The sequence below is a fragment of the Streptomyces sp. NPDC088707 genome, from assembly GCF_044752725.1.
Classification (GTDB): domain Bacteria; phylum Actinomycetota; class Actinomycetes; order Streptomycetales; family Streptomycetaceae; genus Streptomyces.
Map to the genome: position 1 here is coordinate 1,317,727 of NZ_JBIVLV010000001.1, position 56,625 is coordinate 1,374,351.

The following is a 56,625-nucleotide window of genomic DNA, read 5'->3' on the forward strand; positions in this document are numbered from 1 at the left end:
GCCGAGCCCCCGGTGCTGCTGCACGGCATCGGCGGCATCGGCAAGAGCACCCTGCTCGCCAAGTTCCTCGTCGACGCGCTGGCCGCCTCGCCGACCGGATTCCCCTTCGCCTACATCGACTTCGCGCGTCCCACGCTCTCCGTCCACGAACCCGCCACCCTGATCGCGGAGATGGCCCGGCAGCTGGCGGTCCAGTATCCCGCCCTGCGCGTCGGCTTCGAGACGCTCGCCGACGAATGCGAGCGGACGGCGGCGGCCCACCGCGGGGAACGCAACGAGCTCGACGAACTCCATCAGCTGGCCGGCACCCGGGCGACTCTCGCCCGCGACTACTCGGCCGACTTCCACGCGCGTGCCAGCGCCCAGGAGCAGGAGCTCGCGCGCCGGATCGCGTCCCTGGTCGCAGAGGCCGTCCGGCCGGCGCCCGGCGGGACGGCGCCGCCGTTCGTCGTCGTGCTCGACTCCGCCGAGGAGGCCCAGTACCGGGGCTCACCGCTGATCTCCCGGATGTGGGCCATCTGGGCGGCGCTGCGGGCGGACTACTCCCGCCTCCGGTACGTCGTCTCCGGGCGCGCGCCGTTCGACCATCCGGCCCGGGTGCTCACTCCGCGCACGATGGAGCTCACCGAGCTCGACCACCAGGCCTCCGTGGACCTCCTCATGTCCTCGGGAGTCGCCGACGAGGCGCTCGCAGAGGACCTCGCGGAGCGGATCGGCGGCCATCCGCTGAGCCTCAAGCTGGCGGCCCGTACGGCGGTCACCGTGGGCAACGACTCCCCCGCGATCGGTGGACTGCTGCGCGGACTCCCATCCCGGCGCCGCTACTTCGACCGTCAGGTCGACCAGATGCTCATCCAGGGCACGTTGTACGACCGCATCCTCAAGCACATCACGGAGGAGGACGTCCGGGCCCTCGTCCAGGCGGGACTCGCGCTCCGCTTCATCACCCCCGACCTCGTCCGGGAGGTCCTCGCCGGTCCGGCGGGACTGGAGGTGGAGACCGCCTCGGAGGCCCGCCGGCTCTACGGACTGCTCACCTCGCGCGTCGACCTGATGGAGTCGGCCGGTCCCGACGCCATCCGGCACCGGGCCGATCTCCGGGCCATCATGCTGCGCCTCTCGGACAGTGCGCGGACCGATCTGATGCGGGCCGTGGACCGCAGCGCGGTCGCCTTCTACGCGGCCCGCGAGGGGGCCAGGAACCGCGCCGAGGAGATCTACCACCGGCTCCGGCTCGGTGAGAACCCCCGCACGGTGGAGGAACGCTGGGATCCGGGCGTCGCCGTCTACCTGGGCGGTTCGACGCACCTGGAGATGCCGCACCGCTCGGCCGCCTTCCTCCTCGGCAGGATCGGCGGCCACGTACCCGACCAGATCATGACCGACGCCGACCAGGAGGACTGGGAGCGGATCGCCGCGCGGGAGGTCGAGGACCTGCTCACCCAGGGGTACGTGGAGGCCGCGGCGCAGCGGCTCGCCGAACGGCGCCCGTGGACGCCGTGCAGCCGGCTGCACGCGCTGCTCGCCGAGACCCTCGCCCGCTCCGGACGGACGGCCGAGGCGCGCGAGAGCGCGGAGCGGGACGCGGACCGGGCCGAGGAGGCCGGCTGCGCGGAGACCCAGCTCGAACTGCTCCAGCTGTCGGCGAGGCTCGCCCAGGACACGGGCGACTTCGCCGACGCGGACCGCGACCTCCAGGAGGCCGAGGAGATCGCGGCGGGTCTGGGGCTGCGCTTCGAGTCCCTGGGCATCCTCGTCGCCCGGTCGCGGCTCGCCGACCTCGCCGACCTCACCGAGACCGACGCGGTCCCGGCCCGGGAGCGGCTGGCCCGCACGCTGCGCGGGATGCCCGACGCCGACCTGGCCCGGCAGCCGTCGCTGGCCCGTACGGCGGCGGCCACGGCCTGCCCGGAGGACCCCCGGCTCCTGGAGCACACCCTGCGGCTGGTGGGGCTTCCGGCGGACCAGGAAGCGGTGGTCACCGAGCTCGCGCACTGGATCGACACCACCCTCGCCGACGAGCCCGGGCTGCGGTGGCCGCTGACCCGCATCCTGGAGACGGCGGCCGGACGGGCCGCCGTGTATCCGGACGACGTGGAGCGGCTCGACCGCGAGCGGATCGAGTGGGACCTGCGGGAGGCGCGGCGGCGGGGCACCCTGGACAGTGTCGCCCGGCAGGCGCTCACGCTCCGGGACGACAGCGGGGCCCTGTTGCTCGGAGTCGCCTCCGCGATGGACGCGGGTCCGCACGTGGACGGGGCGGCGCCGGAGGACCAGGCCGGAGGCGTACCGGAGGGCGGTTCCTCGGGCGACGGCGCCCCCGCCGGAATCCCGTCGGAGCCCTGGGCCGGCCCGCGCCCCCGTCATGGCGGCAAGGGGCTGTGGACGCGCCCGCCGCCGACCGCCGCCGGGGCCGCGCTCCGCAAGGAACCCTTCCTCCACCAGCAGGAGCTCGTCCGGGTCCGCAATGCCGCCATGGAGGCCGGGCTCGCGGACCGGGCCGTCCGCTCGACCCTCCTCAAGGGCATTCCCGGCTACTTCACGGCCACGCTCGGGCCCCTGGGCGACGCCCGGGAACAGATCCACGCCGACCTGAACGCGATGAACCAGGTCGAGCGGCTCATCGACGGCCTGGTGCCGCTGGAGATCTGGCTGCACAACGCCATCGAGCAGACCCGTGAACCCGGCCCCCGCGCCGTCCTCCAGGGCGCTCTCGACACCGTCGCCCGCGCGAACACCGGCGAGGCGGACCTGCCGGCGGAGATGCTGCCCGGGGAGATGAAGGAGGAGATCGTCCTCCAGGACGACACCGTGCCGTACGAGTTCCTGCACGGCGGGATCCGGGCCGGAGCCTCCGTCGCACTCCTGCGCATCCCCCCGTACGAGTCGGGCGCGCCGCTGCTGCCGTCCTATCCGCACGGCGGCACGGGATGGATGATCGCCCCCGACCTGCTGATCACCAACCACCATGTGGTGATGGCCCGTTCGGCCGAGCCGGGCGTCCGTCCCTACGTGAGCGACGAGGACCTGCGTCTCCAGGCGCTCATGTCCCGCTCCCGCTTCGACTTCGTCGAGAACGGGGCGGTCGCCCCGGAGGCCACGGCCGGTGAACTCGCCGCCTGGGACGCGGGCCTGGACTACGCCATCGTCCGGCTCACCGCCGACCAGGAGCGCCGCCCCACGCTCCGGGTCGCCACCCGGCCGTTGCTCGTGCGCGAGCGGCAGCGCGTCCCGGTCAACATCATCCAGCATCCGGGCGGGCTGCCGAAGCGGGTCGCGCTGCGCAACAACCTGGTCTACCGGGCCGACGAGCACGACATCCTGTACTTCACCGACACCCGCGGCGGCTCCTCCGGCTCCCCGGTCTGCCTCGACGACTGGACGGTGGTGGGGCTGCACCGGGGGACGCGGAAGGTGGACGAGGTCGAGTTCCAGGGCGCCAGGACGCGGTTCGTGAACGTCGGCACCCAGATGAGCGGCATCCTCGCCCATCTCCAGGAGTTCACGCCGGAGTTGTACGAGGAGATCATGGCGGCCCAGTCGGGCAGGCCGGCTCCGGGGCACCCGGCGAACGGGACGACCAGGACGAACGGGAACGGGACGAACGGGAACGGGAAGCCGAGGTGAGTGGACCATGCCGAACGGATCACCAGGCGGGTCGCCGGTCGCGACCGCCACCGAGCAGATCTTCGGGGATCTGCAGGAGGTCGCCGCGCGGGTGCGCGGCCGACTGGAGGCGGAGATCACCGAGTCCGCCTACGAGCTCCCCGCCGACGTGGCGCCGGCCTCCGAGATCTCCCGCTTCGCCCGCGAGGAGCGGGCGCGCGTCCTGGAGGCCGGGGTCAGCGGTCTCGAGAAGCTGGCCACCCACCGGGAGGACGAGCTCGACGGCGACGAGTCCTTCGGCGTGGAGGCGATCGTGCTCATGGAGGGACGCCCGGCGATCCTGGTGCAGCGCCAGGACTTCGCGCCACAGCCCGACGAGTGGGCGGTCCTCGACGGCCAACGGCCCGCGATCCGCGAGTCCCTGGCCCGGGTCGGCCGGGTGGAGGTGTCCGGGCATCCGCGTCTGGACTGGATCGGCACGGCGTTCCTCGTCGGGCCGCGCGCGGTGATGACGAACCGTCATGTGGCGGCGGAGTTCGCCCGGTCGGCGAACGGCGACGGCCGGTGGACCTTCGACTACGGGATGTCGGCGCGGGTCGACCCGGCGGAGGAGCTGCCGCTCGCGGGTGAGCCGCCCGGGGCCTCGGTGCCGTACGAGATCACGGAGATCATCGGCATCCACCCGGACGTCGACATGGCGCTGCTGCGGATCGAACCCTCGGCGGACGGCGCCCTGCCCACCCCGCTCGCGGTCGCCGCGGACGCCCCGGCGAGCGTCCCGGGCCGCCAGGTGTACGTGGTCGGCTACCCGGCCTGGGACGGCCGGCGCAACGAGCCTGAGTCGATGCGCCGGATCTTCATGGACGTCTACAACGTGAAGCGGCTCCAGCCGGGCGCGGCCACCGAGTTCACCCCGGGCGGCCTGGTCCTGAAGCACGACTGCTCGACCCTCGGCGGCAACAGCGGCTCCCCGGTCCTCGACCTCACCGACCACCGCGTCCTCGGCCTCCACTTCGGCGGCCGCTACGGCACGGGCAACTTCGCGGTCCCGCTCTGGGAGCTGGTGGACGACCCGCTGCTGACCGCGGCGGAGGTCAACTGGGTCTAGGCCCTGTCGTCAAACTCCCGTCGTCGCCCGAAGGGCGGCCCCGCGGCGTCAGGTGCGTGCTCTCGGCGTGCCGGGCGCAAGTCCTCGTACTGGACGTACTCGGGCTTGTGCCCGGTGCGGCGAGAGCGCGTGCGTGGCGTCGCGGGGCAGACGGGAGTTTGACGACAGGGCCTAGGCGAGGACGTGTCGAGCACGCCGGGAGCCCGGCCTGATGGGCACGGCATCCCTAGGACCCGAGCCCGGTGACCGCGACGGCGAACACGCCCCGGGCGGCGGTTCCGTCGGGGAGCCGCCACTCGGCGGTCACGCCGCCGTCGACGCCCGGGTCCAGGTCCGTGCCGGCGTCGAGGACCCGCCGTACGCGCAGGGTCAGCGGGGCGGGCGCGTCGGGGATGCGCAGCACCACGTCCGTGTGGTCCGGGCCGTCCACGACCCGTACGAGCTCCGCCTCCCCCGTGCCCGCCGCGCCCTCCACCGTGACCGGCGAGACGGCGACGGTGAGGTCCGGGACGTCGGTCAGGGACTGGGCCTGCGCCTGCGCGCGGCCGGTGAGCAGCGCGTACAACTGGCCGACGAGCACCGGGTCGTGGGTGCCGTCGTAGATCCAGCGCTTGCCGAGGACGCCGTGCTCGGACGTGCCCACGAGGGCGTGCTCGGCGCCGTCCAGCGGCTCTCCGCGGTACGTCAGGGGGACCAGGTGGGTGGTGGCCCCGTCGCCCTCGCCGTCGGTCACCGCCATGAACTCGATGCCGACCTCGCCCGCCGGGTCGTCGAGCCGGAATCCGCCGACCCGCTCCGGTCGCGCCTCCCCGCCCGCGTGCCACTCCCGGGTGGGAAGCCACTCGGCGAGCAGTTCCAGCTTGGTGGGCTGCATGGTGGTCTGGTGGATGACGGCCATCGTGCGGGTCTCCCTCTCGTTCGCGGGTCCGGGCCGCCTCCTCCGTGGCCCGGCCACCGGCAACGTAACAGACCACGCGGCGGAGCCGCCGTGCGAGGCCGGGCGCCCCGGCCTAGCCTGGGAGTGGAGTGTTGTCCCCGGTCGGCAGGAGGCCGCCGTGAGGTACTCACGCACATGCCGCAGGCGCGTCTGCGCGGGAATCGCGGCTCTCGGAATCTTCGCCGCCCCGCTGGGCGCGGGCACCGCCCTCGCCGCCGAACCGCCCGCCCCCGCCCCTTACACGGCGGCGGCCCAACCACCGGTTCCCGGGCCCTACTCGGTCCCCGCGGCGGCTTCGGCGCAGGGCGACTTCCCCGAACTCACCCCGGCCGTCACCGAACGCCTGGACAAGGCGATCCAGGACGTCATGAAGGAGGCCGGCGTCCCCGGTGTCACGGTCGGCCTCTCGGCGCCCGGCAAGGGCACGTACATCCGCTCCTTCGGCGTCGCCGACAAGGCCACCGGGCAGCCGATGCGGCCCGACCTGTACATGCGGATCGGCAGCGAGACCAAGACGTTCACGGTCACCGCGCTGCTCCAACTCGCCGACCAGGGCAGGCTGAGCATCGACGACCCGATCTCGAAGTACGTCGACGGCGTCCCGAACGGCGACAGGATCACCCTGCGCAACCTCGCGTCCATGCGCAGCGGGCTCTTCAACTACTCGGCGGACGAGGGATTCTACAAGGCGTTCACCTCGAACCCGGACCGGCCTTTCACGCCGCAGGAGTTGCTCGGCTACGCGTTCAAGCACCCGATCCAGTTCCAGCCCGGGGCGGAGTTCGCCTACTGCAACACCAACCTGATCCTGCTCGGACTCGTCGTGGAGAAGGTCAGCGGCACGCCGCTGCACGAGTTCATCCAGAAGAACGTGCTCGACCCGGCGGGCCTCGACCGCACCGTCTTCCCGACCGACGCCGCGTTCCCGGAGCCGCACGCCCACGGCTACACCGTCCAGACCGCCTCGGGGCAGGTCGAGGACGCCACGAACTGGAACCCCTCCTGGGGCTGGGCGGCCGGCGCGATGATCTCGAACCTCCAGGACCTGCGCACCTGGGCGCGGGTGGTCGCCACCGGCACGCTGCTCACTCCGGAGACCCAGGCCGAGCGCCTCAAGGTCTATCCGACGGACATCCCCGGCGCGGGATACGGGCTGGGCATCTTCAACGTCCAGGGCTGGATCGGCCACAACGGCTCCCTGCCCGGGTACGAGTCGCTGACGATCTACCTGCCGGAACCGCGGGCCACCCTGGTCGTGCTGCTCAACACGGACATGCTGCACGACGGCAACGAGCCCAGCACCCTCTTCGGCCAGGCCATCACCCGCATCGTGACCCCGGACCACGTCTTCGACATCCCGGTCACGGCGGCGGCTCCGACCAGTCCGAGCCCCAGCAAGGGCTGACCACCCGCGACACGTCACCGTGCCGCCGCACCACGGGAGCAGGAATGACCGGTGGACCCGAGCCCGTCAGCGCCGTCGCCCGCGAGGCACTGGAGCGGGAGCTCGACGACCTCCGCACCGAACGCGAGGCCGTCGCCGTCACGCTGGGGGACGGAGGCGGCGATCAGACGGGCGATCGGGCCGACCAGGCCGACGAACTGGAGCGCGCCACGGAACTCGACCGGCTCGACCGCCGCATCGACGGCGTCGAAGGACGCCTGCGCGAGGCGGACGCCGCGGGCGCGCCGCCCACCGACGAGGTCGGCGTGGGCAGCACCGTGACCGTGCGGTTCGAGGACGGCACGGAGTCGACGGTCCAGATCGGCGAGGTCGCCGCGGTGCTCGACCGGACGATGGTCACCGCCGACAGCCCCCTCGGCGGAGCCCTGCTCGGCCGTCGCGCGGGCGACACCGTCACGTACGTGACGCCCGAAGGGCCGGCCTCCGCGGTCGTGCTGTCCCTCGGCGACTAGCCGGCCGGCCGCCCGCCGCGCCACGTGGCCCGTGCCCCGAGGTGGCGCAGCGCCGACGCCGCCGCTCCCGCGCCGCACATGCCGTGGGCGCCGGGGCCTGGCGGGGTGGCGGCCGAGCAGAGGAACACCCCGGGCAGTCCGGTGGCGTACGGGTCGAGCGCGGGGCGTGCGCCCAGGAGGAGTTGGGGGACGGTCTTGGCTCCGGTGAGGATGTCCCCGCCGGAGAAGTTCGGGTTGGCGGCGGCGAAGTCGGCCGGGCGGGTGAGGTGGTGTCCCAGGACGCGTTCACGGACGCCGGGCGCGAAGCGTTCCAGCTGGCGCAGGACGGCCTCCGTCGCGTCGCCCTCGTAGCCGTACGGGACATGGGCGTACGCCCAGACGGGGTGGACGTCGCCGACGGACCGGGAGGGGTCGGCGAGGTACTGCTGTCCGACGAGCACGAAGGGCCGCTCGGGCATCCGACCCTCCGTCACCTCCTCCTCGGTGAAGGCCACTTCGGCGAGCGGGCCACCGAGGTGCACGGTGCCGGCGCGCCGGGCCCGTTCGTCCGCCCAGGGCACCCCGCCCTCGACGGCGAGATCGACCTTGAAGGCGCCGGGGCCGCGCCGGAAGCGCCGGTACGCGGCTGCCGCCCGGGCCGGCAGCCGGTCGCCGTAGAGGCGTGCGACCTGGCCGGGGTCCAGGTCGAGCAGGGTCACGTCGGCGGGCGGGAGCTGCCCGGGGTCGGTGATCCGTACACCGGTGTGGATCACGCCGCCGTGCTCGGCGAGGACGGCGGCCATGGCGCGCGTGATGGAGTGCGAGCCGCCCTCGGCGACGGCCCATCCGGCGGCGTGTCCCGCGGTGAGGATGCCGAGCCCGATGGCCGAGCTGAACGGGTCGGTGAGCGGCCGGAAGGAGTGGGCCGCGACTCCGGCCCACAGCGCCCGGGCCCGCGGCGTACGGAAGAGCCGGGCGAGGGCCGATGCGGGCAGGACGGTCGGCAGACCGAAGCGGGCGAGCGCCAGCGGATGAGCGGGGATCCGGAGCAGCGGGCCCATGACGTCGTCGGCGAGCGCGTCCCACCGTCGAACGGAGGGCTCCAGCAGGGCCCGGTAGCGGGCGCCGTCGACGCCGAGCCCGGCGGCGGTCTCCGTCACGGACCGGAACAGGACACCCGCCGTGCCGTCGTCGAGGGGGTGGACGCAGTCGATCTCGGGCTGCCGCCAGCGCAGCCCGTGGCGCTCCAGGCCGAGCGAGCGGAGGGCGGGCGAGGTGACGGCCATCGGGTGGATGGCGGAGCAGTGGTCGTGCAGCAGACCGGGCAGGATCGCCTCGAAGCTGCGGGTGCCGCCGCCGATCTCCTCGGCGCCCTCCAGGACGGTGACCTCGATGCCTTCGCGCGCGAGCAGGGCGGCGGCGGCGAGCCCGTTGGGCCCGGCACCGACGACGACGGCCGTGGTCATGAGGTCTCCAGGGGGCGGAGTCTCCGTGCGGAACTGCCTCAGCCCGTGACGATGCCCGTGACGAGGTTGATGGTGGTGGCCAGGATACTCACGCCGAAGACGTACGACAGCAGGCAGTGACGTAGCGCGATCGCGCGGATCGTCGTGCTGGAGACATCGGTGTCGGAGACCTGGTAGGTCATGCCGAGGTTGTAGCTGAAGTAGAGGAAGTCGCTGTAGCGGGGCGGTTCCGGGGAGTTGAAGTCGATCCCGCCACCGGGCTTCCCGTAGTAGAGGGACGCGTACCGGGTCGCGTACATCAGGTGCAGCGCCGCCCAGGCCATGAACACCCCGGCGAGCGCGGTCGCCGCGGCGGCGTGGCTCAGGTCGGACTTGCCGACCAGCAGCAGGACGACGATGCCGACGAGTCCGCCCACCGCCGTCCCGACGACGGCCAGTTCCTCCATGACGGGCCGGAACTCCTCGCGGCGTGCGTTGCGATGGGTGGTGGTGGCGTCCATCGGCCACAGCGTGACCCAACCGGCGACGACGAAGAGGGTCTCCCCCAGGGCGATCGCGGAGAGGACGCCCAGCGGCGCGTGGGTGGCGGCGCCGACGACGGCCCCGCCCGCCACCGCGACCAGCGCCGAGACGGCGAGCCGGGGTACGGCGGAGAGCAGCAGCGGACTCTTCATGGCGTCGGGCCTCCCGGCTCTCGGGCCTCCCGGCTCTCGGGCCTCCGGACCCTGGGGCCTGTCCGGCGGATCAGGGGGCCGGACACTCCTAGACGCCCGGCGCCTTCAGGACGATCACGGCCTCGTCGGTGTACGTACGGAAGGTGAGCGTCTCCTGGAAGTACAGGTGCACGCTTTCGGCGTCGTGGCCCGTGTAGCCGATCGCCAGGTCCTGGCCGAGGATCAGCTCGAAGTCGCCGCCCCGGGTGGACAGGACGAAGCCGCCGCTGAGGGCCGGCGCCCAGATCGGCGAGCCGTCGAGCATGCGGCCGAGGTGGGCCGCGATCGGGTAGCCGTGGTCGGAGGTCTCGCTGACCGCCCGGTACTCCTCGGCGCCGAGGAGCAGCGCGTAGGGGCCGTCGACGCCTGCGAGGCGCAGGGCGGTCAGGGCCCGGCTGACGGCGTCGGGGTAGTCGCGCGCTTCGCTGGGGAGCTGGACGACCGGGTTGGAGGACCTGACGCGCAGGCCTTCGACACCGGCCGCCCCGTACCCGTCGAAGATCGTGCGGTCCTCGACGAACGCCATCGCGCGCGCCGCGTCCTTGACGGGCTGCCAGTCGGAGTCCTTGGAGCCGCGCTCGACGTCGTCGACGGCGGCCCGGTCGACGGTGAAGGGCACCCTGAGTTCGAACAGCGGTTTCGCCTCGCGCAGCCGTGCGGTGACGCCGGGGGCGGGCGAGCCCAGGTCGCCGAGGTGCCCGGTGCCGACGGCGGCGAGGTCCGGACCTCCGGGGTCGGGGACGTCGACGACGCGACGGCCCGCGACGTTGCGGCGGAAGGTGCGGCGCGCCTCCTCCTCGATCTCGGCCCAGGCCGCCGGGGTGATCGGGGCGAGTTCGCGGTGCAGGTTGTTCGTGTCGGGGCCGTGGTACGGGTCGCTCGTGAGGCCGGGGGTCGTGGCGTCGGGGGTCGTCATGGGGAGTCAGGCTCCTTTCAGGCCGCCGATGCCCAGGGAGTCTCCCTGGCGGACGGCGGCGTCCGGCGGCGCGGCGGGCAGGTCGTCGAGGAGGTCGGCGCTCGGCACGAAGAAGAGGCCGCCGGTCACGGCACGGGAGAAGTCGAGGATGCGGTCCGTGTTGCCCGGCGGGTCTCCGAGGAACATGTTGCGCAGCATCAGCTCGGTGACGGCGGGGGTGCGCGCGTAGCCGATGAAGTAGGTGCCGAACTCGCCGCCGCCGATCCGGCCGAACGGCATGTTGGCGCGGAAGATCTGCCGGGTGACACCGTCCTCGTCGACGATGGTGTTCAGCGCGACGTGCGAGTTCGGCGGTTTGACGTCGTCGGGCATCTCCACGTTGGACGCCTTCCCGCGTCCGATGACGTGCTCCTGCTGTTCGACGGTGAGCGCGTCCCAGGCCGGCATCTCGTGCAGGTACTTCTGCACGACGACGTAGCTGCCGCCGCGGAAGTCGGGGTCCTCGTCGCCGATGTGGACCGCCGCGGCCGCAGTCTGGCCGCGCGGGTTCTCGCTGCCGTCGACGAAGCCGAGGAGGTCGCGTTCGTCGAAGAACGAGAAACCGTGCACCTCGTCGACGACGGTCACGGTGGTGCCCAGGCTCTCCATGATCAGTCGGGCGAGTTCGAAGCAGAGGTCCATGCGCCGGGCACGCAGGTGGAACAGCAGGTCTCCCGGGGTGGCCGGGGCCCGGTGGCGAGGGCCTCTGAGGGCCGGGAAGGGGTGGAGCTCGCGGGGGCGCGGCCCGCCGACGAGCCGGTCCCAGCCCTCGGAGCCGATCCCGGCGACACAGGTGAGGCCGGAGTCGGGGTAGCGGAAGGACACCGACCGGGCGAGGCCCGACAGGTCCTGGAGTGCCTCCCGCACCGTGTCCTCGCCCCCGGGGTTGACGGTGGCCACGAGGAACACGGCCGCCTGGGAGGGCGGGGCGACGACGGGTTGTACGACGACCATGGGACTCCCGCCGAGAGGCAAGACAATGAGACACGAAAGGAATCAAAAGGACAGCGTCAGCGTAGGCGCCCATGATCCGGTACGCAGCCCGTACGGCCCCTCCGGGGCCGAGTGGCACCCCCGAAACGGCGGGCATAGCCTGCCCGAAGGGGCGGCTCCCGTTCCACAGTGCCCCGAGTATCCGCAGGTGAGAGGGTGAACGGCCGTGAGCACCGACCAGGACGCGCAGGAATCCCCGGCGCCCGGCGCCCCGAAGCCCGTGCCGGCCCGGGTGGGGCCCACCCCCGAGGGCGACCCGGAGTTCCACCCCTACCACCACCCCGCGGCGGGCTGGGGCGCGGCCAAGAGCGTGACCGGCTTCCTCGTCCGCGAGGGTGCCCTCGTCGACGGCCCGCGCGCGATCATGCGGATGAACCACGAGAACACCGGCTTCGACTGCCCCGGCTGCGCGTGGCCCGACGACACCAAGGGCCTGCACCTGGACATCTGCGAGAACGGCATCAAGCACGTCACCTGGGAGATGACCCGCAAGCGCGTCGGCAGCGAGTTCTTCGCCGCGCACTCGGTGTCCGAGCTCGCCGAGTGGAGCGACTACGACCTGGAGACCCAGGGCCGGCTGACCGAGCCGATGGTCTACGACCCGGAGTCGGACCATTACGTCCCGATCACCTGGAAGGACGCGTTCGAGCTGGTCGGCCGTGCCCTGCGCGACCTCGACACCCCCGACCAGGCGTCCTTCTACACCTCGGGACGGCTCGGCAACGAGGCGACCTTCCTCTACCAGCTGATGGCCCGCGAGCTGGGCACCAACAACCTGCCCGACTGCTCCAACATGTGTCACGAGGCCAGCGGCCGCGCCCTCCAGGCCTCCCTGGGCACGGGCAAGGGCACCGTCGACCTCAAGGACTGGGAGTCCGCCGACGCGCTGTTCATCTTCGGGGTGAACGCCGCCTCGAACGCGCCCCGGATGCTGACCGCGCTCGCCGAGGCCCATCACCGCGGCGCGCAGATCGTGCACGTCAACCCGCTCGTCGAGGCCGCCGCCACCCGGACCATCGTGCCGCACGACTTCATGGACATGGCCCTCTTCAGGACGACGAGGACCAGCACCCTGAACCTCCAGCCGCGCATCGGCGGCGACATGGCGCTGATCCGCGGCATGGCCAAGGCGATCCTGGAGCACTCCACGACCGACCCCAAGGCCCTCGACCAGGAGTTCGTCGACCGCCACACGAGCGGCTTCGAGGAGTACCGGGCGCTGTGCGAGGCCACACCGTGGGAGGAGATCGAGCGGCAGTCCGGACTGAGCCGCGCCGACGTCCTCAAGGCCGCACGGGTGTACGGCGAGGCCGACCGCTCCATCGTCAGCTGGTGCCTGGGCCTCACCCAGCACGAGCACGGCGTCGACACCGTCCGGGAGATCGTCAACCTGCTGCTGCTCCGCGGCAACCTGGGACGCGAGGGCGCCGGCCCGTCCCCCGTACGCGGACACAGCAACGTCCAGGGCAACCGCACCTGCGGCATCGACCACCGCCCCGGCGACGCGTTCCTCGACCGGCTCGCCGAGGTCTGCGCGATCGATCCGCCGCGCGAGCACGGCTTGGACACCGTCCGCACCATCGAGGCGATGCGGCGCGGCGAGATCAAGGTCTTCGTCGGCATGGGCGGCAACTTCGCGCTCGCCGCCCCCGACACCCGGCTCACCTACGCGGCACTGCGCACCTGCGACCTCACCGTCCAGGTGAGCACCAAGCTGAACCGCAGTCACCTCGTCCACGGCAAGCGGGCACTGATCCTGCCGTGCCTCGGCCGCACCGAGAAGGACCATCAGCGCAGGGGCGTCCAGAGCACCTCCGTCGAGGACTCGATGAGCATGGTGCACCTGTCGATCGGCATGAAGCGCCCCGCCTCACCGCACCTGCTGTCCGAACCGGCGATCATCGCCGGCATGGCGCGGGCCGCGCTGCCCGACAGCGCGACGCCCTGGGAGTGGTACGTCGAGGACTACGACCGCATCCGGGACACCATGGCCAAGGCCCTGGACGGCTTCGAGGACTTCAACCGGCGGGTGCGTCTCCCGCTCGGCTTCCGCATCAGGCAGCCGGCCCGCGAACTGGTCTTCCTCACCCCGTCCGGGCGCGCCGAGTTCTCCAGCGCCCCGCTGCCCGACGTCGTGCCCGAGCCGGGCACCCTGGTCCTCGGCACCATGCGGTCCCACGACCAGTGGAACACCACCATCTACTCCGACAACGACCGCTACCGCGGCATCAAGAACCTGCGCACGCTCGTCCTCATGAACCGGGCCGACATGCGGGAGCGCGGGATCGCCGACATGGGACCCGTCGACATCACGAGCACCGCGAAGGACGGCAGCCGACGGTCCGTCAGCGGCTACCTGGCGGTTCCGTACGACATCCCCCGGGGCTGCGCGGCCGGCTACATGCCCGAGATGAACGTGCTGTGCGCGCTGGTCGACTACAGCACGCAGAGCGACCAGCCGATCATGAAGCACGTCAAGGTGACGATCGAGCCGACCGGTTGACCCTTCCTCATCGCCCTCGGGCGAGCCGCTCCAGGAGGAGATGGCCGCGGCGCTCCGCCCCGGTGAGTTCGGTGGGATCGATCTCCGCCGGCCGGAGCGCGCCCGCGGCGGCGTCGTCCGTACGTCGACGGAGTGCAGAACCGTCCTGGTGCCGCCGGCCGGCGTCGCCGGCATCAGCGACTGCCTCCGACCTTGAAGGGAGTCGTCCGCCTCGAACGGTCGCCCGGGGAGATGCCGGCGCCGTCCCCGTGACAGAGTCGTGGACAGCCCCCGAACAGGCACGACCGGACGACCGGACGGCCGGGCCACACATCGAGCACCGTCGGAGCGGCGCTCCGAGGAGAGGAACGAACCATGGGACGAGTGACCGTACGGCGGCGCGTCCTGCGCGTGCGCGAGGGGGACGCCTCCTACCGCCCGGACACCCTGGCCGCCGAGGAGCCGATGGAGATCAGGGTCGGCGGGCGCCCGCTGACGGTGACCATGCGGACCCCGGGTGACGACTTCGACCTCGCGGTCGGCTTCCTGGTCAGCGAGGGGGTGGTGCACTCCGCCGAGGACGTGGCCGGTATCCGCTACTGCGCGGGGGCCACGGCCGACGGCGGCAACACGTACAACGTGGTCGACGTCGGTCTGGCGCCCGGCGTCGCCGCCCCCGACGCGTCCCTGGAGCGGAACTTCTACACGACCTCGTCGTGCGGTCTGTGCGGCAAGGCGAGCCTGGACGCGGTGCGCACGACGGCCGCCTGGTCGGTCGCCGAGGACCCGCTGCGGATCGGGACGGACGTCCTCGCGGCCCTGCCGGACCGGCTGCGGGCCGCCCAGCGGGTCTTCGACACCACGGGCGGGCTGCACGCCGCCGGGCTGTTCACCGCCGAGGGCGAGCTGGTGTGCCTGCGGGAGGACGTCGGCCGGCACAACGCCGTCGACAAGGTGGTCGGCCACGCGCTGCGCGAGGGACTCCTGCCGCTGCGCGAGTCGGTCCTGATGGTGAGCGGCCGCGCCTCGTTCGAGCTGGTGCAGAAGGCGGTGATGGCCGGGATCCCGCTGCTCGCCGCGGTCTCGGCGCCGTCCTCGCTGGCGGTGGACCTGGCGGCGGAGAGCGGGCTGACCCTGGTCGGCTTCCTGCGCGGGTCCTCGATGAACGTGTACACGGGGGACGAGCGGCTGAGCCCGGTCCCGGTAGTCTGACGCGGACGTGCCGGTGGCGTGAGCCGTGCTCCGGGCGGACCAGGAGGTGTCCTGCGATCCGGTTCGGTCGGCAGGACACCACCGGGGCCTAGGCCCGACAGGGCCTAGTCGGCCTGCCGCTCGCCGTCCGGGGGAAGGCCGACCTCCTCGCGGTCCTCCTCCAGGCGCTCTTCCAGTTCGTCCTCGTCCGGGCGACGGGGCATGCCGCGGCTGTGCCCGGTGTCGGGGTCGCCCTCGACCTGTTCGTTCGACTTGTGGTGCGGGGCCATCGGTCTCACTCCTTGCCGTCGGTGGCGGCGGACGTCACGGAGGCCTCGGGGGCCCTCCCGGCGCCGTCGCCGCCCTTCTGGATGGTGCAGTGGAGGGAGTCGTCGATCACGTCGGCGACGATCGTGTCCCCCGGCTCCGCCTCTCCGCCGAGCAGCAGGGAGGCGATGCGGTTGTCGAGTTCCGTCTGGATGGTGCGGCGCAGCGGGCGGGCGCCGAACTCCGGCTGGTAGCCGTGGGCCACGAGCAGTTTCTTCGCCGCCTCCGTGACGTCGAGGGTCATGCCCTGGGCGCGCACCCGGTGCTTGCTGCGGTCCAGGAGGTGGTCGACGATCTCCGACAGGTCCTTCTCGGTGAGGCTGTGGAAGACGATGATGTCGTCGATGCGGTTGAGGAACTCCGGCAGGAACCGGCCCCGCAGGTCCTCCATCAGCTCGCTCCTGAGCTCGGCCGCGTCGCCCTCGTGGGCGAGGATCCGGTGGGCGCCGATGTTGGACGTCATGATGATGACGCAGTGCCGGAAGTCGACCGTGCGGCCCTGTCCGTCGGTGAGCCGCCCGTCGTCGAGGATCTGGAGCAGCGTGTTGAAGACGTCGGGGTGCGCCTTCTCCACCTCGTCGAAGAGGACCACGCTGTACGGGTTGCGGCGCACCTTCTCGGTGAGCTGGCCGGCCTCCTCGTAACCGACGTATCCGGGAGGCGCTCCGACGAGCCGGGCGACGGTGTGCTTCTCCTGGAACTCGCTCATGTCGAACCGGATCATGCGGTCGTCCTCGCCGAAGAGCAGTTCGGCGAGGGTCTTGGCGAGTTCGGTCTTGCCGACGCCCGTGGGGCCGAGGAAGAGGAACGAGCCGACGGGGCGGTTCGGGTCGCCCATGCCGGCGCGGTTGCGGCGTACGGCCTCGGAGACCGCGGTGACCGCCTCGTCCTGGCCGACGATCCGGGCGTGCATCTCCTCCTCCAGCTTGAGGAGCTTCTCCTTCTCGCTGGCGGTAAGCTGGGAGACGGGGATGCCGGTGCGACGCGAGACGATGTCGGCGATGTCGGCGGCGGTGACCGAGACGACGCCCTCGCGGCGCTCCTCGATGCCCGCGATCTCGCCCTCCACATCGGCGATCTGCCGCTTCAGGTCCGAGGCCTTCTCGAACTGCTCGGCGGCGACGGCCTGGTCCTTCTCCCGCTGGAGCCTGGCGAGCCGGTCCTCCCGGCTGACGACCTCGGTGGAGCGGCCGGCGCTGCGCAGCCGTACGCGCGCGCCCGCCTGGTCCATCAGGTCGATGGCCTTGTCGGGCAGGAAGCGGTCGCTGATGTACCGGTCGGAGAGCTCCGCCGCCGCCGCGAGGGCGCCGTCGGCGAACCGGACCTGGTGGTGTGCCTCGTACGCGTCCCGCAGTCCTTCGAGGATCTGCACGGTCTCCTCGACCGTCGGCTCCGGGATGAGGACGGGCTGGAAGCGCCGTTCGAGTGCGGCGTCCTTCTCGATGTGCTTGCGGTACTCGTCGATCGTCGTCGCGCCGACGACGTGCAGCTCGCCGCGCGCGAGGGCGGGCTTGAGCATGTTGCCCGCGTCCATCGCGCCCTCGCCCGACGCGCCCGCGCCGACGACCGTGTGGAGTTCGTCGATGAAGAGGATGATGTCGCCACCGGCCTCCTGGACGTCCTCGATGACCTTCTTGAGGCGCTCCTCGAACTGGCCGCGGTACTGCGCTCCGGCCACCAGACCCGACAGGTCGAGGGAGACGACGCGCTTGCCCTTCAGGGTGTCGGGCACCTCGCCCGCCACGATCCGCTGGGCGAGGCCCTCGACGATGGCGGTCTTGCCGACGCCGGGCTCGCCGATGAGCACGGGGTTGTTCTTGGAGCGCCGCGAGAGGATCTCGATGGTCTGCTCGATCTCCTCGGCGCGGCCGACCACCGGGTCGAGCCTGCCCGCCTTCGCCTCGTCCGTGAGGTCCCTGCCGAACTCGTCCAGGGTGGTGGCCGGCTGGTTCGGCTGCTTCCCTGCGGCGGGGGCACCGCCGTCGGAGCGGCTCGCCCGGTCCGTGAGGCCGCGCAGCTTCTTCACGTCGTGGTCGTCCGCGCCCAGGAGCCGGGTCGCCCCGGAGTCGGAGTCGGCGAGGAGGGCCGCGAGGATGTGCTCGGGGCCGATGTACGACACGCCCGCCTCCTGCGAGCGGCCGTAGGCGGCGGCGAGCGTGCGCTTGGCGGCCGGGGTGAGTCCGGGCTCCGAGGAGGGCTCGCCGGACTCCCGGGGCAGTACCCGGTCGAGCTGGGCGGCGAGCGCCTCGGGGTCGACGCCGACCTGGGACAGCAGCCGGCGCGAGGGGTCGACCTGGGTCGCCGCCCACAGCAGGTGTTCCGTGTCGAGGTCGGAGGTGCCGTCCTCGACGGCCTTCCGGGCGGCCAGGTTGAGGAGTTCGTGCGAGGACTCGGTCAGGAGGCGGCCGATCGGGACGCGCTGGACGGCTGGGGGCGAGGACGCCGGCGACATCCCGAAGAACCGGTTCAGCATGTCGCTGAACGGATCGGACGAACCGAAGGGTGAACCGAACGCCATCGACATGTCAGCTCCAGAGACGCAAGAGGGATCGTTCTCACTCAAACGTGACGTATAGGGCGACGCAACCGGAGTGGACCCCGCTCGGTCGGTGCCCTGTCCGGCGCCCCTCCCCGCGCCCTTCCCCGCGCCCTCCCCGCGCCCGACACGCCCGCCCCACCCGTACGGGCCGCAATCCCCGCCACGGCGGCGCGCGCGTCGACGATGACACCATGACGTCCGCGATCCCCCCGCACACCCCCGGACCGCAGGTCCGCGCCCGGAACCTGGTCCGCAACCCCAAGCTGTGGTTCGTCCCGACCGTCCTGAGCGCACTGGTCGCCGTGGGCCTGTCGCTCCTCTACATGGGCGGCATCCTCAATCCGAACGACAATCTGCACAAGCTGCCCGTGGCCCTGGTCGACGAGGACCGGGGCGCCCCGCTGCCCGGACAGCGGGAGCCCCTGGGGAAGCAGATCACCGACAGGATCGTCGCCGCCGGTTCCTCGAACACCAGCGTCGACTGGCGGCGGCTCGACCGCGCGCAGGCACAGGACGCACTGGCGTCCGGCGAGATCTTCGGCGCCCTCGTCGTCCCGGAGAACTTCACCGCGTCCGTCTCCGCCCTGACCACGAACCGGGCGACGGTACGGCCGACGATCACCGTGCTCACCAATCCGGGCCTGGGCAGTCTGGGTTCGTCGCTCACGGCCCAGATCAACCAGAACGCGGCCCATCAGGCCTCGCTGACCATCGGCAAGCAGCTGGCCGCCTCCACCGACGACCCGACGACCCGGCTGCTCCTGGCCGATCCGGTCGCCGTCACCACCCAGGTCGGCCATCCGATCGGCCGGCACAGCGGTCTGGGCCTGACCGCCTTCTACTACACCCTGCTGCTCGTCCTCGGCGGCTTCATCGGCGGCAACCTCGTCAACAGCGGCGTCGACACCGCGCTCGGCTACGCCGACAGCGAGATCGGCCCCTGGCACTCCCGGCACCCGACGGTCCCGATCGACCGCACGCAGACGCTGGTCCTGAAGATGCTGATGACGGCGGGCATCTCGGTCCTGACCACGACGCTCGTCATGGTGGCCACGATCACGATCCTGGGCATGGACGCCTCGCACCTGCCGATGCTGTGGCTGTTCTCCTACTGCGCGACGGTCGCCGTCGGCCTGGGCGTCCAGGCCATCAACGCCGCGTTCGGCGGCATCGGCCAGCTCGTCTCCATGTTCGTCTTCATCGCCCTCGCCCTCCCCTCCTCGGGCGCGACCGTCCCCCTGGAGGCCACCCCGGGCTTCTTCCGCTTCCTGGGCCTCTTCGAGCCGATGCACCAGCTCGGCGCCGGCGTCCGGTCCATCCTGTACTTCGACGCCCGCGCCGACGCGGGTCTGGCCCGCGGCTGGATCATGATCGCCGTCGGCACGGTTCTGGCCCTGGCGTTCGGCTTCGCCATGACCCGGTACTACGACCGCCGGGGCCTGCGCCGCCTCACCCCGCAGCCCGCCTGAGCAGAACGGAGGGGGTGAGGAGTCGGTGCGTGGGGCGGCGCCCGTCGCCGGCCGCCTACCGCCAGTCGTCGTAGGGCGGAGGCGGCTCCTCCGTCCCGTCCATGTCGTAGGGCGGCTCCTCGTCGTACGCGGCCTCGTGGTCCGGCGCGGAAGGTGCGGACGGCACGGACCGCGCGGATGCCGCGGACCGCGCGACGGGGACCGCCGGGGCGGCGGCACCTGCGGGCGCGGCGGCGGGAGCCGCAGCGGGCGCGGTTCCCGCCCCGGCGGCCGCGGCGTCGGCCCCGCTCTCCGCCAGCGCCTCCAGCACACCCTCGGCGTACTTCGCCAGCTTGGCCTGGCCGACACCGCCGATGGTCCCGAGCTCCTCGACCGTCGTGGGGAGCTGTGTCGCGATCTCCCGCAGCGTGGCGTCGTGGAACACGACGTACGCCGGGACGCCCTGCTCGCGTGCCGTCGCGGCCCGCCAGGCGCGCAGCGCCTCGAAGACCGGCACCGCGGCCGCCGGCAGGTCGACGGGCACACGGGCGCTCTTCCCGGAGCGCCCGCCGGTTTCCTTGCGGGGGGCGGCGGCCGGCGCCTTCTCCTTGCGCATGGTGACGGTGCGGCGCCCGCCGAGCACCTCGCCGCTCTCCTCCGTGAGCACGAGGGTGCCGTAGTCGCCCTCCACCGCGAGGAGCCCCAGCGCGAGGAGCTGCCGCACGACCCCCCGCCACTCGGCGGTGCCCAGGTCGGCGCCGACTCCGAACACTGAGAGGCCGTCGTGGTCGAACTGGATGACCTTGGCCGTCTTCTTGCCCTGGAGGATGTCGATGATCTGTCCGGCGCCGAACTTCTGGCGACGCTCCTTGGCCAGTCGCCACACGGTGGACAGCAGCTTCTGCGCGGCGACGGTGCCGTCCCAGGACTCGGCCGGGGTCAGGCAGGTGTCGCAGTTTCCGCAGGGCTGACCGGACTGGCCGAAGTAGGCGAGGAGACGCACGCGGCGGCAGTCGACCGTCTCGCACAGCGCGAGCATGGCCTCCAGGTGCATGGCGAGGGCGCGCCGGTGCTGCTCGTCGCCCTCGGAGCCGTCGATCATCTTGCGCTGCTGGACGACGTCCTGGAGGCCGTACGCCAGCCAGGCGGTGGCGGGCTCGCCGTCGCGGCCGGCGCGGCCGGTCTCCTGGTAGTAGCCCTCGACGGACTTGGGCAGGTCGAGGTGGGCCACGAAGCGTACGTCGGGCTTGTCGATGCCCATGCCGAACGCGATGGTCGCCACCACGACGACCCCGTCCTCCCGGAGGAAGCGGGCCTGGTTGGCCGCGCGCGCACGGGCGTCCATGCCGGCGTGGTACGGGACGGCGTCGATGCCGTTCTCCACGAGGAGGGCCGCGGTCTTCTCCACCGAGGCGCGGGAGAGGCAGTAGACGACTCCGGCGTCCCCGTCGTGCTCGGTCCTGATCAGTTCGAGCAGCTGCTTGTGCGGGCTGTTCTTCGGGACGATGCGGTACTGGATGTTCGGCCGGTCGAAGCCGGCGACGAAGTGCCGGGCGTCCTCCAGACCGAGCCGTGCCGCGATCTCCTTGTGGGTGGCCTCGGTGGCCGTCGCGGTCAGCGCGATCCGCGGCACCTTGGGCCAGCGCTCGTGGAGCATGGAGAGCGCGAGGTAGTCGGGCCGGAAGTCGTGGCCCCACTGGGCGACACAGTGCGCCTCGTCGATGGCGAAGAGCGACACCTTGCCCCGGTCGAGGAGCCGCTGGGTGCCCTCGGTGCGGAGACGCTCGGGAGCCAGATAGAGCAGATCGAGCTCGTCGGCGAGGAAGGCCTGCTCGACGGCCTGCCGCTCGTACGGATCCTGGGTCGAGTTCAGGAATCCGGCCCGCACCCCGAGGGCCCTGAGCGCGTCCACCTGGTCCTGCATGAGGGCGATCAGCGGCGAGATCACGACGCCGGTGCCGTCTCTGACCAGGGCCGGGATCTGGTAGCAGAGGGACTTTCCGCCGCCGGTCGGCATCAGCACGAGGGCGTCGCCGCCGTCGACGACCTGCTCGATGATCTCCTGCTGCACGCCTCGGAAGGAGCTGTAACCGAAGACGCGGTGGAGCACCTGCGCTGCCTCGGAGATCACGGCGGAACCGTCGGAAAGGACCATTCACCCACCCTATCGGCCGCCACGGACACCCCGGCCGCACCGCCGAAACCTGTGGACAACCCCTCGCCGCCTCTTCCGGGCGGCGGTCCGCGCCACGCGACCGGGCCCGATGACGGGCCACGAGGCAACGCGAAGGGCGAACCCTGCGTCCTTCTGCACAGGGACGCATCGGCCGATGCACCAGCCACGGCCACAGGGAAGCAGGACACATCATGAGCGACAAGGCCCGTACTCTCTTCGACGCGCTCGACCTCGACCATGACGGCAGCCTGACGCGCATCGAGGTCATCAACGCGCTGCGGGCCAAGGGCCCGACCCTGGCCGCACAGGGCGTGATCCCCACGTGGGGCGTGGGGACCGACGACGACGCCTCGGCCCTGTTCGACCAGGCCGACCAGAACGGCGACCGCGTCCTGTCGTTCGAGGAGTTCGCCGCGCTGGTCGACCGCCGCTTCGGCTGGTGACACCGGCCCGCGCGCGCGACGGAGGACCCCGCACAACAGAGAACCGGCAGGGCGAAGCCCGCGAGCCGCGCGACGGAGGACCCCGCACAAGAGAGAACCGGCACCGCGCTCTCCGCGCGATGCCGGTTCTTCCGTCCGGAGGGCCGGTCAGGAGACCTCGGGCAGCAGCCCCGTGGCCGGCGCGGCCAGGTCGGTGAGCTGGTGGAGCTGGTTCACCTGGTGCACCTGGCTGAGGCCGCCGAGCTGACCCGCGATGCCGGGGAACTGCGCCTTGGACTCCTCCGGGATCCCGGTCGTGGCGAGCGCGTCGAGTTCGCTGACCGGGTTGATCGGCGGACCGAGCGGGCTGGTGGTGGCGACGGCCTGCGCCGCGGAGGCGCCGAGGCACGAGAACGCGGCGGCGACGGCGAGAACTGAGGAAATGCGTCGTGTAGAGATCACACCCTCACAACGCCCGGCCCCGCCGACGGACACGGCCGCGCCCCTCCCGCACCGCCCGATGGCACTACCGGCGGAAGGCGGACCACGACACCGCGCCCGGCGCGCTCCGGCGTGGCGAGGCACGCGATCGGGAGGGAGTCGGTGTACGTCACAGAAGGGCTTCGGATCCTGGCCGCGGACCCCGTCGCGGAAGGAGTGTCCGAGGGATGCGCAAGCTGCTGGTCGACGTCGCTCACACGCTGGTGCCGCCCCGGGGCGACCGGCACGGGCCACTGCCGCCGCTCATGCTGACCCTGACCTTGGTCACGGGGCTGGTGGACGCGGTGAGCTTTCTGGGGCTCGGGCAGGTCTTCGTGGCCAACATGACCGGCAACGTGGCGCTCCTGGGCTTCGCCCTCGCGGGCGCCGAGGGCCTGTCCGCGCCCGCCTCCCTCGTCTCCCTGGCCTCGTTCCTCGTCGGCGCGGTGGTGGGTGGCCGGTTCGGCACCCGCTTCGCGGCCCATCGCGGGCGGCTGCTCACCTCGGCGCTCGCCCTGCAGGCGGTGCTCGTCGCCGCGGCGCTCGTCATCGCCCTCGTGGCACACGACAGGGTGGGCGCGCCGGCCCGGTACGCGCTGATCGTCGCCCTCGGCCTCGCCATGGGGATGCAGACGGCGGTGGCCCGCCGCATCGGCGTGCCGGACCTGACCACGACCGTGCTGACCCAGACGCTGACCGGGCTCGCCTCGGACTCCGCCCCGGCCGGTGGCGACGACCCCCGTCCCGGCCGGCGGATCCTGTCCGTCCTGGCGATGGTCCTCGGCGCCCTCGCCGGTGCCCTGCTCCTCGACGCCGGGCTCGCGGTCGTCCTGGGCGTGGCCCTCGCCCTGCTGGTGGCGGCCGCCGCCGTCACGAGACGTCTGGCGGCCACCGACGCGGCGTGGGTCAGGCCGTAGCGTCCACCGGAAGCGCGGCGGATGCGGAAGTGGGGTCGGTGGCGGCGGCGGATGTAGGGGCGGCGGTGGCGGGTGCAGGGGCGGTGGCGGGTGCGGCGTCGCGTACGGGATGACGGCTGAGGATCGACACGCGGTTGAAGGCGTTGATGGCGATCGCCACCCAGATCACCGCCGAGATCTCCTCGTCGTCCAGGACCGCGCGCGCCGCACCGTACGCCCGGTCCTGCGCGAGACGGTCCGCCGGGTCGGTCGTGGCCTCCGCCAGGGCGAGGGCCGCGCGTTCCCGTGCTGTGAAGAGCTCGGTGTCCCGCCAGGCGGGGAGCACACCGAGGCGCCGGGTGGTCTCGCCGGCCCGCAGCGCGGCCCTGGTGTGGACGTCGAGGCAGTAGGCGCAGCCGTTGATCTGCGACACCCGGAGGTTGACCAGCTCGACCAGGATCCGGTCGAGCCCCGCCTCGGCGGCGGTCGCGCGGACGGCGTCGGCGGTGTGGACCAGCGCCCGGTAGGCCGCGGGGCTCTGCTTGTCGAGGTAGACCCGTCGACCGTCCGTCATGTCGTTCCCTTCGTTGACGTCGCTCACGTGGTCGCTCACGTCGTTCACGCGGTCGTTCGCGTCGTTCACCATGCGCTCCTTCGAGGAATCCGTGCGCGTCACGGGTTCTGGGGCTATGATCATCCATAGTTGTTGAAAGCGAAACTATATCGCTGGACGAGCACGGATGGAGAGGGGTCGGGCATGAGCGACACGGAGGTCGAGATTCTCTCCGCGCGGGACGTCCCGCTGGGCGGGCCGCGCGCCATGACCGTACGGCGCACCCTGCCCCAGCGGTCCCGCACCCTGATCGGCGCCTGGTGCTTCGCCGACCACTACGGCCCCGACCGGGTCGCCGAGTCCGGCGGCATGGACGTCGCCCCCCATCCGCACACCGGCCTGCAGACCGTGAGCTGGCTCTTCAGCGGGGAGATCGAGCACCGCGACAGCCTGGGCAGCCACGCGTTCGTACGCCCCGGAGAACTGAACCTCATGACCGGCGGCCACGGCATCAGCCACACCGAGGTCTCCACCCCCGGCACCACCGTCCTGCACGGGGTGCAGCTGTGGGTGGCGCTGCCCGACGAACACCGGCACGCCGACCGCGACTTCCAGCACCACGCCCCGAAGCCGGTGCGGCTCGACGGCGCTGAACTCCGGGTGTTCCTCGGCTCGCTCGCCGGCGAGACCTCCCCCGTGCACACCTTCACCCCGCTCCTCGGCGCCGAGCTCCTCATCGACTCCGGCGCCACGGTCGTCCTCCCCGTCGACCCGGCCCACGAGCACGGCCTACTCGTCGACGAAGGAGACGTCCGGTTCGCCGGAACCCTCCTCCGCCCGGCCGAACTCGGTTACGTCGACACCGGACACGACACCCTGATCCTGACGAACGAGTCCGAACACCGCGCGCGGGCGGTCCTCATCGGCGGTACGCCCTTCGGCGAGGAGATCGTCATGTGGTGGAACTTCATCGGCCGCAGCAACCAGGACATCGTCGAGGCCAGGGAGGAGTGGGAGCGCGCCTCCGACCGCTTCGGCCACGTCGACGGCTACCCCGGCGACCGCCTCCCCGCCCCGGCCCTGCCGAACGCCGCCCTCACCCCCCGCGGAAACCCGCCCCGCGCCTGAGCCACGCACCCTCGCACCTCACCGACCCCATACCAACCGACCCGACACCCCACGGACCCTTCGACCCGAGAGGCACGTCATCATGAGCGAGCAGGCAGCAACCACCCCCGTCGTCCGCCGCGTCGACCCCCGCCACCGCTACGAGATCCTGGTCGACGACCAGCGCGCCGGCCTCACGGCGTACCGCGACCGCGACGACCGGCGCGTCTTCTTCCACACCGAGATCGACGACGCCTACGCGGGCCGGGGCCTGGCCTCGATCCTGGTCGAGCAGGCCCTGACCGACGTGCGCGCGTCGGGTATGCGGGTCGTGCCGGTCTGCCCGTACGTGGCCAAGTTCCTGAAGAAGCACGAGGAGTTCGCCGACATCACCGACCCGGTGACGCCGGAGGTCCTGCAGTGGCTGGAAGGCCAGTTGGCCCGCTGACCGTCGCCCTCGGCCCCACCGGCCCACGCCCCTCCTCGCCCACGCCGCTCGTCCCGGCCCCGCCGCTCAGCCGGCGGGCGGGGCCAGGACGACGAAGTCGGCGTTCGACGGGTCGAGGCAGACGGCGAGCCGTCCGACGCCCTCCGCGTCGTCCGGCCCCATCTGCACGTTGCCGCCACTGGCGGTGACCCTGGCCACCGCGGCGTCGCAGTCGCTGACGGCGAAGACGGGGTGCCAGTACGGCCGCCCGTGCGCGAGAGCGAGGTCCGCCTCGCTCACCTGCATGAGGCCGCCGTGCATCCGCTCCTCGGGCAGTCCCGCGGGGGTGATGATCGTGTACGTGCCCTCCCCGCCGGGCATCGGCATGTCGCTGTACTGCCAGCCGAAGACGCCGGTGTAGAACTGCTTCGCCGCCTCGGCGTCGCTCGTGTACAGCTCGGTCCAGGACAGCGAGCCCGGCGCGTCGACCTGCTCGACACCCTGGTTCGACCCCGGCTGCCAGACCGCGAACTGGCCGCCCAGCGGGTCGCTGTACTGCGCCATCCGCCCCCACTCGTCGAGGTCCATGGGCGCGACCCGAACGGTGCCGCCGGCCTCCTCCACGGCCCGGGTCGTGGCGTCCGCGTCGGCGACGCTGTAGTAGATCATCCAGGCCGAACGCGCGCCCTCCTCGGTGAGCTTGCCGAGACCGGCGACGATCTTCCCGTCGTTCCGGAACATCCCTCCCTCCATGTCCTCCCCCTCCCCCATGGACTCGTAGTCCCACCCGAGCACACCGCCGTAGAAGGCCGCGGCGGCCGGGACGTCGGGAGCGCCGAGGTCGAGCCAGCAGGGGGAGCCGGGGACGAAGTCGGTGGTGATCATGGCGAAGGCCTTTCACGGTTCCGGGGTACGCCGGGTACGCCCTCAGCCTCGCACCGGACACCACCCCTCGCGCGTCGACCGATCCGCGTCGACGGCACCCCGCCGTTCCTCCGACCTGAGCAGGGACTTCGGCGGTCACCTCCGAAGGTGGGCCGACCGACCCTCGACCGACGGCCGGACCGGCCCCGCCCGTCGAGTGGTCGCCGCCGAGAGGAAGGAGGACGCTTGAACTGAGCGCGTCGGGCTGTCGAGGGCGTCGCCGGTGGAGCGCCCGCCCGGCCGGGAGAGGCAGCGACGTCATGCGCATGCTCCTGAAGGTCCAGATGGACACCCCGGCCTCGAACGAGGCCATCCGAGCGGGCACGCTGCAGACGATCATGGAGGATGCCCTCCGGGAGGTCCGTCCCGAAGCGGCGTACTTCACGGTCGAGAACGGTTGCCGGACCGCCTACCTGTTCTTCGACATGGCCGATCCGTCGCTGATGCCGAAGATCTCGGAGCCCTTCTTCCTCAAGCTCAACGCCAAGGTCCACTACTCGCCGGTCATGAACCCCGAGGACCTGGCCAAGGGCCTGGACGCGATCGCCCCCGGCGGGTGATGCTCCCCGGCGTCGACGCGCGCGTGCCCCCAGGTCCAGGCCGCGCTGCCGATCCGTTGCGGGCTCCGATCCCGCGCTGGACGGCGGCGAGGCGGCTCCGGACCGTCTCCGCCGCGATGAACAGTCCGCCCCGGTCTCGGCGTTGGGGCCGGCCTCTTCGACGAGCCCGGCGACCGTCGCATGACCCTCCGCCACCTGCCTGCCCCTGGTGGCCTGGGAACCGCCGCTGATGCTCGTCACCGGCGACTACGCCCGCCGCGGCCCCTGCGCCGCGGGGTGACCCCCGTCGGCCCCACGGCCCCCGTTGGTCCCACGGCCCCCGTCGGCCCCACGGCCCCCGCCGGCGGGTCGCCCGGAGCACCCGGCCTCGGCCCCCGAAGAGCCGACGGCTAAAGGACCTCCCCAGGCTTCCGGCCCCAGGCCGTGAGCATGCCCGCCGACAGCGCGGCGCATCCGTCGGATCCCAGGTACCGGATCGCCGCGTCGACGGCCGCGTCGTCGACCAGACCGGTCGCCAGCATCGGCGCCCTGCTCCGCTCCCACGTGTCCGCCCAGAAGCGGCTGATCGGGCTCCCCGCCAGCAGCGGCGGCACATGGATCTCGGCGGCGACGGGCACCAGGCCCGCACCGCGGAGCAACTGCGGATACGTCGGCACCCAGGAGACGTCGGTGCCGATGGTCTCTCTCAGTGCCTGCCACATCGCCCGCATCACCACGGTGTACGGGGTGTCGGGCGCCCGGTCGCTCGTCAGGTCCACCGCGTCGCTGAGCACCAGCACGCCGCCGGGCGCGACGAGTTCGGCGAGTCGGCTGATCACTCGGTCGTGCTCGGGAAGGTGCATGAGCACGAAACGCGCGTGGACGAGCCGGAACCGGCCGGGGTCGAAGTCGGGGTCGGTGACGTCGGCCTCGATCACGTCGAGGCCGGTCACGGGACGCTCGACGAGAAAGCGCACATCGCGGTCCACGGCGAGCACGCCCGTCACCCCGGCCTCGTCGAGCAGCCGACGGGAGACCGTGCCCGTCCCGGCGCCCACATCCAGGCACCGCCAGCCCGGACCGACCCCGAGCGCGCGGAAGCGCGCCATGGTGATGTCGTCGTAGGCGAGCGCGCCGTAGTCGATGCGCTCGCCCTCGCCCGCCCGTTCGGGTGGGAACACGGCCTCACCGTAGCGGCCTTCACCCGGCGCGTCCCCGCGCGGGGCGGCGGTCACGCCGCCACCCGGGCGGGGAACAGCGGGTCCTCGAACAGTGTCATGAGCGGATCTCTTCAGCTGGTGGGGGCGGGGGTTCCGGGCGGCGGGAAGCGTCGCCGACATCCTGGACACCGACATCGCGGCCACCTCCCGTCGATCCTCCACGGACCACCGCCCAGGCAGCCGAGGCGCGCCGCGCCTGCGCCGATCGGGCGTCCCGAACCCGCCCCCACCGCGCCCCGAGCGCACACAGGCCCACCCCAACCATTGACAGGTCCATCTCACTCTCACCATTCTTGAGAGCGCTCTCAGGGCCTGCGAGGCCCAAAGCCCCACTCACCCACCCACGGATTCCCCCCACACGGAGTCCCCACCTCCGAGGAGCCCCACGTGTCCGCACACCGCAGGCGCAGGCACGGCCGCGCCGCAGTCGTGACCCTGGCCGCCGCCGCGCTGATCGGCACCGTCGTCACCGTCGCCGGCCCGTCCGACACCGTCCAGGCCGCCGTCCCCGCGACCATTCCGCTCACCTTCACGAACAACTCCGGCCGCGGCGAACAGGTCTACGTCTACAACCTCGGCACCGAGCTCTCGACGGGCCGGCAGGGCTGGGCCGACGCGAACGGCACCTTCCACCCCTGGCCGGCCGGCGGCTCCGTCCCCGTACCCGCGCCGGACGCCGCCATCGCCGGTCCCGCCAACGGCGGGTCGATGACGATCCGGCTGCCGAAGTTCTCGGGCCGGATCTACTTCAGCTACGGACAGAAGCTGGTGTTCAAGCTGGCGACGGGCGGTCTCGTACAGCCCGCGGTACAGAACCCCAGCGACCCCAACAGGAACATCCTCTTCAACTGGTCCGAGTACACGCTGAACGACTCGGGCCTCTGGATCAACAGCACCCAGGTCGACATGGTCTCGGCGCCCTACGCCGTCGGCGTGAAGCGCCCCGACGGCACCGTCGCGAACACGGGCCGCCTCAAGCCCGGCGGCTACCGGGGCTTCTACGACGCCCTGCGCGGCCAGCCCGGCGGCTGGGCCAACCTCATCCAGACCCGCGCCGACGGCACCGTGCTGCGCGCCCTCGCCCCGGGCCACGGCATCGAGGCCGGCGCGCTGCCCTCGGGGGTGATGAACGACTACATCAACCGCGTCTGGACCAAGTACGCCTCGTCGACCCTGACGGTGACGCCCTTCGCGAACCAGCCGTCCGTGAAGTACTTCGGCCGGGTTTCCGGAAACGTCATGAACTTCACCAACACGTCGGGCGCCGTCGTCACGTCGTTCCAGAAGCCCGACTCCGACAGCGTCTTCGGCTGCTACAAGCTCCTCGACGCCCCCAACGACCAGGTGCGCGGCCCCATCTCCCGTACGCTCTGCGCGGGTTACAACCGCTCCACCCTGCTGACGAACCCGAACCAGCCGGACACGTCCTCGGCCGACTTCTACAAGGACGGGGTCACCAACCACTACTCCCGCAAGATCCACGCCCAGATGGTCGACGGCAGGGCGTACGGCTTCGCCTTCGACGACGTCGGCGCTCACGAGTCGCTGGTGCACGACGGCAACCCGCAGCAGGCGTACGTCACGCTCGACCCGTTCAACTAGGAAGTCGCGGGCCGGACCGCGGGCCCGCGACGAACCGACGATCCGAGGGCCGAGGTCCGAGTACCGACAGACCCGTCGACCCGCCGCCGCACCGGCGGGTCGACGGGACCACCCCTTTCCACCGGGCGGGCGGCGGGCGGCAAGGACGATCAGCCGGCGAGGGACGCGCGCAGCCAGTCGCGGTAGCGGGTGGGGGCCAGACGCGCGCCCGGCCCGGGGGTGAGGACGTCGCCGCGGACCGCGGCGAACATGCCCGCCCGGTCGTCGACGACGACGGAACGGTCGTCACCGCGGGCGGCAAGGGTGATCCGGCCGATCTCGTCCAGCGCGAGGGCGTCGGGTCCGGCGACGTCGAGCGTGCCGTTCAGCGGCTCCCCGGCGGCGACGTCGGCGAGGGCGGCGGCCACGTCCGCGGACGCGATCGGCTGCAACGGGGTGGCGGGGAGCCGGACTTCGCCGTCGGTCGCCGTCCAGGACATCACCGCGTCCATGAACTCGAAGAACTGCGTGGCGCGGACGATCGAGTACGGCGTGGGGCCGTCGCGCAGCAGGTCCTCCTGGAGCACCTTGGCCCGGTAGTAGTCCAGGTCGGGGACCTGATCCACGCCGACGATCGACAGCGCGACCTGGTGGCGTACGCCCGCACGCTCGCCCGCGCCGAGCAGGTTGCCCACGGTGGTGCGGAAGAAGTCGAGCGACTGGTCGTCGAAGGTCGGGGAGTTGCTGACGTCGATGACCGTGTGGGCGCCGGCGAGCGCCTCGTCCAGGCCTGCGCCGGTGAGCAGGTCGACCCCCGAGGAGAGGGAGGCGGCGACCACGTCGTGACCGGCCTTCTGGAGCAGGGCGACGACCTGGGAGCCGATGAGGCCGGTGCCGCCGATGACGGTGATCTTCATGGTGTGCCTTCCTTCGTGGACCCGGCGGGGCCCCTGGGACGCAAACTCGGATACCCGATGTCCGAGATAATACTCGGATAGTATGTGTCCGAGTCAAATGGGGAGGCGACATGAAACTGTCCGGTGGCGTGGAGTGGGCGCTCCACTGCTGTGTGGTGCTCACGGCCGCGAGCCGACCGGTGCCGGCGGCCCGCCTCGCGGAGCTGCACGACGTGTCGCCGAGCTATCTGGCCAAGCAGATGCAGGCGCTGTCGCGGGCCGGTCTCGTGCGGTCCGTCCAGGGGAAGACCGGCGGATACGTACTGACCAGAGAGGCCGCCGAGATCACCCTGCTCGACGTCGTCCAGGCCGTCGACGGGCCCGATCCGGCGTTCGTGTGTACCGAGATCCGGCAGCGGGGACCGCTGGCGACACCGCCGGAGAAGTGCACGCGGGCCTGCCCCGTCGCCCGCGCGATGGGAGCCGCGGAAGCCGCGTGGCGGGCCTCGCTCGCGGGCACCACGATCGCCGATCTCGTTTCGACGGTGGAGGGCGAGAGCGGGCCGGAGGCGCTCCCGGGAATCGGCTCCTGGCTGACGGCCGGCACGGACCCGGCCACGGGCGGGGACGCCCCCGCGGGCACCGACGCTCCCCGGACCTGAGACGGAGACCGAAGGGGGACAGAACGGGTGACGGAGAGGGTGACGGAGAGGCCGCGGCCGATGCTCCCGCCATGAGATCAGGTCCTGGGCGACTGGATCGCACAACACCCGCCGTTCTTCGGCTACTCCGCCTCCCAGGCCTACCTCCCCTCCAAGCGCCCGGCCCTCGCCGCCTCGACCACGAACGGCCCCACCGCCCAGGCCGGCACAGCGCCCACGCCCAGCTCCCACACCATCACCCAGCGCATCGCCGCGGCCCTCGCCCCGAACCACCCGATCCCCGACTTCGGCTGACCCGCCCCACACCCGGGGCGACAGCTCCGGCCCGGCGACCGCGCCGCCGGGCCGGGTCGGGCGGGCGGGTCGAGCCGGGCGGGTCGGGCGGGCAGGTCGGGCCGGGCGGGCGGGTCGGGTCGGTCGGGTCGTCGGCCCGGGTCCCCGCACCCCGAGGGAAGGTCCTTCCCCCAGGGTGCGGATACGGCCAAGGGGAGGGACGCGCTCCGACCGCGGGCGCGGCAGTCCCGGAAGGTCGACGGGGACTGCGGCGCGGACGGTCCGGGGGCACCGGTGTCGCACAAGGATCGCCCGGTCGTCACGGTGCCGTCACGGAGCCGTCGTGGCCCCATCGCACTCGGTGCCCTCCGGATGGCCGGAAACCGCGCAGCCCAATCCCCCTCGCCCACCCCGCCGTTGATCAGCTCACATACTGCGCTGACCGGTCGGCGGGCGTCGTTGCGTCCCGGCCGGATCCGACCACTCGACCTCATCCCAAGCTCCTGGGGGAGACTTGCGCGCACATGTGAAGAGAACACGCGCCTTCACCATCGCAGCGGCCACATCCGTGGCCCTGGTGGCAGGCATGACCGGCCCCGCGACGGCCACGGCCGACCTCCCGCGCCCCGGCGGCGACCAGCGGATCGCGCTCGTCACCGGCGACCGCGTGGTGGTGAACGCCAAGGGCCGGATGGTGGGCTTCGAGGCCGCCCGAGGCCGTGAGCACATCCCCGTACAGGTGCAGCGCGTCAACGACCGCACGCTGGTCGTGCCCAGTGACGCGCAGCCACTCATAGCCGCCGGCCGACTGGACCAGCGGCTCTTCGACCTCGATGTGCTCACCGACGCGCGGCTGCGCGCGAGCCACCGGGACGGGCTCAAGCTGATCGTGCAGTACGAGGGCGGTGCCGGTGCCGCACGGGCCGAGGTGCGTGCGGCCGGCGACACCCAGCTGCGGCGGACGTTCCCGACGCTCGACGCCGACGCCATCCGTACCTCCCCAGACGACGTCGCCAAGGTGTGGGACGCGCTGACCGACCGGCGGAGCGATGGCCTGCGGGCCGCCGCCTCCGGCATCGGCACGGTGTGGCTGGACGGGGTGCGGTCCGCGAGCCTGGACCGCAGCGTCCGGCAGATCGGCGCCGACAAGGCCTGGGAGTCCGGGTACGACGGCACGGGCGTCAAGATCGCCGTCCTCGACACCGGCGTCGACAAGACCCATGACGACCTCAGCTCCCAGGTCGTCGGCGAGAAGAACTTCTCCGCCTCCCCCGACGCCGTGGACCGTGTCGGACACGGCACCCACGTCGCCTCGATCGCCGCGGGTACGGGCGCCAAGTCTGGCGGCCGGTTCAAGGGCGTCGCCCCCGGCGCCAAGGTGATCAGCGGCAAGGTCCTCGACGACAACGGCTTCGGCGACGACTCCGCCGTCCTCGCCGGCATGGAGTGGGCCGCCGCCGAGGGCGCGGACGTGATCAACCTCAGCCTCGGCAGCCCCGACAGCCCCGGCGTCGACCCGCTGGAGGCGGCGGTCGGCCGGCTGTCCGCCGAGAAGGGGATCCTGTTCGCGACAGCCGCGGGCAACGAGGGCGAGAGCGGCGCATCGACGGTGGGCTCGCCGGGCAGCGCGGACGCCGCGCTGACCGTCGGCGCCGTCGACAAGGACGACCGCCTCGCGGCCTTCTCCAGCACCGGCCCGCGCGTCGGTGACGGCGCCGTCAAGCCCGACGTGACCGCGCCCGGGGTGGCCATCGCCGCGGCCGCCGCGGCCGGAAGCGCGATCGACACCCGCCCCGGTACTCCTCACCCCGCTCCGGGGTATCTGCAGATCGACGGCACCTCCATGGCCACCCCGCACGTCGCGGGCGCGGCGGCGATCCTGAAGCAGCGTCACCCGGACTGGAAGGCCACCGAGCTCAAGGGCGCGCTGATCGCGTCCGCCAAGGGCGGCGACCACACCGCCTTCCAGCAGGGCTCCGGCCGGGTCCAGGTCGACAAGGCACTGGCGCAGAGCGTCATCGCCGATCCGGTCTCGCTGAACTTCGGCACGGCGCAGTGGCCGCACGCCGACGACCGGCCCGTCACCCGGAAGGTCGCCTACCGCAACCTCGGGACCACCGACGTCACCCTCGACCTGTCGGTGGCGACGCTCGACCCGAAGGGCAAGCCGGCCCCGGCCGGTTTCTTCACGCTCGGCGCCGACAAGGTGACCGTGCCCGCGGGCAGCCGCGCCGAGGTCGACCTGAGCGCCGACACCCGGATCGGTGACGCCGACGGCAGCTACTCGGGCTACGTCACCGCCACCGCCGCGGGCCAGTCCGTCCGCACGGCCGCGGTGGCGGTGCGCGAGGCGGAGTCGTACGACGTCACGCTCCGGGCCGTCGGCCGCGACGGTGCCGACGCGCAGAACTTCCACAGCACGCTGATCGGCGTCTCCGGCGCCGCCGCCGGCTTCGAGACCCGCATCGACAACGAACCGGGCAGCCACACCGTCCGGGTCCCCAAGGGCACGTACACCTTCAACACGGCCGTCTACCAGGACCCGTCGGACTACACCAAGGGCACCGACTGGATCGCCCAGCCGAAGCTGGAGATCTCCGGCGACACCACCGTCACCGCCGACGCACGGACCACCAAGCCGGTGGACCTCACCGTGCCCGGCATCGACTCGGTGGACTACGGAGGCACGTACTACGAGCTCGGCGGCACCGACATCGGCCGGGTCGGCAACGGCTGGGTCCTCAGGAGCTTCGCCGGATTCCGCACCGCCCACCTGGGTCCGGCCGTCACCGACGGCTCGCTGCTGCAGACCTGGGACGCCCACTTCCTCAAGGACGCCACCAGCCAGTACTCGGTGGCCTTCGGCGGCAGGACGAACAAGGTCTCGACGGGCTACACCAAGCACGTGAAGGCGAACGAGCTGGCCACGCTCAAGGTCGGCCTCGGTGCCTCCGCCCCCGGGAAGTCCGCCCTCGTCTCCCCCTTCGCCCACATCCCGGGCGCGCCGGAGGGCAACGGCTTCTCCGACCTGCAGCCGGCGCCGGGCACACGCACCTTCTACGTCTCCACCGCCGACGACGTCGAGTGGGTCACCAAGTTCGACCAGGCGGGCGAGCCCGACACGTGGGGCTACCCGGCCTTCGAGGGCAGCTGGGAGATGGTCCGGCCGAAGCGTTACGAGGCCGGCCGGACGTACCGCGAGACGTTCAACACGGGCGTCCTCGGCCCGCTCGTCGGCGGGAACGCGGGCGTGTTCCGTACCGCTCCCGACCCGGCGACGGGCGAGCAGCGGCTCGTCGGCTCGCTGCCGCTGTTCGCCGACGGGCAGGGCCACTCGGGGTACTCCCCGTACACCTCGGTCACCTCGACGCTGTACCGCGACGGCGTCAAGGTCGCGGAGAACGACGACCCGCTGACCGGCTCTCAGCCCTTCACGGTCGACGGCTCCGACGCCGAGTACCGCCTGGTGACCTCGGTGGAGCGCTCGGCGCGGCTCGCCGCCGCCTCGACACGTGTCGAGACCGGCTTCACGTTCCGTTCGAAGCAGGTCGCGGCCACCACCGCACTGCCGGTGTCCACGGTCCGCTTCTCCGCCCCCGTCGACCTCACCTCCCGCGCCCCGGAGCACGCTCCGGTCGTCGTCCCGGTGACCGTGCAGGGCTCCGCCGCCGGTAGGAACCTCAAGTCCCTTGAGATCTCGGTGAGTTACGACAACGGGAAGACCTGGCAGCGTGTGCAGGTCCGGAACGGCGCGATCTCCGTGAAGAGCCCGGCGAAGGACAGCGGGATCTCGCTCTCCGCCGTGGTCAAGGACAAGCAGGGCAACACGTCGACGCTGACCGTCCACAACGCGTGGCTCGGCAAGTGACGCCGACCCGCTAGTCGTCGGACGTGGGACGTCGGACCTGCGACGTTCCCTCGTTCACACCCCGCACGGCGTCGCCCCCCCTCGGGTGGTGACGCCGTGCGGCCGTGCACGGCCCCGGCGACGGGGCGGACCCGGACCGTCGCGTCCGGCCACGGGAGGCGACAAGGCCGGCCCATCGAGGTCCGAACACGCGCATCAGGAGCGTTGCTTGACGCTTCGTCAGGGCGATGGTCTGCGGATCCCCCGGAGTTCAGGAGCCGTTCCGGGGGAGCCGGGCCAGGCCCCCGCGCCGCCCCGTACCCGTAGTACTCAAGAGCTACGCGGCAGGTGTCCCCCCTGGCGGGACGTCGGTTACCCGGCGTGATCCGTAGTTTCGGCACCGGAATCAAGAACCACCCCGGTACGGAAGGACCACGCCATGGCGTCCCGCCCGCGCAGCCGCCGCCTGCGCCGCACCCTGCTCGCCGCCCTCGTCGCCGCCTCGGTGGCGGTGCCCACCGCCGGCGCGGCCGGCCCGGCCGCCGTGCCCGCGCCCTCCCCCGCCCCGCTCGCTCCGCTCTCGCTCGCCGCGCCCGGCGAACTCGCCGCGCGCTACGCCGCCAACCGCTCCGTCGTCCGGGCCGCCGAGGCCATGGCCGACGCCCACGGCGACCACGGACGCGCCGCCACCCTGCGGGCCATGGCCGGGGAGGACCACCGACTCCTGTCCTTCGACGGCCGAGACGGCGGCCGCAGCGTCGAGGTGTTCGGCGACCTCGTCGGCGCCACCCGGGCAGCCGTCCTCGTGCCCGGCTCCGACACCCGGCTCGACAGCCACCGCTTCCGGTCCGGAGCCGCCGCGCTGCAGCGCGAACTGGGCCGTGGGACGGCCGTCCTGGCCTGGCTCGGCTACCGGACCCCCGCCACCCTCAGCGCCGCCGCGACGACCTCCGGCCGCGCCGAGGAGGCCGCCCCGCTCCTCGCGTCCTTCGTGCGTGAACTGGCCACCGCCGCACCACGGGCGCGCCTGACCCTGCTGTGCCACTCGTACGGCTCCGTGGTCTGCGCCGAGGCCGCGGACCGCCTCCCCGTCGCCGACCTCGTGCTCTACGGCAGCCCCGGCACCGGCGCCGACCGTGCCGCCGACCTCGGCACCACAGCCACCGTCTGGGCCGGCCGTGGCACGGACGACTGGATCGCCCATGTCCCCCACGTCCGCGCCTCCCTGCCGTTCGGCGCACTCGGCTTCGGCACCGACCCCGTCGCCCCGGAATTCGGCGCCCGGGTCTTCGACGCCGGCCCGGGCGGCCACAGCGACTACCTCCGCCCCGGCTCCATACCCCTGCGGAACATGGCCCGGATCGTCGCGGGACGGGATCCGGCCGATGCGTGACCTCGCCCGGCGGGTCGACGCCGCCACCCCGCCCGGCCGCGACCGCGCCCTCGACGCCTTGCGCGCCCTCGCCATCCTGGGCGTGGTCCTCGGACACTGGCTCGTCACGGCGCTGACCACCGACAGCGGCACCCTACGAGCCGTCAGCCCGCTGAGCCGGCTGCCCGAGTTCGCCCCGGTCTCCTGGGTCTTCCAGACGCTGGCCGTCTTCTTCCTGGTCGGCGGACGGGTCGCCGCCGGAAGCCACGCCGCCGCCCTCGCCCGGGGCACGTCCTACCGCGACTGGCTGATCGCGCGCCTCGGCCGGCTGTTCCGGCCCGTGGCCGTCGTCCTCGCCGTGTGGGCCGCCGCGGCGCTCGCCATGACGCTGGGCGGGGTGCCCTGGCAGACCGTGCACGCGCTGGGCAGGCTCGTGCTCTCCCCGCTCTGGTTCCTGCTGGTCTTCGCCGCCCTCACGGCGGCGACCCCACTGGTCGCCAAGGTGCACCCGCTGTGGCCGTTCGCCGTCGTCCTGCACGTCGACGTGGTCCGCTTCGGCTTCGGCGGACCCGACTGGCTCGGCTGGACGAACGTGGCGGCCGGCTGGCTCGTCCCGTACTGCCTCGGCACGCTGTGGGCCCGGCACGGCGTCAGGGAGCGAACCATGGGGCGGGCCCTGCTGATCACGGGCGTGCCGGCCACCGTCCTGCTCGTCGTCCTGGCCGGCTATCCGGCGTCCATGGTCGGCGTGCCCGGCACGGCCGTCTCCAACCTCAACCCGCCCACGCTCGCCGCCGTCACCTTCGGCATCGCCCAGTGCGGCGCGGCGTTCCTCCTCGTCGGACCGCTGCGCCGGGCCCTGAGCCGGCCCGCGGCCTGGGCGCCCGTGGCCCTCCTCAACCTCGGTGCCATGACGGTCTTCCTGTGGCACCAGACCGCGATGATGGCCGTGACGGTGCTGGGCCTCCTCGCCGGCGGACTGACCGGGCACGGCCCGCTGACCGGTCTGCACACCGTCCCCGACGGATACGGCTGGGTCCTCGCACGGCTCGCCTGGCTGCCCGTGTTCGGGCTCGCGCTGCTCTCGTGCGTCGCCGTCTTCCGTACGTACGAAGCGGGCGGCCGCCGTCCGTCCCGGGCACGGCGACCCACCGCGGGGAAGCAGGTGCGGCGTGCATAGGGTGGACCTGACCGGTAAGGGGGAACGGGTGGGGGACGGTTACGGGCGGGCGCTGCGCGCCGCCCTGCGCAGGGCCCCGCGCACGCTGCGCCGCGGCCTGTGGACGACGGCCCGCGACCCACTGCCCCGTCAGACCTGGTTCGGCTGGCTCCCGCACGGACACCTCGTGCTGCTCGCCGTCTTCGCGGGCTTCGCCAAGATGGCCGAGTACGGCGAGGCGATGACCGTCCTCACCCCTCCGGTCGAGCTCCTCGTGATCCTCCAGGCCGCCTCCCTCGTCCTCGCGCTGAGCCGCCCGGTGCCGGCCTGGTGGCTGTCCACGCTCAGCCTGGTCCTGACCTCCGAGATCGCCGACGCGACCGTCGGGCCCGACCTGCTCTGGCCCTGGAGCATCTGGGGCATCGTCGTGCACACCTTCGTGGGGCTGCTCCTCGCGCTGCGCGTCCCCCCTCTCGTCACCGCCGTGACGCTCCTGCTCACCGTGCTCTCGGGGCTGTGCAGCGCGGCCGTACCCTCGGGCATCGTGCACAACGAGGACCTGGTCGGCGGCACGCTCGCCTTCTCGATCGCGGCGGTCGTCGGCGCCTCGCTGCGGCTGAGCCGGGTGGCCCGGAACAAACTGGTCGAACAGGAGGTCCTGACCGCCGAGGAGCGGGCCATGCGCACCATCCTGGAGGAGCGCGGTCGGATCGCCCGCGAACTCCACGACGTCGTCGCCCACCACATGTCCGTGATCTCCATCCAGGCTCAGGTGGCCCCCCACCTCGTCGAGAACCCCTCCGAGGAACTGCGGGAGAACCTGGCGGGCATCCGCCAGAACGCCGTCGAGGCACTGACCGAACTGCGCCGCGTCCTCGGCGTCCTGCGCGCGGAGGACCCGGCGGCCGACTCCGTACGGCACGCTCCGCAGCCCACCCTGGACCGGCTCGACGAACTGCTCGACAACGTCCGTGCCGCCGGCCTGTCCGTCGACACCGCCACCAGCGGAGAACGCCGCCGGCTCTCCCCGGGCGTCGAGCTGTCCGCGTACCGCATCGTCCAGGAGGCGCTCAGCAACGCGATGCGGCACGCGCCGGGAGCCCCGGTGCGGGTGGAGACCGGCTACCTGACCACCGGACTCACGCTCCGGATCGCCAACGCCCCGGCCCCGCGCCCCGCCGACCCCTCCACCCTCCCGCTGTCGCCGGGACTCGGCCACGGCCTGCTCGGCATGCGGGAACGCACCGCCATGCTGGGCGGCGAGCTGGTCGCCGGGCCGACCACGGACGGCGGTTACGAGGTGACCGCCACCCTGCCCCTCGACACCCCCAAGGACGGCACATGACCAGCGGCACCATCCGTGTCCTCATCGCGGACGACCAGATGATGGTCAGACAGGGGTTCACGGTGCTGCTCAACGCCGAACCCGGCATCGAGGTCGTCGGTCAGGCCGTGGACGGCGCCGACGCGGTGGCCAAGGTCGCGGAACTCTCGCCCGACGTCGTCCTGATGGACATCCGCATGCCCGGAACCGGCGGCATCGAGGCCACCCGCGTGCTCACCACGGCCGCCGGCTCCACCGTGAAGGTCCTCGTCCTGACCACCTTCGACCTCGACGAGTACGTCTACGAGGCCCTGCGCGCCGGCGCCTCCGGATTCCTGCTCAAGGACGCCTCCGCCGCCGAACTCGCCGAGGCCGTGAGGGTGGTGGCGCGGGGCGACGCCCTGCTCGCCCCGGACCTCACCAAACGCCTGATCGCGGAGTTCTCGCGGCTCAGTGCCACGCCGCGCAGCCCCCTGAAGGAACGCGTCGGCACGCTGACGGAGCGGGAGACCGAGGTCCTGACCCACGTAGCCCAGGGTCTGTCGAACGCGGAGATAGCGACCCGTCTCGTCGTGGCCGAACAGACCGTCAAGACCCATGTGAGCCGCATCCTGGTCAAGCTGGGGCTGCGCGACCGCACCCAGGCAGCCGTCTTCGCCTTCGACACCGGTCTGGTCCGCCCGGCCGGCCACTGAACGCGCCCTCCTGACCGCCGCCCCGGCCTTGACCGTGCTGCCCACGGCACGGGGACGTCCCCGGGGGCCGCCTGCGCGGGCACGGCCGACGGCCGCCGGGAGTACACCGGTTCCGCATCCGCCAAACAGGTCAGAGGCCGCTTCAGATTGCTCTGAAACGGCCTCTGACCTACGACTCTTTCGAGTCGGGACGACAGGATTTGAACCTGCGACCCCTTGACCCCCAGTCAAGTGCGCTACCAAGCTGCGCCACGTCCCGCTGCCCGTCTGACCTGGGGTTTCCCCTGGCTGGACGCGCATGAGAACAATACCGCACTTTCCCCGGTGGTCACGAACCCTTTCCCGGCACTCCGGAGACGGTGCCGGGAGAAGCGGGCCACTCACCGTCCGTGACCGACCCTGGCGCCGGTGTCCCGTCCCGGCCCACCCGCGAGTGGCCAAGGGCAAGGCCCGCCGCCAGGCGACACGTCGTGACGCAGACCACACACGTGGCGGTCGAAGAAGGTCAGAGCAGCTCGGAACAGGTCAGAGCAGGTCAGAGCAGGCCGTCTCGCGACGGTTGATCTGCTCCATCAGCTCCGCCGCCATCGCCTTGATCGTCTCGAGCCCGGCCCGCCCCCACGGCCGGACGTCGGTGTCGACCACGCAGATGGTGCCGAGAGCGACACCCGTGCGGTCCATCAGCGGCGCCCCCATGTAGGAGCGGATGCCGATCTCGTCCACGACCGGGTTCCCAGCGAAGCGCGGGTAGTCGCGGACGTCCTCCAGGACGAGCGCCTTGCGGCGCACCACGACGTGCGGGCAGTAGCCGTGGTCGCGGGCCATGAAGCGGCCGACGGCGCCCGCGGCCGTGGCGGTAGCGGGGGCCGCGACCGGGTGGGCGCCCTCGGGGGTGTGGAGCCCGGCGAAGAACTGCCGGTTCCCGTCGATGAAGTTGACCATCGAGAACGGGACTCCGGTCACGTCCGCGAGCCGGTGGGCGAACGCGTCGAACGCCGGCTCCGGCCGTTCCCCGAGGCCGAGTTCCCGCAGCCGCCGCACACGGGCCGGCGCGTCCTTGTCGATGGGGGTCAGCAGGAGGTGACCGGTGGGGTCGTACGTCAAGACGTGGCTCCGTAGCTCGGCACGGCGGCCGGGGTGTGGGTGAGCAGGTGCTCGACGAGGGTCAGCAGGGTGCGGATGCCCGAGCTGGAGAGCCGGGCGTCGCAGAGGACGACCGGCACCTCCGGTGTGAGGTCGAGCGCGGCCCGCACCTCGTCCGGCTCGTAGCGGAAGGAGCCGTCGAACTCGTTGACCGCCACGACGAAGCGGATGCCCCGCCGTTCGAAGAAGTCCACGGCGGCGAAGCACTCCTGGAGCCGGCGGGTGTCGGCCAGGACGACCGCCCCGAGGGCACCCTCGGAGAGCTCGTCCCACATGAACCAGAAGCGTTCCTGGCCGGGGGTGCCGAAGAGGTAGAGGACATGGCGGTCGTCGAGCGTGATCCGGCCGAAGTCCAGGGCCACGGTGGTCGTGGTCTTGGACTCCACGCCCTCCAGGCTGTCGGTGGCGGCGCTGACCGCGGTCAGCAGTTCTTCGGTGCTCAGCGGTGCGATCTCGCTGACCGCGCCGACGAGCGTCGTCTTGCCCACGCCGAAGCCGCCCGCCACCAGGATCTTGAGGGCGGTGGGGAACGGCGCGGTCGCGAGACGGTCGTGGCGCTCAGAGCCGTTGTCGTAGGCCATCGAGCACTGCCTCCAGCAAGGAACGGTCGGTCGGGTTGGCGTGGAACCGGGGAGCGCGGGCGGTGAGCGCCCCGCAGTCCATGAGGTCGGAGAGCAGGACCTTGGTGACCACGGCGGGAAGCCGGAGGTGCGCCGCGATCTCGGCCACCGAGGTGGGCCCGTCGCACAGCCCGAGAGCCAGGCTGTGCTCGGGGCCCATGGGGGCCTGGGGTGACGATCCGGTCGCCATCACCATGGACAGCAGGTCCAGTGCGATGGTCGGCCTGGTCCGGCCACCGCTGACGGCGTACGGACGGATCAGCCGGCCGGCCGCGTCGTCGAGCCAGGGCCCTTCCTCGGGGGTCGTCACCTTCACTGGCCGACGATGCCGCCCACCGCTCCGGCTGCCTGCCGGGCGGGGGTGACCAGGTACGGCCGGACGCTCTTGACGAGCATCGCCATCTCGTACCCGAGGACCGCCGCGTCCGCCTCGCGGCCGGCCAGCACCGCGAGACAGGTGCCGGAACCCGCCGTGGTCACGAACAGGAGGGTGGAGTCGAGCTCCACGACGACCTGCCGCACCTCGCCGCCGTCGCCGAACCGGGCGCCCGCGCTGCGGCCGAGGGAGTACAGGCCGGAGGCGAGGGCCGCCATGTGGTCGGCGGCGTCGGGGTCGAGGCCGTGGACGGATTTCACGAGGCCGTCGGAGGAGAGGAGAACGGCGTTGCGGGTGTACGGGACCCGCTGGACGAGGCCGCTCAGCAGCCAGTCGAGGTCGGAGGAATGGCCGGTCGGCACATTGCTCGCCATGGGTCTACTCCTTGTGCGCGTCGCCTGGACGCAGCGGTTCGTGGGGGTCGGGCTGGGACTCGGCGAGGCCGATGCCGCGCTGGAACGCGGCCATCAGGCCCGGGTCGTGCAGGGCGTGCTCCTCGGGCTTGCGGCTCACCGGATCGTCGCGCAGCTGCGGGACGAGGTGCTCCTGGGAGCGCCGCTTGGGGAGCGAGGGCCGGCCGTCGCCCTCGGGCGCCGGGGGGAGCGGCGAGAGGAACGAGGCCGGCGGGCCCGGGGGTGCCGCTCCTGCCGACCGCCCCGGTGACGGTGCCGCGGGCGTCCGTCCGGAGTCCTCGTATCCGTACGGCCGCTCGGTGGTGGGTGCCGTCGTGGGTGCCGTCATGGGCGCCGTCATGGGCGTCGGGGCCGCCGCCGGGGCGTCGACCGCGGGCGCGGGCTGTGACGGCACGTGCGGCTGTTGCGTCGGCTGGGGCTGCGTCGGCACCTGGTGCGGCGGAACCGCGGAGGGTCCGGCGGTCGCGGCGGTCTGGCCCTCGTGCTGGGCGAGACCCCCGGGATCGGCTCCGAGGAGGCCCTGCGGGAGCACGAGGACGGCCTGGACTCCGCCGTAGATGTTGGACTGGAGTCGTACGGCGATGCCGTGGCGACGGGCGAGGGCCGAGACCACGAAGAGTCCGATGCGGCCGTCCTGCAGCAGATGCGCGACGTTGACCTGGTCGGGGTCGGCGAGCAGGGCGTTCATCTTGTCCTGCTCGGTGACGGGCATGCCGAGGCCGCGGTCCTCGACCTCGATCGCGAGGCCTGCCGTGACGTACTGCGCGCGGAGCAGCACCGTGGTGTGGGGCGCGGAGAACAGCGTGGCGTTCTCGACGAGTTCGGCGAGGAGGTGGATGACGTCGGCCACGGCGTGGCCCCGGAGAGCGCCGTCGATCGGAGGGACGAGCTTGACCCGCGGGTACTGCTCGACCTCGGCGATGGAGGAGCGCAGCACCTCGGTGACGGTGACGGGGTTCGACCACTGGCGGCGGGAGACGGCGCCACCGAGCACGGCGAGGTTCTCGGCGTGCCGGCGGATGCGGGTGGCCAGGTGGTCGACGTGGAACAGGCCCTTGAGCAGCTCCGGGTCCTCGACCTCGTTCTCCAGCTCGTCGAGGAGCTGGATCTCGCGGTGGACCAGGGACTGCAGACGACGGGCGAGGTTGACGAAGACCTCGACCTTCTGTTCGTCCCCGACGCTGCTGGAGAGTCCGGACGCCTGCACCACGGCCGCCACGGCGGCCTCGTGAGAGCGCGCCAGCTCCTGGGAGAGCAGGTCGAACTCGTCGCCGGAGGCGGCGTTGGTGGGCAGCTCGGGGCGGGGCGGAAGACCCTCACCCTTGCGCAACTGTTCGATGATCGCCTGCAGTTCGCCCTGGCCGCGGGCGCTGGTGCGGCGCAGGGCGGTGCAGCGGTGGAGGACGGCCTTGGCGGCGCGGTCGGCGCCGAGCGCGGCGGCCGTCACGGAGGCCACCGTGATCGCGGCGGCTCCGGTGAGCGCGGCCCAGAGGCCGGGCGTCGGGGTGGCGCCGGTGGAGCGGATGGTGAAGAGCACGGCCGCGGCCCCGCCCAGTGCCACCGCGACGGCGGGAAGCACGGAGGTACGGAGGAGTTGGGGGCGTAAACGGGTTTCCACGGCGTGCGACGCGGGGGGCCGCGCCGGGGAGTCGCCCCCGGCTCCGGGGGCGGGGCGGGCGCCTGACCGGCCGTGCCGACCGCCCTCGCGTCGGTCGGACCGCGGGGCGGGTGCGCGAACTTGCGACATGAGTGTCCTTGGTACGAACGTGCCCAGGAATCGGCGTACTGCGGGTGAACTCCGGGAGGGGACTGCGGGGTACGGCGCGGGGTGCTTCGGGGGGGTGTGCGACGTGTGCCGCTGAGAGCCTACCGATGATCACTGGCAACACACTGTAGTCGTCAACCGTTCATGTGCGTCGCTCAGTTGGCAAACTTCCCCGGAGCCCGGCCGGCTCTGGTATTGCCGCAGGACCGGCAGGCCGAGAAGTATCGGCCGAATCTCGACGTCCTGGCCTGGCGGGGCCGCCGGGCACCGGAACGGAAGAGGGCGGAGGCGTTGTCACGCCTCCGCCCTCTGCGGAACTGCTCCCCGACCGGAATCGCGGGAGGGGTGCGGACCGCCCGGTCCGCTCACGGCCTCAAGGGGTCCGCGCCGCCTCAGGAGCACCCCGGCCGGTGTCCGTGCCGGGGTCGCCGGAGGTCCGTCCCACGCCCGCTCTCGTGTTCGCATCCGCGTTTGCGTCCGCGTTCTCGTCCGCTTTGCCGTGCGACCCGCCGGCGGGCGAACCGTCACCCTCGGTGAGAACCGACGCCGCCCAGCCGCCGGAGGGGACGCGGGCGACCGAACGCCACCACGGGCTGTCGGGCACCTGTTCGGCACCCGGTTCGAAGGGCTCGCCCGGGATGGGCAGGGCGATCCGCTGGGCGGCACCGGCGGCGGCCTCGACGGTGCCCTCCCCCGGTTCGGCCCACGGGTGCGGGGCGAGGTTGAAGGTGCCCCAGTGGATCGGCAGCATCACCCCGGCGGGCCCGCCGCCCTGGAGGTCCAGATGGGCCCGCATGCCCTCGGCGGGGGTCATGTGGATGTCGGTCCAGAACTCCGAGTAGGCACCGATCTGGATCATGGTGGCGTCGAAGGGCCCGTGGGCCGCGCCGATGTCCTTGAAACCGGAGAAGTAACCGGTGTCCCCGCTGTGGAAGATCCGGTGGGAGGGGCCCGTCACGACCCAGGAGGCCCAGAGCGTCATCTGCCGGTTGCGCAGCCCGCGGCCGCAGAAGTGCCGGGCCGGGGTGGCCGTGAGCCGCAGCTCGCCGATCTCGGTGGACTCGTTCCAGTCCAGCTCGCGCAGCCGCGAGGCGGGCACCCCCCAGCGCTCCAGGTGGGCCCCGACGCCCAGCGGCACCGCGAAGACGGTGTCGGTGGTGGCGAGCGCCTTGATCGTCGGCAGGTCGAGGTGGTCGTAGTGGTCGTGCGAGATCACGACGACGTCGACCGGGCCGAGGGCGGCGAGCGGCGCGGGCACCGGGTGGAGCCGCTTGGGGCCGGCGAAGGGGAAGGGGGAGCAGCGCTCGCCCCAGACCGGGTCGAAGAGCACCCGGTGGCCGTCGATCTCGGCGAGGACGCCGGAGTGCCCCATCCAGGTCAGGCGCAGCCCGGTGACCGGGGGCCTGGCCAGGTCGGCGACCGTGGTCGGGTGGACCGGGATCGTGCCGGTGGGGGCGCGGCGCGTACGGCCTTCCTTGTCGAAGTAGATCTTGGCGAACTCGACACTGGAGCCCGAGGGGCCCCGTCGGGCGGGTTCGGGGTTCTGGAAGATCCCGTCCGCGAAGTTCGGCGAGCGGTGGATGCGGGCGAGGCGCTCGCCCGTGGGGTCCGCGCCGAAGGACTCGGGGCGCAGCGCGCGCAGCCGGGCCCGTGGCGAGCGGTCGGAGCCGGTACCGGTCACAGGACCTCCTGATCTCTGGGGGTCGTTCCATTATGGGCGGCCCGCGCCGCGAACGGTCTGCACGGTCAGCCATACTGAACCGTCATTCAGTATGTCCGCCCGGCCGTCCCGGCCTCCCGGCCCGCCCGCCCCTGGTCCGCCCGCCCCTCCCGAGGAGATGTCCGATGAGTTCCGCCCCGCTGCTTTCCGTCGGCTGGACCGACCACGTGACCGGTCGCCGGGGCCATCTGGTGGTCGACCGGCTGGTGCGCGGGGTGGCCAGCGGCGGCCTGCGGATGCGGGAGGGCTGCACGGTCGAGGAGGTGACCGGGCTCGCCCGCGGGATGACCATGAAGGAGGCCCTGCACTACGACCCGAAGGCCCGGTACGTGCCGCTGGGCGGCGCCAAGGGCGGCATCGACTGCGACCCCCGCTCCCCCGAGGCGTACGGCGTCCTCGTGCGCTATCTCCGGGCGATGCGGCCGTACGTCGAGCGGTTCTGGACCACCGGGGAGGACCTGGGCCTCACCCAGGACCTGGTGGACCGCGCCGTGGCCGAGGCAGGCCTGGTCTCCTCGGTGCAGGCCGTCTACCCGCTCCTGGACGACGAGGCGGCGGCCCGCCGGCGCCTCGCCGACGCCTTCGCGATCGAGGTCGACGGCATCGGCCTCGACGAGCTGGTCGGCGGGCTCGGGGTCGCCGAGTCGGTCCTCACCGTCCTCGACCGCGCGGACCGGGCGTACGCCGGGACCCGGGTGTCGGTGCAGGGGCTCGGCACGATGGGCGGGGCGACCGCGCGGTTCCTGGCGCGCGCCGGGCTGCGGGTGGTGGCCGTGGCCGACGTCCGGGGCACGATCGTGAACCCGGACGGCCTCGACGTCGAGGCACTGCTCGCGGCCCGGGACGCCCACGGCACGGTCGACCGCGCCGCCCTGCGGCACGGCGACCGGGAGGAGCCCGGGGACGCCTGGCTCACGGCCGAGGCGGAGGTACTGGTCCCGGCGGCCGTCTCGTACGCGGTCGACGCCGGGAACCAGGGGCGGATCACGGCCCGCTGGATCGCCGAGGCGGCGAACATGCCGGTGCTGCCCGAGGCCGAGGAGGCCCTCGCCGCGCGGGGGGTCACGGTGCTGCCCGACGTGGTCGTGAACTCGTGCACGAACGCCTGGTGGTGGTGGACGCTGTTCGGCGACATCGAGGCCGACGCCGACCAGGCCTTCGCCCGGGTCCGCGGCGCCATGCGGACGCTCGTCGACGGGATGCTCGACCGGGCGGAGGCGGACGGCACGAGCCCGCGCGCCGCGGCGCACGCGCTGGTGGACGAGCGGCTGCCGCAGATCGCCGAACGCTACGGCTGGTACTGAACCCCCCGTCGCTCCGTGACCGCTGACGATCATGCCCGCGTCACGTGCTGTGTAAGGTGCGTGACGTGGCAAGAGTGCGGTTGAGCGTGGCGGAGCGGCGGGAGGAGCTGCTGCGGGCCGCCGTCGAGCAGATCGAGGCGCGCGGGGTGGCCGCCGTCCGAATCGCCGACGTGGCCTCGGCGCTCGGAGTGAGCAACGCCCTGGTGCTCTACCACTTCTCGTCCAAGGAGCAACTGGTCGCCGCGGCCTTCGCGCACGCCGCCGAGGGCGACCTCGCCCATCTGCGCCGGCTCCTCGGGCGCCGCTCCAGCGCCGTGCGCCGGCTCCGGGCCGCCGTGCGCTGGTACGCGCCGACCGGGCAGGCCAAGGGCTGGCGGCTGTGGATCGAGGGCTGGGCGGCCTCCCTGCGCGATCCCGAGCTGCGCGGGGTCGCGGCCTCCCTCGACCAGGAGTGGAAGGCGGCGCTGACCCGGGTGATCGCGGAGGGGGCCGAGGCCGGGGAGTTCCGCTGCGCGGACCCGGCGGCCGCCGCCTGGCGGCTCACGGCCTTCCTCGACGGCCTCGCCGTCCAGACGACGGCCTACGCCGGCTCCCTCTCCCGCAGCGCCATGCTGCGCTGGGCCGACGCCGCCCTCGCCCGCGAGCTGAACCTGCCGGACGACGGCGGAAGCGGCGACGAGGGCGCGCATGCGGGTACGGGCCGGGGCGCGGGTGGCAGTGTCGGCGTCGGCGAGGACACGGGTCCGGGCCGGGGCGTCGGCGTCGGCAAGCCCATCGGTCCGGCCCGGGGCGTCGGTGGCGGCGAGCCCACGGGTCCGGGCCGCGGCGTCGGTGGCGGCGAGCCCACAGGTCCGGGCCGGGACGGGGACGACGCGCTCTCCGGGGCCTGACCGCCGGGCCGGTCGGACAGGCCCCGGGGTTCCCTCACCGCGCCGCACTCACCGGGTCACACCAGCTCGAAGACCGCCGAGACCGTGACCTGCTCCTCGATCTCGCCCGGGGCCATCGGGACGCCGGCCTCGTCGTGGGCGATTCCGGGGGCGGCGCCGGGACCGGGGCGGGCGGACTCTCCCTCGCTGAGCGAGACGAGCCGGCCGAGCTGGTGGCCGCTGAGGCGGGCGTGCTGCGCCGCCTTGTCGTACGCGTCGCGGTAGGCGGCCTCGCGTGCCCTCACCCGCAGCGCCGACGGGTCGGCGACGTCGAAGACGACACCGTTGATCCGGCCGGAGTCCCCGGTGGCGTCGTTGACGGCGCCGATGACCTGACCGGCCCTGTCGATCTCGCGGACCTTCACGGAGAAGGCCTGACCGGCCTGGTAGCCGGTGACCTTGCTCTCGCCCGCGGCGTTCTGCGTGTAGACCGGGGACAGGGAGAGGCTGTCGGTACGGATGTCCCGCTCGGCGATCCCCTGCTTGTCCAGCACGGCGAGCAGGGCCTCGGCGGCGGTGTTCTGCGCGGCCATCGCCTCCTTCGCGGTCTTACGGGTGGCCTCGACCCCGACGGAGAGGATCGCCAGGTCGGGCGCCGCGGACGCACGGCCGTGGCCCGTGACGGTGACCGTGGCGGGTGCCTCCGCCCGGACGGCACGCGGGGCCGTCCGCTCCGGCGCGGCGGCCAGCGCGGGCGCCACGGTGCCGACGAGCAGCCCGCCGAGCACGGCGGTGGCGGCGAGCAGACGGGCGGTACGGGCGGCGCTTGGCCGACGGATCGTCACGGGCGGTCCCTTCGAGGCTGGGTGCCGGGGCTCCGGCGGGCACATCCCAGCACCCGCCACCGCCGCCTCCCGTACGCCACTCCCGACCGCCGGCGCCCTTCACCTCTCCGTACCAGTCGCGCCTCCGCACGGCCGGGTCGCTGCGGCAGGGCCGCCGCTCCCGGGGCGCCGCTCCCGGGACGCGCGCTCAGGTCTGGACGAGCGGCTCGTACACGTCGGGGTGCAGCCCGAAGGTCCAGGCGACGCCCTCCCGCGCGGTCCGGGTCGTGGGCGGGACCCGGAGCCAGTAGGTGCGATGGCTGCCGTCCGGCTCGGGCGTGGAGTTGACCACCTCGACCATCACCACGTCCTCGTCGTCGGCCAGCTCCACCCGCCACAGCACGCCGGTCTCGTCGCGGTGCTCGTGCCGCGCGCCCGAGGCGGCGAGGTAGCGGTCGTAGCCGTAGTACTCCAGCATCACGCGCCGCAGTTCGGCGTTCTCCTCCTGCCGTATCCGCTCCGGGGTGAGCCCGGCGAGCCCGGCGAGGAAGTCGGCGGGCACGGTCATCCCCCGCCAGGCGTACAGGGCGAAGCCGTCGGCGAACGCCAGCGCGGGTCCGTCGCCACGGTCGAGCCGCCCGGCCTCGTCCCGGTGCAGCTCCACGGGCCGCTCGCAGACCACGGCCACCTTCTCGTACGGCCACCACCAGCCCGCGTGCTCGGCGACGGCGGACAGGCCGGCGAGGCGGTCGCCCTGCCCCTCGAAGGCGGCGAGCCAGGCGGCGTCGTGCTGGCCGAGCACCGCGTCGAGCAGCACGAGCCGCACGGCGGTCGCCTCCCGCCCGGAAGGAGCGGGACGGGCGGCGCCACCGGTGTCGGCGGCAGCGGCGGGGCCGGCCGGCGCGGCCGGAACCGCGGCCGTCGCGGCCTCCGTCACCCCGGCCCGTATCCGATCGGCCAGGCTCCGGGTGAGGTCCCAGAGGTGGGCCCCGGTCGCCTGCCAGTGGTCCGCCCAGCCGGCCGGTCCGAGGGCGTCGTGGAGTCGGCGCCGCTCCTCGGCCCACGGCCGGGTGCGCACCTCGTCCCGGACCGAACGGCCCTGGTCGACCAGTCCCCGTACGAGCGCGACCGCGGCGAGCGGTGAGTCCGCCCAGAGCACGCGCTCCGGTTCGGCGAGGCCCGCTGTGCGGTAGGCGAGCCGGACCCCGGCCTCCGCGGCGGCGCGGTCGGCGGGGCCGGTGGCCGCGGCGACGGAACGCCACTTGTGCTGTGTGGCGGTGTGGTTCGTGACGGCGTGGTTCATGTGGAAGCCCCCAGGTCTCTCTCGGTCAGTCCGCGACGATCCGGTACGCCCCGGGCACGTACTCCCGCTGGCGCACCACCCGGTACCAGCCCTTGGGCAGCGGTATCGGGGCGTGCTCCTCGTGCACCACCCGGCCGCCCTCGGGCAGTTCGAGCAGCAGCGGGCCGAAGGGGCCCGGCTCCCGGACGAGTCGGCCGGGCCCGGGGACCGCGTGGGCGTGCCCGGTGACCTCGCCGAGGGCCAGGACCAGCCGGCCCCTGGCGTCCCTGGGCTCCCCCGCCGCCGCCTTCACCCGCTCCGGAACGGCCGTCTCCGTGACGGGCGCGATCAGTACGTCTCCCTGCCGGTACATGGCTCTCCCCTCCCCGTTCGGCGCGCTACGGCCGAACACGAGAACGACGCTAGAGGCCGGGTCTGACAATCGAGCCCTGACCCCGCCCCGGACTCCTCGGAGGCCACCCGCCCGAGGGCGTTGTCGGTGCCGCTTGGTAGAACTCTTGCCATCAGCCGATCCACGCCGTCCGTCGTCCGGGAGCGCAGTCATGACCGTTGGCCACTACCTCGAGGAATTCCACGGGCTGCCCGTGTTCCCCTTCCAGGACACGGAATCGGACACCCGGGTCGACCTTCCCGACGCCGCGGCGGTCGCCTGGCGGCTCTCGTCGCCGACCTACTGCGAGGACGACGACGAGCAGTGGGGTGCGCAGTTCGAGCGTTTCCTGAAGACGGTCGACGTCGGGCGGGTGCGCGCCCTGGTCGTCGGCGGCTGGGACGAGGCGTACGAGAACTCCTCGGCGGACATCGTCACGGCGCTCATCGCCGCCAACAACCGGCTGACGTCCCTGGAGGCGGTCTTCCTCGGCGACATGACGGGCGAGGACTGCGAGATCTCCTGGATCGTCCAGTCCGATGTGACCCCGCTGCTCGCCGCCTACCCGGCCCTGCGGGAGTTCGGGGTGCGCGGAGGTTCGGAGCTGGCCTTCCCCCCGATCCGGCACACCGGTCTGGAAACCCTGGTCGTGGAGACCGGTGGGCTGGGTGCCGAGGTCGTGCGCGGGATCGTGGGCAGTGACCTGCCCGCCCTGGAGAATCTGGAACTCTGGCTCGGAACCGACGAGTACGGCGGCGACAGCACGGCGGACGACCTCGCACCGCTGCTCTCCGGCGCGGCGTTCCCCGCCCTGCGCTCCCTCGGCCTGCGCAACAGCGTGATCCAGGACGCCGTGGCCGCCGCCGTGGCGGGCGCCCCCGTCCTCGCCCGGATCGAGCGGCTCGACCTGTCGATGGGCGTCCTCACGGACGAGGGCGCCGCGGCCCTGCTCGACGGACAGCCCCTGACGCACCTCAGCCACCTCGACCTCTCCCACCACTACCTGTCGGAGGCCATGCGGGAGCGGGTGCTCGCCGCGCTCGTCCCGCACGGCGTGGCCGTCGACCTCGACGACGCGCAGGAGGCGGACGAGGAAGAGGACGGCCGCGTCTGGCGGTACGTCGCGGTCGCCGAATGACCGCCCGCCCGCGCCTCGTGGTCGTCGGGGATCCGGCGGGCCGCCGCGTCGCGTTCTTCCAGGACGCGCTGCGGTCCGCCGGCCTGCCCGGGGCGCGGGTGGTGTCCTGGCCCGAGGTGCTGCGCGGCGTGGCGCGCTTCGCCGAGGGCGAGACCGTACGCCTGGACTCGCCCGGCGAGGACCCGGAGGCCGACCGGCTGCTGCGGGAGGTCGACGATCCGGCGCGGGTCGAGGGCACCGGCCGCTGGTACGCGCGGTTCGTCGCCGCCACCGCGGGGCTCGCCCGGTCCGTCGCCGAGGCGGGCGCCGTGCTCGTCGACGACCCCGCCGAGCTGGCGGAGCTGTTCGACAAGCGGCTGAGCCACGGCCTGCTCCACGCGGCCGGGGTGCCGGTGCCCGAGTCGCCGACGTCCGGCCCCTCCGCCCCGGTCGTACGGGGCTGGGCCGACGTCAGGGCCCTGACCGCCGAGCCCGGCCTGCGCCGGGTCTTCGTGAAGCTCGCGCACGGCTCCTCCGCCTCGGGGGTGCTCGCGGTCGAGACGAACGGCGCGGGCCGGGTGCACGCCACCACCTCGGTGGAGCGCGGGCCCGGCGGACGGCTCTTCAACTCCCTGCGGGTGCGGCGCTACACGAGCGAGCGCGAGGTCGGCGCGATCGTGGACGCCCTCGCCCCCGACGGGCTGCACCTCGAGCGCTGGCTGCCCAAGGCCGCCCAGGGCGGCCGGGCCGCCGACCTGCGGGTGGTGGTGATCGACGGGCGGGCCACCCACGCCGTGCTGCGGACCAGCCGCTCCCCCATGACCAATCTCCATCTGGGCGGGACCCGCGGCGATCTGGTCGCGGCCCGGGCCGCGATCGCCGCGGCCGGGGCGCGGTGGTCCGACGCGCTCGACGTGTGCGAGCGGGCCGCCGCGGTCTTCCCCGGCACCCGGTGCGTGGGCGTCGACCTGCTGCCCTCGACCGGCTGGCGCCGCTTCGCCGTGGGCGAGGTCAACGCCTTCGGCGATCTGCTGCCGGGCCTCACGGGCCTCCCCGGCAGCGGCGCCGAGGGCCTCGACACGTACGCGGCCCAGGTCGCCGCCCACTTCCCCCGCACCTCTCAACTCACCAGCACCAGCACCAGCACCAGCACCAGCACCACAGGAACGAGCACCGCGTGAACCAGCCCGACATGAACACGATCGTCGGGAGCCACGATCTGCTCCTGGTCACCCTCGACACGCTCCGGTACGACGTGGCGGCCGAGCTCGCGGCCGCGGGCCGCATCCCGCACCTGGCCCGTCATCTGCCCGGCGGAGTCTGGGAGCGGCGCCACGCGCCCGGCAGCTTCACCTACGCCTCCCACCAGGCGATCTTCGCCGGATTCCTGCCGACCCCGGCCTCCCCCGGCCCGCACCCGCGGCTGTTCGCGGCGCGCTTCGCCGGCAGCGAGACGACCGCCGACGGCACCTACGTCCACGACACCCCGGACTTCGTGTCCGCTCTCGCGGGCGCGGGCTACCGGACGGTCTGCGTCGGCGGCGTCGGCTTCTTCAACCGGCAGCCGCCGCTCGGCACCGTCCTCCCCGGCCTGTTCCAGGAGAGCCACTGGGAGCCGTCGTTCGGCGTGGCCTCCCCCACCTCCTTCGAGTCGCAGGTCGCCCGCGCCGAGGAGGTCGTCGCCGGTCTCCCGCGGGAGCGGCGGCTGTTCCTCTTCGTCAACGTGTCGGCGCTGCACCAGCCCAACTGGTTCCACCTGCCGGGCGCCACCCGCGAGGCCGGCGACTCCCGGGCCACCCACGCCGCCGCCCTGGAGTACGTCGACCGGCACATCGGACGGCTGTTCGCCGCGATGAGCAGCCGCCGTCCGTGCTTCGCGATCGTCTGCTCCGACCACGGAACCGCGTACGGGGAGGACGGGTACACCGGTCACCGGCTCGGCCACGAGGTCGTGTGGACGGTCCCATACGCGCAGTTCGAGCTCGCCGGCCCGGAGCGGGAGGCCGTGGCATGAGCGACAGCGCCGCCCCGCGTCCGTACCGGAGCTACGTCTACGCCTACCCGCACAAGACGGCGTACCGGCCGCTCCCAGACCCCGCGCCCTCGCTCGCCGCGCTCTGGCGCGACGAGCCCAAGGACGCGCTCTCCCTCTACGCGCACATACCGTTCTGCGAGGTCCGCTGCGGCTTCTGCAACCTCTTCACCCGGATCGGCGCCCCGGACGAGCTGACCACGCGTTATCTCGACGCGCTCGACCGCCAGGCCACGGCCGTCCGCGAGGCCCTCGGCGACCGGGACCCGGTGCGGTTCGCGACGGCCGCGTTCGGCGGCGGCACACCCACCTTCCTCACCGCCGGCGAGCTGGAGCGGCTCTGCGACATCGCCGAGAAGCGGATGGGCGTGGATCTGCGGGCGGTGCCGCTGTCCGTGGAGACCTCCCCCGCGACGGCGACCGCCGACCGCCTCGCCGTGCTCGCCGAGCGGGGCACGACCCGGCTCAGCATCGGAGTGCAGAGCTTCGTGGAGACCGAGGCGCGGGCGGCGGTCCGGCCGCAGCGCCGTGCCGACGTCGAATCGGCCCTCGGCCGGATCCGGGACACCGGCGTCCCCGTGCTCAACATCGACCTGATCTACGGCATCGACGGCCAGACCGAGGAGTCCTGGCGCTCCTCGCTCGACGCCGCCCTCGGCTGGCGGCCGGAGGAGCTGTACCTCTATCCGCTGTACGTGCGGCCGCTCACCGGCCTCGGCCGGATCTCCCCCGCCGCCGACCGGGAGTGGGACGAGCAGCGGCTGCGCCTCTACCGGTACGGCCGGGACCATCTTCTCGCGCACGGCTACGAGCAGGTGTCGATGCGGATGTTCCGCCGGACGGACGCCGCGCCGCTCGGCCCCGACGACTACGCCTGCCAGACCGACGGGATGATCGGCCTGGGCTGCGGGGCCCGCTCGTACACCTCGGCCCTCCACTACTCCTTCGACTACGCCGTCGACATGCGGGAGATCCGTACGATCATCGACGCCTACACGGAGGCCGCGGACTTCTCGCGGGCCGAGGTCGGCCGGTGGGTCGACGCCGAGGAGGCCAGGCGCCGCCATCTCCTCCAGTCGCTGCTCCAGGCCGAGGGCATGCCGGTCGCCGGGTACGAGGAGCGTTTCGGCGCCTCGCCGTTCGCGGACTTCCCGGCGGAGCTGGGCCGGTTCGAGGCCCTCGGCTGGCTGGACGAGGAGGCGCCGGCCGGGCTGCTCCGGCTGTCCGCGGAGGGCCTGGCCCATTCGGACGGCCTCGGCCCCGAGCTCTTCTCCCCGTCGGTGCGGGCCGCGATGGCCGCGTACGAGCCGAAGTAGGGGCGGCCGTGGACCTGACACCGTCGCCGATCCCGGGTACGGGCATGGACCTGACCCTGCTCTACCGCGGGCCGCTCTCCTCCTGCGACTTCGACTGCCCGTACTGCCCGTTCGCCAAGCGCCGGGACAGCCGGGAGCAGCTGCGCGCGGACCGGGCGGCACTCGAACGGTTCACCGGGTGGGCCGCCGGGCAGACCGAGGACCGGCTGCGCGTCCTCTTCACCCCGTGGGGCGAGGGCCTGGTCCGCTCCTGGTACCGGCGGGCGCTGGTCGAGCTGTCCCGGCTCCCCCACGTGGAGCGGGTGGCGATCCAGACGAATCTGAGCTGCCGGACCGACTGGCTGGCGGAGGCGGACGCGGAGACCGTGGCGCTCTGGTGCACGTACCACCCGGGCCAGACGCCGTACGAGCGCTTCCTCGCCAAGTGCGGGGAGCTGGCGGAGCGGGGCGTCCGCTTCAGCGTCGGTGTCGTCGGGCTCCCCGAGCACGCGGCGCACGCCCGGCGGCTGCGGGCCGCGCTGCCGGCGCACGTCTACCTCTGGGTGAACGCCGCGGAGGGGCACACGTACACCGACGCGGAGGCGGCGGAGTGGACGAGGATCGATCCGCTCTTCCCGTACAGCCGTCATCCGCACCGCTCGGCGGGGCTGCCGTGCCGGACCGGGGAGTCGGTGATCTCGGTGGACGGCGAGGGGACGGTACGGCGCTGCCATTTCGTGAAGACCGAGCTGGGGAACCTGTACGACGGCTCGTACCGCACCGCCCTCCGCCCCCGGGCCTGTCCCCTCGCCGTCTGCGACTGCCACATCGGCTACGTCCATCTGGAGACGCTGCCGCTGTACGACGTGTTCGCCGGCGGGGTCCTGGAGCGGATCCCCGCCGGCGGGCACCCGCCGGCGGGCCCCGGAACTACAGGGGCATGAGGTCGGGGCGCTTCGCCTCGACGTGGTCGCCGGAGCTCTCGCCGCGCAGCCGGCGGCCGATCCAGGGCACGAGGTACTCCCTGGCCCAGTGGATGTCGTCGCGGCGCACCTCCAGCGTGCCGCGCGGGGGTACCGGCGGCCACGCCTGGTCGGGGTCGGCCGGCACGGGCAGGCCGAGGACCTGGGCGGCGCGCAGGGCGACCCGGGTGTGGCCGTCGGACGAGAGGTGCAGCCGGTCGTCGTCCCAGGCGCGTCGGTCCTGCACGGACCTCAGGGACCAGAGGTCGAGGACCGGGCAGCCGTAGCGGTCCGCGAT

General features: G+C 73.0%; 48 protein-coding genes, 1 tRNA gene and 1 pseudogene (2 of these 50 cut by a window edge). 26 read left to right on the forward strand and 24 right to left on the reverse strand.

Going from position 1 to position 56,625, the window contains the following annotated elements:
* Positions 1 to 3,627 carry the 3' portion of a trypsin-like peptidase domain-containing protein gene (locus tag ACIP84_RS05865; protein WP_401794952.1) on the forward strand. 1,788 nt of this gene lie to the left of the window's left edge, so the window shows 3,627 of its 5,415 coding nt (coding positions 1,789–5,415); the start codon falls outside the window, past its left edge; its stop codon occupies positions 3,625 to 3,627.
* Between the two features lie 7 nt (positions 3,628 to 3,634).
* Positions 3,635 to 4,714 carry a trypsin-like serine peptidase gene (locus tag ACIP84_RS05870; RefSeq protein WP_401794954.1) on the forward strand — a complete coding sequence of 360 codons (1,080 nt, stop codon included), beginning with the start codon at positions 3,635 to 3,637 and terminating at the stop codon, positions 4,712 to 4,714.
* A 226-nt stretch (positions 4,715 to 4,940) separates the two neighbouring features.
* Here the strand turns inward: ACIP84_RS05870 and ACIP84_RS05875 are convergent, their stop codons facing one another.
* Positions 4,941 to 5,612: a 1,4-alpha-glucan branching protein gene (locus ACIP84_RS05875; RefSeq protein WP_401794957.1), complete on the reverse strand. Its 672-nt coding sequence runs from the start codon at positions 5,610 to 5,612 to the stop codon at positions 4,941 to 4,943.
* Between the two features lie 157 nt (positions 5,613 to 5,769).
* Here ACIP84_RS05875 and ACIP84_RS05880 point away from each other — a divergent pair, with 157 nt between their 5' ends.
* A complete protein-coding gene (locus ACIP84_RS05880; protein WP_401794960.1) occupies positions 5,770 to 7,056 on the forward strand; it encodes a serine hydrolase domain-containing protein in 1,287 nt (428 codons plus the stop codon).
* 44 nt (positions 7,057 to 7,100) lie between these two features.
* The gene (locus ACIP84_RS05885) at positions 7,101 to 7,568 is read left to right on the forward strand and encodes a GreA/GreB family elongation factor (RefSeq protein WP_401794963.1); all 468 of its coding nucleotides are present in this window, start codon (positions 7,101 to 7,103) and stop codon (positions 7,566 to 7,568) included.
* Here ACIP84_RS05885 and ACIP84_RS05890 read toward each other — a convergent pair.
* From ACIP84_RS05890 to ACIP84_RS05905, 4 genes are all read right to left on the reverse strand, one after another.
* The gene (locus ACIP84_RS05890) at positions 7,565 to 9,013 is read right to left on the reverse strand and encodes a phytoene desaturase family protein (protein ID WP_401794966.1); all 1,449 of its coding nucleotides are present in this window, start codon (positions 9,011 to 9,013) and stop codon (positions 7,565 to 7,567) included. The genes ACIP84_RS05885 and ACIP84_RS05890 overlap by 4 nt on opposite strands.
* Positions 9,014 to 9,051: 38 nt before the next feature.
* Positions 9,052 to 9,687: a DUF1345 domain-containing protein gene (locus ACIP84_RS05895; protein WP_355961354.1), complete on the reverse strand. Its 636-nt coding sequence runs from the start codon at positions 9,685 to 9,687 to the stop codon at positions 9,052 to 9,054.
* 88 nt (positions 9,688 to 9,775) lie between these two features.
* The gene (locus tag ACIP84_RS05900) at positions 9,776 to 10,642 is read right to left on the reverse strand and encodes a family 1 encapsulin nanocompartment shell protein (protein WP_401794969.1); all 867 of its coding nucleotides are present in this window, start codon (positions 10,640 to 10,642) and stop codon (positions 9,776 to 9,778) included.
* Positions 10,643 to 10,648: 6 nt separating this feature from the next.
* Positions 10,649 to 11,635, reverse strand: a complete 987-nt coding sequence (locus tag ACIP84_RS05905) for a Dyp-type peroxidase (RefSeq protein WP_401794972.1) — start codon at positions 11,633 to 11,635, stop codon at positions 10,649 to 10,651.
* A gap of 259 nt (positions 11,636 to 11,894) precedes the next feature.
* Between ACIP84_RS05905 and ACIP84_RS05910 the strand changes: the two genes are divergently transcribed.
* Positions 11,895 to 14,177, forward strand: coding sequence for an FdhF/YdeP family oxidoreductase (locus ACIP84_RS05910; protein ID WP_401795692.1), 2,283 nt, complete (start codon positions 11,895 to 11,897; stop codon positions 14,175 to 14,177).
* A 354-nt stretch (positions 14,178 to 14,531) separates the two neighbouring features.
* The gene (gene fdhD, locus ACIP84_RS05915) at positions 14,532 to 15,368 is read left to right on the forward strand and encodes a formate dehydrogenase accessory sulfurtransferase FdhD (protein WP_355961362.1); all 837 of its coding nucleotides are present in this window, start codon (positions 14,532 to 14,534) and stop codon (positions 15,366 to 15,368) included.
* Between the two features lie 104 nt (positions 15,369 to 15,472).
* Here fdhD and ACIP84_RS05920 read toward each other — a convergent pair whose 3' ends face one another.
* Both ACIP84_RS05920 and ACIP84_RS05925 read right to left on the reverse strand, forming a co-directional pair.
* Positions 15,473 to 15,637 carry a hypothetical protein gene (locus tag ACIP84_RS05920; RefSeq protein WP_209497789.1) on the reverse strand — a complete coding sequence of 55 codons (165 nt, stop codon included), beginning with the start codon at positions 15,635 to 15,637 and terminating at the stop codon, positions 15,473 to 15,475.
* 5 nt (positions 15,638 to 15,642) lie between these two features.
* On the reverse strand, positions 15,643 to 18,198 hold the full coding sequence (locus ACIP84_RS05925) for an ATP-dependent Clp protease ATP-binding subunit (protein ID WP_401794976.1): 2,556 nt from the start codon (positions 18,196 to 18,198) through the stop codon (positions 15,643 to 15,645).
* A 206-nt stretch (positions 18,199 to 18,404) separates the two neighbouring features.
* On the opposite strand from ACIP84_RS05925, the gene ACIP84_RS05930 reads away from it, so the two are divergent.
* On the forward strand, positions 18,405 to 19,682 hold the full coding sequence (locus ACIP84_RS05930) for a YhgE/Pip domain-containing protein (protein WP_401794979.1): 1,278 nt from the start codon (positions 18,405 to 18,407) through the stop codon (positions 19,680 to 19,682).
* 55 nt (positions 19,683 to 19,737) lie between these two features.
* On the opposite strand, the gene recQ is transcribed toward ACIP84_RS05930, so the two are convergent.
* Positions 19,738 to 21,816 (reverse strand): DNA helicase RecQ, encoded by a 2,079-nt coding sequence (gene recQ, locus ACIP84_RS05935; protein WP_401794982.1) that lies wholly within the window; start codon positions 21,814 to 21,816, stop codon positions 19,738 to 19,740.
* Positions 21,817 to 22,028: 212 nt separating this feature from the next.
* Between recQ and ACIP84_RS05940 the strand changes: the two genes are divergently transcribed.
* Positions 22,029 to 22,280, forward strand: coding sequence for an EF-hand domain-containing protein (locus ACIP84_RS05940; protein WP_355961374.1), 252 nt, complete (start codon positions 22,029 to 22,031; stop codon positions 22,278 to 22,280).
* A gap of 147 nt (positions 22,281 to 22,427) precedes the next feature.
* Here ACIP84_RS05940 and ACIP84_RS05945 read toward each other — a convergent pair whose 3' ends face one another.
* A complete protein-coding gene (locus tag ACIP84_RS05945) occupies positions 22,428 to 22,721 on the reverse strand; it encodes a hypothetical protein (RefSeq protein WP_055603749.1) in 294 nt (97 codons plus the stop codon).
* 206 nt (positions 22,722 to 22,927) lie between these two features.
* Between ACIP84_RS05945 and ACIP84_RS05950 the strand changes: the two genes are divergently transcribed.
* A complete protein-coding gene (locus tag ACIP84_RS05950) occupies positions 22,928 to 23,656 on the forward strand; it encodes a YoaK family protein (RefSeq protein WP_401794986.1) in 729 nt (242 codons plus the stop codon).
* Here the strand turns inward: ACIP84_RS05950 and ACIP84_RS05955 are convergent.
* Positions 23,646 to 24,209, reverse strand: coding sequence for a carboxymuconolactone decarboxylase family protein (locus ACIP84_RS05955; RefSeq protein WP_401795695.1), 564 nt, complete (start codon positions 24,207 to 24,209; stop codon positions 23,646 to 23,648). The genes ACIP84_RS05950 and ACIP84_RS05955 overlap by 11 nt on opposite strands.
* A gap of 183 nt (positions 24,210 to 24,392) precedes the next feature.
* Here ACIP84_RS05955 and ACIP84_RS05960 point away from each other — a divergent pair, with 183 nt between their 5' ends.
* Together ACIP84_RS05960 and ACIP84_RS05965 are read left to right on the forward strand one after the other, a co-directional pair.
* Positions 24,393 to 25,316, forward strand: a complete 924-nt coding sequence (locus ACIP84_RS05960; RefSeq protein ID WP_401794989.1) for a pirin family protein — start codon at positions 24,393 to 24,395, stop codon at positions 25,314 to 25,316.
* 82 nt (positions 25,317 to 25,398) lie between these two features.
* Positions 25,399 to 25,743, forward strand: a complete 345-nt coding sequence (locus ACIP84_RS05965) for a GNAT family N-acetyltransferase (RefSeq protein WP_401794992.1) — start codon at positions 25,399 to 25,401, stop codon at positions 25,741 to 25,743.
* A 66-nt stretch (positions 25,744 to 25,809) separates the two neighbouring features.
* Here ACIP84_RS05965 and ACIP84_RS05970 read toward each other — a convergent pair whose 3' ends face one another.
* Complete coding sequence (locus ACIP84_RS05970) at positions 25,810 to 26,607, reverse strand: VOC family protein (protein ID WP_401794995.1); 798 nt, start codon at positions 26,605 to 26,607, stop codon at positions 25,810 to 25,812.
* A gap of 299 nt (positions 26,608 to 26,906) precedes the next feature.
* On the opposite strand from ACIP84_RS05970, the gene ACIP84_RS05975 reads away from it, so the two are divergent.
* Complete coding sequence (locus ACIP84_RS05975; protein WP_355961387.1) at positions 26,907 to 27,206, forward strand: hypothetical protein; 300 nt, start codon at positions 26,907 to 26,909, stop codon at positions 27,204 to 27,206.
* Between the two features lie 389 nt (positions 27,207 to 27,595).
* Here the strand turns inward: ACIP84_RS05975 and ACIP84_RS05980 are convergent, their stop codons facing one another.
* Complete coding sequence (locus ACIP84_RS05980) at positions 27,596 to 28,420, reverse strand: class I SAM-dependent methyltransferase (protein ID WP_401794998.1); 825 nt, start codon at positions 28,418 to 28,420, stop codon at positions 27,596 to 27,598.
* Between the two features lie 372 nt (positions 28,421 to 28,792).
* On the opposite strand from ACIP84_RS05980, the gene ACIP84_RS05985 reads away from it, so the two are divergent.
* Entirely contained in the window at positions 28,793 to 30,007 is a 1,215-nt protein-coding gene (locus ACIP84_RS05985; RefSeq protein WP_401795001.1) for a glycoside hydrolase family 64 protein, read from the forward strand.
* 149 nt (positions 30,008 to 30,156) lie between these two features.
* Here ACIP84_RS05985 and ACIP84_RS05990 read toward each other — a convergent pair whose 3' ends face one another.
* Entirely contained in the window at positions 30,157 to 30,903 is a 747-nt protein-coding gene (locus ACIP84_RS05990) for an SDR family oxidoreductase (protein ID WP_401795004.1), read from the reverse strand.
* 110 nt (positions 30,904 to 31,013) lie between these two features.
* Between ACIP84_RS05990 and ACIP84_RS05995 the strand changes: the two genes are divergently transcribed.
* From ACIP84_RS05995 to ACIP84_RS06020, 6 genes are all read left to right on the forward strand, one after another.
* Positions 31,014 to 31,544, forward strand: a complete 531-nt coding sequence (locus tag ACIP84_RS05995) for an RrF2 family transcriptional regulator (RefSeq protein ID WP_401795007.1) — start codon at positions 31,014 to 31,016, stop codon at positions 31,542 to 31,544.
* Between the two features lie 799 nt (positions 31,545 to 32,343).
* A complete protein-coding gene (locus ACIP84_RS06000) occupies positions 32,344 to 35,685 on the forward strand; it encodes a S8 family peptidase (RefSeq protein WP_401795010.1) in 3,342 nt (1,113 codons plus the stop codon).
* Between the two features lie 418 nt (positions 35,686 to 36,103).
* On the forward strand, positions 36,104 to 37,057 hold the full coding sequence (locus tag ACIP84_RS06005) for an alpha/beta hydrolase (protein WP_401795013.1): 954 nt from the start codon (positions 36,104 to 36,106) through the stop codon (positions 37,055 to 37,057).
* Positions 37,050 to 38,216: an acyltransferase gene (locus tag ACIP84_RS06010; protein ID WP_401795016.1), complete on the forward strand. Its 1,167-nt coding sequence runs from the start codon at positions 37,050 to 37,052 to the stop codon at positions 38,214 to 38,216. Before ACIP84_RS06005 ends, ACIP84_RS06010 begins: the two co-directional genes overlap by 8 nt.
* Positions 38,217 to 38,244: 28 nt before the next feature.
* Positions 38,245 to 39,540, forward strand: coding sequence for a sensor histidine kinase (locus ACIP84_RS06015; RefSeq protein WP_401795019.1), 1,296 nt, complete (start codon positions 38,245 to 38,247; stop codon positions 39,538 to 39,540).
* On the forward strand, positions 39,537 to 40,214 hold the full coding sequence (locus ACIP84_RS06020) for a response regulator transcription factor (RefSeq protein ID WP_355961407.1): 678 nt from the start codon (positions 39,537 to 39,539) through the stop codon (positions 40,212 to 40,214). The genes ACIP84_RS06015 and ACIP84_RS06020 overlap by 4 nt, the downstream gene beginning before the upstream one ends.
* 185 nt (positions 40,215 to 40,399) lie before the next feature.
* Here ACIP84_RS06020 and ACIP84_RS06025 read toward each other — a convergent pair.
* From ACIP84_RS06025 to ACIP84_RS06055, 7 genes are all read right to left on the reverse strand, one after another.
* A tRNA-Pro gene (locus ACIP84_RS06025) sits at positions 40,400 to 40,473 on the reverse strand.
* A 266-nt stretch (positions 40,474 to 40,739) separates the two neighbouring features.
* Positions 40,740 to 41,318: a GAF domain-containing protein gene (locus ACIP84_RS06030; RefSeq protein WP_401795023.1), complete on the reverse strand. Its 579-nt coding sequence runs from the start codon at positions 41,316 to 41,318 to the stop codon at positions 40,740 to 40,742.
* Positions 41,315 to 41,938, reverse strand: a complete 624-nt coding sequence (locus ACIP84_RS06035; protein WP_401795026.1) for a GTP-binding protein — start codon at positions 41,936 to 41,938, stop codon at positions 41,315 to 41,317. The genes ACIP84_RS06030 and ACIP84_RS06035 overlap by 4 nt, the downstream gene beginning before the upstream one ends.
* Positions 41,916 to 42,293 carry a DUF742 domain-containing protein gene (locus ACIP84_RS06040; protein WP_401795029.1) on the reverse strand — a complete coding sequence of 126 codons (378 nt, stop codon included), beginning with the start codon at positions 42,291 to 42,293 and terminating at the stop codon, positions 41,916 to 41,918. Before ACIP84_RS06040 ends, ACIP84_RS06035 begins: the two co-directional genes overlap by 23 nt.
* Positions 42,290 to 42,727, reverse strand: a complete 438-nt coding sequence (locus ACIP84_RS06045; protein WP_355961415.1) for a roadblock/LC7 domain-containing protein — start codon at positions 42,725 to 42,727, stop codon at positions 42,290 to 42,292. Before ACIP84_RS06045 ends, ACIP84_RS06040 begins: the two co-directional genes overlap by 4 nt.
* Positions 42,728 to 42,731: 4 nt before the next feature.
* Entirely contained in the window at positions 42,732 to 44,513 is a 1,782-nt protein-coding gene (locus ACIP84_RS06050) for a sensor histidine kinase (RefSeq protein WP_401795032.1), read from the reverse strand.
* 391 nt (positions 44,514 to 44,904) lie between these two features.
* Positions 44,905 to 46,212, reverse strand: a complete 1,308-nt coding sequence (locus tag ACIP84_RS06055; protein WP_401795035.1) for an MBL fold metallo-hydrolase — start codon at positions 46,210 to 46,212, stop codon at positions 44,905 to 44,907.
* A gap of 164 nt (positions 46,213 to 46,376) precedes the next feature.
* Here ACIP84_RS06055 and ACIP84_RS06060 point away from each other — a divergent pair, with 164 nt between their 5' ends.
* A complete protein-coding gene (locus ACIP84_RS06060) occupies positions 46,377 to 47,555 on the forward strand; it encodes a Glu/Leu/Phe/Val dehydrogenase dimerization domain-containing protein (RefSeq protein WP_401795038.1) in 1,179 nt (392 codons plus the stop codon).
* 65 nt (positions 47,556 to 47,620) lie between these two features.
* Positions 47,621 to 48,208 (forward strand): annotated as a pseudogene (locus ACIP84_RS06065) (TetR/AcrR family transcriptional regulator); the annotation flags it as partial.
* Positions 48,209 to 48,501: 293 nt separating this feature from the next.
* On the opposite strand, the gene ACIP84_RS06070 reads toward ACIP84_RS06065, so the two are convergent.
* The 3 genes from ACIP84_RS06070 to ACIP84_RS06080 form a co-directional block, all read right to left on the reverse strand.
* Positions 48,502 to 49,269 (reverse strand): SIMPL domain-containing protein, encoded by a 768-nt coding sequence (locus tag ACIP84_RS06070; protein WP_355961424.1) that lies wholly within the window; start codon positions 49,267 to 49,269, stop codon positions 48,502 to 48,504.
* Positions 49,270 to 49,456: 187 nt separating this feature from the next.
* The gene (locus ACIP84_RS06075; protein WP_401795041.1) at positions 49,457 to 50,551 is read right to left on the reverse strand and encodes a DUF6745 domain-containing protein; all 1,095 of its coding nucleotides are present in this window, start codon (positions 50,549 to 50,551) and stop codon (positions 49,457 to 49,459) included.
* A 25-nt stretch (positions 50,552 to 50,576) separates the two neighbouring features.
* Positions 50,577 to 50,903 (reverse strand): hypothetical protein, encoded by a 327-nt coding sequence (locus tag ACIP84_RS06080; protein WP_355961428.1) that lies wholly within the window; start codon positions 50,901 to 50,903, stop codon positions 50,577 to 50,579.
* A gap of 190 nt (positions 50,904 to 51,093) precedes the next feature.
* Here ACIP84_RS06080 and ACIP84_RS06085 point away from each other — a divergent pair, with 190 nt between their 5' ends.
* Genes ACIP84_RS06085 through ACIP84_RS06105 form a run of 5 tightly spaced genes read left to right on the forward strand, consistent with a single transcriptional unit; the run spans position 51,094 to position 56,309 of the window.
* Positions 51,094 to 52,059, forward strand: coding sequence for an STM4015 family protein (locus tag ACIP84_RS06085; RefSeq protein WP_355961430.1), 966 nt, complete (start codon positions 51,094 to 51,096; stop codon positions 52,057 to 52,059).
* A complete protein-coding gene (locus ACIP84_RS06090; protein ID WP_401795046.1) occupies positions 52,056 to 53,219 on the forward strand; it encodes an STM4014 family protein in 1,164 nt (387 codons plus the stop codon). The genes ACIP84_RS06085 and ACIP84_RS06090 overlap by 4 nt, the downstream gene beginning before the upstream one ends.
* A gap of 11 nt (positions 53,220 to 53,230) precedes the next feature.
* On the forward strand, positions 53,231 to 54,052 hold the full coding sequence (locus ACIP84_RS06095) for an STM4013/SEN3800 family hydrolase (protein ID WP_401795698.1): 822 nt from the start codon (positions 53,231 to 53,233) through the stop codon (positions 54,050 to 54,052).
* Positions 54,049 to 55,386: an STM4012 family radical SAM protein gene (locus tag ACIP84_RS06100; RefSeq protein ID WP_401795049.1), complete on the forward strand. Its 1,338-nt coding sequence runs from the start codon at positions 54,049 to 54,051 to the stop codon at positions 55,384 to 55,386. Before ACIP84_RS06095 ends, ACIP84_RS06100 begins: the two co-directional genes overlap by 4 nt.
* Positions 55,387 to 55,430: 44 nt before the next feature.
* A complete protein-coding gene (locus tag ACIP84_RS06105) occupies positions 55,431 to 56,309 on the forward strand; it encodes an STM4011 family radical SAM protein (RefSeq protein WP_401795701.1) in 879 nt (292 codons plus the stop codon).
* On the opposite strand, the gene ACIP84_RS06110 is transcribed toward ACIP84_RS06105, so the two are convergent.
* Positions 56,296 to 56,625 carry the 3' end of an SGNH/GDSL hydrolase family protein gene (locus ACIP84_RS06110; RefSeq protein ID WP_355959029.1) on the reverse strand. The gene runs 465 nt beyond the window's last position, so the window shows 330 of its 795 coding nt (coding positions 466–795); its start codon lies beyond the right edge, outside the window — the gene reads right to left on this strand; the stop codon is at positions 56,296 to 56,298. The two genes, ACIP84_RS06105 and ACIP84_RS06110, sit on opposite strands and share 14 nt — an antisense overlap.

Excerpts from the sequence above, each read along its gene's own strand:
- ACIP84_RS06010 (WP_401795016.1), top strand. The coding sequence starts at position 37,050 with ATGCGTGACCTCGCCCGGCGGGTCGACGCCGCCACCCCGCCCGGCCGC.
- ACIP84_RS06105 (WP_401795701.1), top strand. The coding sequence starts at position 55,431 with ATGGACCTGACCCTGCTCTACCGCGGGCCGCTCTCCTCCTGCGACTTC.
- ACIP84_RS05970 (WP_401794995.1), bottom strand. The coding sequence starts at position 26,607 with ATGATCACCACCGACTTCGTCCCCGGCTCCCCCTGCTGGCTCGACCTC.
- ACIP84_RS06020 (WP_355961407.1), top strand. The coding sequence starts at position 39,537 with ATGACCAGCGGCACCATCCGTGTCCTCATCGCGGACGACCAGATGATG.
- ACIP84_RS05975 (WP_355961387.1), top strand. The coding sequence starts at position 26,907 with ATGCGCATGCTCCTGAAGGTCCAGATGGACACCCCGGCCTCGAACGAG.
- ACIP84_RS05955 (WP_401795695.1), bottom strand. The coding sequence starts at position 24,209 with ATGACGGACGGTCGACGGGTCTACCTCGACAAGCAGAGCCCCGCGGCC.
- ACIP84_RS05960 (WP_401794989.1), top strand. The coding sequence starts at position 24,393 with ATGAGCGACACGGAGGTCGAGATTCTCTCCGCGCGGGACGTCCCGCTG.
- ACIP84_RS06100 (WP_401795049.1), top strand. The coding sequence starts at position 54,049 with ATGAGCGACAGCGCCGCCCCGCGTCCGTACCGGAGCTACGTCTACGCC.
- ACIP84_RS05925 (WP_401794976.1), bottom strand. The coding sequence starts at position 18,198 with ATGTCGATGGCGTTCGGTTCACCCTTCGGTTCGTCCGATCCGTTCAGC.
- ACIP84_RS05920 (WP_209497789.1), bottom strand. The coding sequence starts at position 15,637 with ATGGCCCCGCACCACAAGTCGAACGAACAGGTCGAGGGCGACCCCGAC.
- ACIP84_RS06060 (WP_401795038.1), top strand. The coding sequence starts at position 46,377 with ATGAGTTCCGCCCCGCTGCTTTCCGTCGGCTGGACCGACCACGTGACC.
- ACIP84_RS06045 (WP_355961415.1), bottom strand. The coding sequence starts at position 42,727 with ATGGCGAGCAATGTGCCGACCGGCCATTCCTCCGACCTCGACTGGCTG.
- ACIP84_RS05940 (WP_355961374.1), top strand. The coding sequence starts at position 22,029 with ATGAGCGACAAGGCCCGTACTCTCTTCGACGCGCTCGACCTCGACCAT.
- ACIP84_RS06090 (WP_401795046.1), top strand. The coding sequence starts at position 52,056 with ATGACCGCCCGCCCGCGCCTCGTGGTCGTCGGGGATCCGGCGGGCCGC.
- ACIP84_RS05870 (WP_401794954.1), top strand. The coding sequence starts at position 3,635 with ATGCCGAACGGATCACCAGGCGGGTCGCCGGTCGCGACCGCCACCGAG.
- ACIP84_RS06035 (WP_401795026.1), bottom strand. The coding sequence starts at position 41,938 with ATGGCCTACGACAACGGCTCTGAGCGCCACGACCGTCTCGCGACCGCG.
- ACIP84_RS06050 (WP_401795032.1), bottom strand. The coding sequence starts at position 44,513 with ATGTCGCAAGTTCGCGCACCCGCCCCGCGGTCCGACCGACGCGAGGGC.
- ACIP84_RS05995 (WP_401795007.1), top strand. The coding sequence starts at position 31,014 with ATGAAACTGTCCGGTGGCGTGGAGTGGGCGCTCCACTGCTGTGTGGTG.
- ACIP84_RS05890 (WP_401794966.1), bottom strand. The coding sequence starts at position 9,013 with ATGACCACGGCCGTCGTCGTCGGTGCCGGGCCCAACGGGCTCGCCGCC.
- ACIP84_RS05905 (WP_401794972.1), bottom strand. The coding sequence starts at position 11,635 with ATGGTCGTCGTACAACCCGTCGTCGCCCCGCCCTCCCAGGCGGCCGTG.
- ACIP84_RS06095 (WP_401795698.1), top strand. The coding sequence starts at position 53,231 with ATGAACACGATCGTCGGGAGCCACGATCTGCTCCTGGTCACCCTCGAC.
- ACIP84_RS06085 (WP_355961430.1), top strand. The coding sequence starts at position 51,094 with ATGACCGTTGGCCACTACCTCGAGGAATTCCACGGGCTGCCCGTGTTC.
- ACIP84_RS05885 (WP_401794963.1), top strand. The coding sequence starts at position 7,101 with ATGACCGGTGGACCCGAGCCCGTCAGCGCCGTCGCCCGCGAGGCACTG.
- ACIP84_RS05950 (WP_401794986.1), top strand. The coding sequence starts at position 22,928 with ATGCGCAAGCTGCTGGTCGACGTCGCTCACACGCTGGTGCCGCCCCGG.
- ACIP84_RS06005 (WP_401795013.1), top strand. The coding sequence starts at position 36,104 with ATGGCGTCCCGCCCGCGCAGCCGCCGCCTGCGCCGCACCCTGCTCGCC.
- ACIP84_RS05895 (WP_355961354.1), bottom strand. The coding sequence starts at position 9,687 with ATGAAGAGTCCGCTGCTGCTCTCCGCCGTACCCCGGCTCGCCGTCTCG.
- ACIP84_RS05990 (WP_401795004.1), bottom strand. The coding sequence starts at position 30,903 with ATGAAGATCACCGTCATCGGCGGCACCGGCCTCATCGGCTCCCAGGTC.
- fdhD (WP_355961362.1), top strand. The coding sequence starts at position 14,532 with ATGGGACGAGTGACCGTACGGCGGCGCGTCCTGCGCGTGCGCGAGGGG.
- ACIP84_RS05900 (WP_401794969.1), bottom strand. The coding sequence starts at position 10,642 with ATGACGACCCCCGACGCCACGACCCCCGGCCTCACGAGCGACCCGTAC.
- ACIP84_RS05875 (WP_401794957.1), bottom strand. The coding sequence starts at position 5,612 with ATGGCCGTCATCCACCAGACCACCATGCAGCCCACCAAGCTGGAACTG.
- ACIP84_RS05965 (WP_401794992.1), top strand. The coding sequence starts at position 25,399 with ATGAGCGAGCAGGCAGCAACCACCCCCGTCGTCCGCCGCGTCGACCCC.
- ACIP84_RS05930 (WP_401794979.1), top strand. The coding sequence starts at position 18,405 with ATGACGTCCGCGATCCCCCCGCACACCCCCGGACCGCAGGTCCGCGCC.
- ACIP84_RS06075 (WP_401795041.1), bottom strand. The coding sequence starts at position 50,551 with ATGAACCACGCCGTCACGAACCACACCGCCACACAGCACAAGTGGCGT.
- recQ (WP_401794982.1), bottom strand. The coding sequence starts at position 21,816 with ATGGTCCTTTCCGACGGTTCCGCCGTGATCTCCGAGGCAGCGCAGGTG.
- ACIP84_RS06080 (WP_355961428.1), bottom strand. The coding sequence starts at position 50,903 with ATGTACCGGCAGGGAGACGTACTGATCGCGCCCGTCACGGAGACGGCC.